Here is a 55,955-nt window from a genome sequence, read left to right as displayed (position 1 = left end):
AATGCGGAACTTGCATTGGATCACCCTTCACCCCTGCTTGGTGAGCATTCGCAATCCGGTAAGTGAATTAGCCGATACACCCTACCGTCTCCACTCCAAGCAGGTGAACTATGTTACGCCTGCGATGGCAGTGCCAAAACACTGACGTTCATCTAGACAATACCGATGACTGCGAGACCTCTCAACTCGTTGGACTAAGCAATCATGCTCGGCGAGTTTGGGGGCGCCTGTCTAGAGCGCGCATTACTGGATTATGCGAGGGCAGCCTTAAGATCATCAACAAGATCAGTCCGTTCCCAAGGGAAGAAGTCCCCTTGCGCAATCCGTCCGAAATGACCGTAGGCTGCGCTTTTGCGGTAGATTGGCTTGTTGAGCCCCAAATGGGTGCGGATCGCGCGCGGCGTCAAACCGCCCAGTTTGCCGATACCCTCAATGGCGCTTTCAATCGCCGCATCATCCACGCCGTCTGAAGCAGTTCCGTGGGTGTCGACATACAGAGAAAGCGGCGCAGACACGCCAATCGCATAGGCAATTTGGATCGTGCAGCGTCTAGCCAAACCAGCTGCAACAACGTTCTTAGCTAGATAGCGCGTGATATAGGCTGCACTGCGATCCACCTTGGTGGGATCTTTGCCGCTGAACGCGCCGCCGCCGTGCGGACTGGCACCGCCATATGTATCGACGATGATCTTGCGGCCAGTCAACCCTGCGTCACCATCGGGCCCGCCTATCTCAAACGCGCCCGTCGGATTGATATGCCAAACGGTATTGTCGGTTATGAAACCAGCAGGCAGGATGGACGTTACGACCTTCCTGACATAGGCCTTTAGCTGAGCTTCCTTGTCGCCCTCATGATAGCCCGCGGCGTGCTGGCTTGAGACCACAATGGCTGCGCAAGCAACAGGCTTGCCATTCTCATAACGCAGCGTGATCTGGCTCTTAGCGTCAGGCTCAAGAAATGGCGCAGTTCCCGATTTGCGATCAGCAGCAAGCTGTTCGAGGATTTTGTGACTGTAGTCGAGTGTTGCTGGCATGAAATCAGGTGTTTCATCGCATGCAAACCCGAACATGATGCCTTGGTCCCCTGCACCCTCATCCTTGTTTGAGCCGGCTTCACCCGCATCAACACCCATTGCGATTTCAGCAGACTGACCGTGAAGATGGTTTTCAAACGTCAGAGTTTCCCAATGGAAGCCCTCTTGCTCGTAGCCAATTTCTCGAACTGTTTTGCGAACTGTCGCTTCGATCTCTTCGGCCGCGCCGGGCGCCCAAGCGCCGTTCTCGTAAACACCCTTGCAGCGAATTTCCCCTGCCAGCACCACTCGCTGAGTGGTTGTTAGTGTTTCACAGGCGACGCGCGCCTCTGGGTCCTTAGAGAGAAACAGATCGACGACAGCATCCGATATCTGGTCAGAGACCTTGTCGGGGTGCCCCTCAGAGACGCTTTCAGATGTGAAAAGATAGTCGCTGCGCATGAAAGCTCCCAAACTGTCGCTGTCGTTTTGGCTCCTTATGCAGATATAAGGAAACCTTTATGTCCAATTCCGTCTCCCCTAGCTTTCACGCGTGCGCAGCGCAAGCAATCTCGGCACGCCAAATCCCAATACTGCCAGCAAGATTGCCCAAGCAATTGGAAGGGTGTTCCCCATTTTTGCGAAAAGCGTGGGAGATTTGGCCTCAGGAACGAAGCCATCAATTGCATCTGATTGGTACATGCCGATGCTCTTGCGGACGACGCCATTCGCATCGATAACGGCGCTAATCCCCGTGGTGGTTGAGCGCAAGACTGGCAGACCTTCTTCAATCGCACGCATTCTCGCCTGAGCCAAGTGTTGAGGCGGCCCCCATGCTCCAAACCAACCATCGTTTGATGGATTAAAGAGGTAGTCCGGACGGTCATTCCGATCGACAACCTGGCCGGAGAAAACTATCTCATAACAGATTTGAACGCCCGCTCGCCCATGTTCACCCAGGTCGAGTGTTTGCGGGCCAGGACCGGATAGATAAGGCACCGTGCCTGAAGTAAGCCGAGCGAGACCAAGTGGCTCCAGAGCCCATTCCAGCGGAAGATACTCGCCATAGGGCACCAAGTGAGCCTTGGCGTAGTGATGTGTAATGTCGCCGGACCCATTTATCCCAATAACCGAATTGCGCGCGGTTACAGCGCCAATTGTACCATTTGCCCGCTCACCAATATCAAGATTGACCACCCCGGTAAGCAATGTTGAATTCGGCCCGATTACGCGGCCAATTCTTTGCCTGGCAAAGACCGGATCCGCACCAGCTGTCATCTGGCGATAATAGCGCTCGGGATAACCCTCTTCCAAGTAATCAGGCACGGCGCTCTCGGGCCACAAGACAAGCCGTGAACGATCATTGCCTTCCATCGTCAAATTGGCGGTGCGGGCAAATTGCTCCTCGAACTTTGATCCGTCATTGATCTCATCCTGCGGTATCAAGGGTTGGATCAAGGTATATTGGATCTGCGAATCGTCCTGCGTTCGCAGATCAGGAAACAGCATTGCGGAGGCAACAACCAACGCCAAAGCCCCCAGCGGCAGTAAACGCTTCGTCAGGACGAGCGCCAATGCCGCGGAGGCGATTAAGATCACCAAACCCGAAAGAGCGTATGTACCTAGCCATGGCAGCAATACTGCCAAACCGGGGCTCCCCCAACCTCCAAGCAGAGTCAGTCCCAATGGCGGCCATGGATATCCCGTGAAAATCCAACTGCGCAGCCATTCCGTCACGATCCAGGCAGCCGCAAATACTGCCCCAAATGCCCAGGGTCCAAGCCGACGACCAAACAAATGGGCAATCAAAGCTGCCAGAGCTGGGTAGAGTGCAAGGTAAATACAAAGAAGCGGAACAGCGACCCAGCCAAGGTATTCCGGCATCTTTGCCTGATGCGTAAACGCCGTTGCGATCCAACTATTGGCAAGCGTCAAATGCGCCCAGCCAAACATCCAGCCTCGCCAAAGTGAAGAGCGCCAGTTTTGTGCCGAACGGATGTGAGCGACGAATAGCGACAGCGCCGGGAGTGCAACCCACCACGCATGGACCGGAGGATAACCGCATGCTGCGATCAGCCCAAGAAGACCAGCGCTTGTGCCAGGCCAGTTGGACGCGAAATGCACAAGACGCTCAATCCAAACCGCAGTCACATGCTCGGCTTTGTCAGTCATCCGATCGGCGCTTTATGACAACAAACTGGTTCAGCCTACTGCTTCGAGGTTGTCGTCTCCGTCACCAGAGCTGTCGCCCGATGAACTATCAGCGCTGATTGCTGGAGGAAGAACGGACGAGTCGATTTCGTCTTTCCCTTCGTCGTCGCGGGGCTTGCGGCGCGTACGACGTTTCGGCTTCGGCGATTCTTCCTGAGAATCTTCGGCTTCGGTTGCAGAGTTACCTTCCGCTTCAGACGAGGAGGCTGCGTCTTGATCATCGCGCCGACCGCGTGAACGGCGGTTATTCGGACGGCGACCCTCAGAACGGCGAGCATCGCCTTCTTCACTTTCCTCGCCTTCATCGCCTGCCTGCGATCTTTCTTCATTGCGCTTGGCACGCGCTTCGTCTTGGCGGGCCTTATTGTCTGCAATCACACGGAAATAGTGGTCAGCAAACTGGAGATAATATTCGGCTTGAACGCGGTCCCCGTTATGTTGGGCATCCTGCGCAAGCTTCTTGTACTTATCGAGCAGTTGCGGCGCGTTGCCACGCGCCCGACTGTCAATCCGGTTAAGCTGGTTTCCGCCACCCTGATTGCTCCGGTTTCCGCGACCGCGACGACGATTGTTACGATTGTTATTCAAAGGAGATGTATCCTCATCCGTGGCACAACGCCGACCAAAAATTTGGCGCTGCGAGCCAATGGACCCCGACTGCCTTAAATGGCATCACGCAAACTTTTCTGCATGCGCGACCGCTCAGGTTTTAACCGAAGGGCTCGACCCATACGGTCAATGAAAGCGGTAATTCGGAGCTTGACCATATCGATCAGCATGGGAGCTTGATCGACAAGTCTGATTGTGGGGTAGCGAGACGAAATGGGTTTGCCAAGCCCCTCAAGCATTTTCACCGACGAAGAACCGCTGCGCGTGGCCGATTTGCAAGATCGCATCGAATTTGGGTCTTGAAGCCATATCTAGCGGCAAGCGCACTAACGGCATCGCCTTGTTTGGCACCTATTTCGAGCACCGCAGTCCCATTTTCAGTCAAATAGGTCGATAGGCTCGGAATAATTGCGTGATAATCGTCGAGCCCGTCTTGCCCGGCAAAAAGGGCACTATGCGGTTCGAAATCTCTGACTTGCGGATCCAGCTGTGCGGAATCCTCGACATATGGGGGGTTCGCCAACACGAGGTCAAAACGGCAATCCTCCACACCCCAGTCATCGCAGTTGTGAAAGCCCGGCTCATGCCAAGAAGCGACCTGAAAGCTCGCGCGATCTGCTAGGCTGAGCAAATGCGCATTCTCCTTTGCCACTTCAATCGCGGGAGCGCTCATGTCGATCCCAAAACCGCGAAGACCTGATTTTTCAACCAAAACACTCAATAACAGTGCCCCAGTTCCTGTACCCAAATCCAGCACATCGGCAGCAGCAAGCGCCCGATCTTCGAGGGCCTCAAGGGCCACCTCAACGATCGTCTCGCTGTCAGACCTTGGGATCAGAGTGTCGCGTGTGACCTTGAAAGAGTGTCCATAAAATTCCCGCGAACCGGTGATGTAGGCCACTGGCTCGTGTTGGATGCGGCGGCTGACAAAATCGAAAAATGCGACCGGAGCCTCTTCGCGCATCTTGCGGATAAGCATCTCTGATCGGTCGACGCCTAACGCATGCGCCATCATCAGCTCGGCATCAAGCCGCGCGGTTTCGCTGGAATTGCTGAGTTGAGCACTCGCCTCTCTTAGGGCATCGGCGACGGTCATTCTGCGAGCGCGGCTAGCCGTTTGCCCTCATCCTCGGCGGTCAATGCGTTAACAAGCTCGCTCAAACCCGGCCCCGCGAGCACCTCTTCAAGCTTATGGAGCGTCAGACCAATGCGATGATCGGTCACGCGACCCTGAGGGAAATTATAGGTGCGAATACGCTCTGAACGATCGCCACTGCCCACCATCGCCTTGCGCGCTTCGGCTTCTGCGCCTTGCGCCTCGTCGCGCATTTTTTCGTAGAGCCGCGCGCGTAAGACCTGCATCGCCTTTGCGCGGTTCTTGATCTGACTGCGCTCGTCTTGCTGCATAACTACAAGCCCTGATGGCAAGTGAGTGATCCTTACTGCGGAATCCGTGGTATTGACGTGCTGCCCCCCCGCGCCGCTAGCGCGATAAGTATCGATTTTCAGGTCACCAGCATCGATCTGCACATCCACTTCATCGGGCTCGGGCAACACCGCGACGGTGGCCGCTGACGTGTGAATGCGTCCGCCACTTTCGGTGACGGGCACCCGCTGCACACGGTGGACACCGCTTTCAAATTTCAGCCGCGCAAAAACACCTTGGCCGGTCACGTTGGCAACGATTTCCTTGAAACCGCCGACTTCGGACGCGTTCATGCTGACCGGCTCAACTTTCCAGCCATTTTCTTGCGCAAACCGCTCGTACATTCGGTAAAGATCGCCTGCGAACAAAGCGGCCTCATCGCCGCCTGTGCCCGCTCGGATTTCAAGCATTGCAGGCTTGCTATCGGCCGCGTCACGCGGGAGGAGCGCGATGGCGAGCGCTCGCTCCTTGGAGGGGAGAGCTTCACGGATTGTTGCTAGCTCCTCCTCGGCCATTGCCTTCATTTCGGGATCGCCGAGCATTTCTTCCAACTCAGCAATCTCCTCACGCATGGATCGCACTTCGGATGAGATTTTTGCGACCGGCTCCAGCTCCGCATAGTCACGAGACGCGCGAACAAATTCCTCGCCTTCCAGAGTGCCTGAAGCCATCCTCGCTTCAAGCTCGGCGAAACGATTGGCGATCTGATCAAGGCGTTCGAGCGGTATCTGCATCAGGTAAGACCGAGTTGATTAAGCGTAGTTTCAATGTGCTGTTTGACTTCGCCTTTGGTCTGGAAACGAAGGCGGCGTTCGCCGTCGCTCATCGCAAGAATGACATGACTGCCAACCTTGACCGCCTTATCAAAACGCTTCTTCTTGCCTCCTGAGGCGATGAATTCAGCAGAAAGACCGGCGGTACGAATCCTCGCAACAGCGTTTTGACCTTCAGCAATCATCGCATCATCTTCGACCACGACGACAATGTCGGCGCGTTCGGGCTCGCTTGTGCCAACCAACATCGCAAGCCGCTCAATACCAGCAGCCCAGCCAACAGCTGGCGTTGACGGTCCACCCAAGCCCTCCATCAAGCCATCATAGCGCCCTCCACCAAGGACGGTGCTTTGCGCACCGAGCGCTTCCGCAGCAGCGGAACCTTCATCGGGAATGAATTCAAAAGCTGTGTGACGATAATAGTCGAGCCCACGCACAAGATTTTCGGCGCGCCTCCATTTGACACCGGCGGCATCCAATCCGCTCGTTACCTTTTCGAAAAACGCGTGCGCATCATCCGACAGGAATTCATCAATCTTTGGCGCGTCTCCCAAAAACACCTTGTCGCGAGGATCTTTACTATCAAGGATGCGAAGAGGATTCTTTTCTAAACGATCCTGACTGTCTTCGGAAAGATCGTCGCGCACATTGGCGAAATAATTGACCAATGCATCGCGCCACGCATCGCGGCTTGCCGCATCGCCAAGTGTATTTAGATGAAGCGTTACACCCTTGATCCCGAGTTCACGCAGGAGTTGATCCGCCATAGCTAGCAATTCGACGTCGGCTTGTGGCTCAGCAGCCCCAAGGATTTCGGCGTCGATCTGATGAAACTGCCGATAGCGCCCCTTTTGCGGGCGTTCGTAACGAAACAGCGGGCCGTGGGTCGCAAGCTTCAGCGGCGCGTGCTGTTGCCAACCATTGGTAAGAAACGCGCGGGCAATTCCAGCAGTGAATTCTGGACGAAGAGTTAGCGATTCTCCGCCGCGATCGTCAAAAGAGTACATCTCTTTTGAAACCACATCGGTTGTTTCCCCTAAGGAACGAGCGAAAACTTCAGTTTTCTCAAAGACCGGAAATTCCGCTCTGCGAAAGCGATAGAGTTTGCGGACGCGCTCAAATGTCTCGACCACGAAGGCGAAAGCCTCCGCATCCGGACCGAAGATGTCCTGAGTGCCGCGAATAGCTTTAGGGGTGTTCTTGCTCATAAATATCCTGCGTTTGAAGCGCGATTAGGCGAAGCTCCATCTTGCCGCAACAACGCAGGCTCGCTATCGGCGCGTCAATCGCCTTTTGGGAGAGGGGCAAAGACATAAGGACCCCTAATGCGTATCGACAAAATTCCGACCGGTGCCAATCCTCCTGACGATCTGAATGTGATCATCGAAGTGCCGACAGGCGGGGAACCGGTAAAGTACGAATTCGATAAGGAAAGCGGCGCACTTTTCGTCGACCGAATCTTGCACACGCCGATGCGCTACCCTGCGAACTATGGGTTTGTTCCACACACGCTAAGCCCCGACGGCGATCCTTTGGATGCCTTGGTGATCGCTCGCTCACCCTTCATCCCCGGCTGCGTCGTCAAATCGCGCCCAATTGGAGTGCTCAACCTTGAAGACGAGCATGGCGGGGACGAAAAGCTTATTTGTGTACCCGTTGATACGACATTCCCGTATTATTCAGACGTTGGTGAAACCAAGGATTTGCCATCGATCATCATGCAGCAGATCGAGCACTTCTTTACCCACTACAAAGATCTTGAAGCGGAAAAATGGGTTCGTATCGGCAAATGGGGTGACCGCTCGGAAGCGCGCAGGATAGTTCTCGAAGCGATTGATCGCGCAAAGGCTTGATCAAAGGAACGCTTTGCATAGTCCCGTCAATGCCAGCGGAAGGCTGATCGCAAGCAGCCACAAGCCAGCGACATCCCGGCGAAATGCGCCTGCAAATTCTCGGTCGGACGCCTGTTCGTCCGAAAGGTTTGCCCAGCGCTTTTCGAACCAACGACAGGCGGGAATGATCGCGGCGATCAGAATGACTAGCGCTATATAGGGCAGTATTGAGGAGAAGCCCTGACTAAGAGCTTTGACGGTCAAGAAAATCTGTAACGCTGTGTAGACTAATAACGCATAAGCGACATGATCGCTCATGGATTTGCGCCAATCGCGCTGGCGTTTACCAGCGGATGCTTGCTGATGTGATAGTTCGTTCATAGCTCCGCTCCCCAACGGTTTTGTTGTCTCTGAATATCACAGAAGGCAGCAAAGGTTGCAAGTGCTGTAACCATATTGAAACGATCCTGGCTTGCACGCGAGCTTGAGTGCTCAAGCTCCCAAAATCACTCCGTTTTTGCATGCAGGCGCAGGCAGATGTAGTTCACAAGCAAAAATCTTGCCAAAATCGGTGCGTCTACTCTTTTCTGAAAGAATCGGGGTGCTATTGAACTACGAATGAGTGATTCTGAGACCCTCTCGCCCACTACCGAAGATCTCGCTGATCAGGCATTCCCGGCCAGCGATGGCGGGCTTGAGGTTATCTCAATTGCAAAAAGCTATGACAAAAGAGCCGTCCTGACTGACATTTCTTTGACAGTCGCAAAGGGGGAGGTGCTTGGTTTGCTTGGACCAAATGGTGCCGGCAAGACCACATGCTTTTACTCCATCATGGGCCTCGTAAAGCCTGACTCCGGCCGCATCCTGATGGATGGGGAGGATGTGACGAACTTGCCCATGTACCGCCGCGCAATCCTTGGCTTAGGTTATCTTCCTCAGGAAACGAGCATTTTTCGCGGCATGACGGTTGAGCAGAACATCAACTGCGTGCTCGAGATGGTTGAACCTGATTCCACCACTCGCGCTCAGGAACTAGAGCGTCTGCTTGAAGAATTCGGTCTAACGCGCCTTCGCGAGAGCCCCGCAATGGCGCTCTCAGGCGGTGAGAGACGTCGGTGCGAGATTGCGCGAGCTTTAGCCGCAAAGCCTTCGATTATGCTTTTGGATGAGCCTTTTGCAGGTATCGACCCGCTTTCAATAAGCGACATTCGCGACCTCGTAAAGGATCTCAAAAGGCGCGGCATTGGCGTTCTCATTACCGATCATAATGTGCGCGAAACGCTCGATATCGTAGATCGCGCCTGCATCATATATGGTGGTCAGGTCCTGTTTGCCGGATCACCGCAGGCGCTGGTCGCGGATGAGAACGTGAAGCGGCTTTACCTCGGCGAGAGCTTCACGCTTTAAGAGTTTGACCTGATGGCTCTAGGTCCTCGCCTCGATCTCAGACAATCCCAGTCTTTGGTGATGACGCCGCAATTGCAGCAGGCGATCAAGCTGCTTGCCGCTTCAAACCTTGAGATTGAGACGTTTATCGGTGACGCACTGGAAACCAACCCACTGCTTGAGGCAGGAACGGTTTCGGCAGATGGCGATGTTTCATCGGGTGAGCCAGAAGATATCCCAAGGGAAGAGTTTACCTCGGACCAGCTAATGTCTCAGGCACAAGGCGAAACTGAAGCACCGCTCGATATTGATAGTAGTGCCATTGATAGGGACCGTGACACAGGCGATGGGGCGATTACCGCATCGTCAGATTGGGGGACGGCAGACAGCATTGGTGGCACAGACGGAAATGATTTCCCCAACTTAGAGGCAACCAAGCCAAATCAGATTTCCTTAGGAGAACACCTCGACGCGCAAATCGGTGGACTTGCGGTAAGTGATAAAGAGGCATTCGCCGCCAGACATATCGCAGGGCTGCTGGACGATGCTGGCTATCTCACCAGCGATCTTCGCGAAATTGCTTATGATCTGGGTGTAACGCTCGATGCTGTCGAGGACGCACTCGAGGTCGTCCAAATGTGCGATCCAAGTGGAGTTGGGGCCCGCAGCCTATCCGAGTGCCTCGCGCTTCAAGCGCGCGAGGCTGATAGGTTTGACCCCTGCATGCGCCGATTGATCGAGAATTTAGAATTGGTGGCGCAAGGCGAGGTGGCAAGGCTCAAGCGGATCTGCCGCGTAGATGACGAAGACTTTGCTGACATGCTGCGCGAACTGCGCAGTTACGACCCAAAACCTGGCCTTGCCTTTTCATCAACTGAAACCAGCGCAGTCGTTCCAGACGTATTGCTCCGAACCACTGAAACGGGCGGCTGGAATATTGAGCTGAATGAAGAGACGCTGCCGCGCCTTGTGATCAATCGCAGCTACTATGTCGAACTCAATGAAGGAACACCCGATCCTGAAACGCAAAGCTGGCTCAAAGAAAAGCTGGCCGATGCACACTGGCTAATCAGAGCGCTGGATCAGAGGCAAAGAACCATTCTTAAGACAGCCGCCGAAATCGTTAAGCAGCAAGAGGGTTTCTTTCGGCGTGGTGTTTCAGAGTTAAAGCCGCTCACACTTCGCGAGGTAGCCGAAGAGATCGAGATGCATGAAAGCACTGTCAGTCGCGTTACCAGCAACAAATACCTGCATTGCGACCGTGGCTGCTTTGAATTAAAATATTTCTTTTCCAGTGGTGTTGGATCAACCGACGGCGAAGGTGCATCCTCAGAAGCAATTAAGGCCCGCATCAAGGCGCTCACAGACGCAGAAGACCCAAAAAAGGTTTTGTCAGATCAAAAGTTGGCGGACCTTCTAAAGGACGAAGGCTTCGATCTGGCACGTCGCACTGTTGCCAAGTATCGAGAGGCTGTTGGGATCGGATCAAGCGCGCAAAGACGACGACAAAAGAAGCTCGCAGGTTTGTAGTTTCAGGCCAAGACCCCTCAGAATTGAGCCCCCCGTCAGCCTACGTAACACCCCTGCGACTCGCGGAGTAAGCTGGGTTTACGCAAAATTAACCTTTTCCGTTCAGAACTTGTGTGGTTAATAGATGGCAACACCTTTTACCAAGGGGTTACCAAGCGAACCATGTCCGCCGTAAGGGGCAATTAGGGGACCGGAAATGCGAGTGCTGTTGATTGAGGACGAGCCAACAACCGCGAAAGCGATTGAACTCATGCTCACTACCGAAGGCTTTAACGTCTACGCCACCGATCTTGGCGAAGAAGGCCTCGATCTGGGTAAGCTGTATGATTACGATATCATCCTGCTCGACCTTAACCTGCCTGATATGCACGGCTATGACGTGCTTAAGAAGTTGCGCGTTGCCAAAGTGCAAACGCCTGTGTTGATCCTCTCTGGCATTGCCGAGATGGACAGCAAGATCCGCTCATTTGGCTTTGGCGCAGACGACTATGTTACCAAGCCATTCCATCGCGAAGAGCTAGTGGCACGCATCCATGCTGTGGTCCGCCGTTCGAAAGGTCACAGTCAGTCGATTATTCGCACTGGAAAATTGGCAGTGAACCTCGATGCTAAAACCGTTGAGGTTGACGGTGCGCGCGTTCATCTGACCGGTAAAGAATATGCGATGCTCGAACTTTTGAGCCTGCGCAAAGGCACCACTCTTACAAAAGAGATGTTCCTCAACCACCTTTATGGCGGGATGGACGAGCCTGAGCTTAAGATCATCGATGTGTTTATTTGTAAGCTGCGCAAGAAGCTTAGCCACGCATGTGGCGGTGAAAACTACATTGAGACTGTTTGGGGCCGCGGCTACGTTCTGCGTGATCCACAGGAAGAGGCCGAAGCAGCCTGAGCTTCGCCCGCGATACTTCTGACTATACAAGACGCCTGATGCCCAGCTGGGTCTCAGGCGTCTTGCGTTTGCGACTTCTAGTCTTTCGCTAGAGCCGCGAAGTCTCGACCGGTCGGCTCCTGAAACAATTTGAGATCAAATTCTGACACGATCGCCAACAGGTGGTCGAATATATCCGCTTGAATACTCTCATATTCATTCCAGGCAGTCGTGTCAGTGAAGCAGTATATTTCGATTGGCAGGCCTTGAGGTCCAGAGGGTAATTGTCGGACTAGCAGGGTAAAGTGCTCCCCAATGCGCGGGTGCCACTGAAGATAAGCAATCATGTAAGCGCGCAAAGTGCCAATATTGGTCAGTCTACGAGCGTTGACCGGCGCATCTTCGCCATCTAGCTCACGCTCATTCCACTCGGTGATTTCTTCCCGCTTTGCCGCCAAATAGCCTTTGAGCATCTTAAACTTCTTGAGCTCGACGACTTCATCATCATGCAAGAAACGGATGGTGTTTTGATCGAGCGTGATTGAACGCTTTATCCGGCGACCACCGCTCTCGCTCATTCCCCGCCAGTTTTGGAAGGCATCGGAGACCAAGCGGTGAGTTGGGATCGTTGAGATGGTCTTGTCGAAGTTCTGCACTTTCACCGTATGGAGTGAAATATCGATCACATCACCGTCAGCGTCCATGCTCGGCATCGTGATCCAGTCACCCACGCGCAGCATATCATTGGTGGTGAGTTGGACGCTCGCGACGAGGCTGAGGATCGTATCCTTAAATACGAGCAGCAAGACCGCAGTTATGGCCCCAAGACCGGAGAGCAGAAGAAGCGGAGACTCATCGATCAAAACCGAAATGAGGACAATTGCAGCGCCACAAAGCACGACAATCTTAACCACCTGAACGAAGCCCTTGATCGGTCGGTTTTTGGACGTCGGCAATCGCTCATACACTTCATTTGCGTAGGTCAACGCTTTGACAATCGCCATCGCAACCGAAAGCACGATTGCGGCCTGCGTGACATTGGCAATGACAGTCTGCAAGCCCTCACCAAGCCCTCGCACAGCCCAGATACCATTTGATATCACGAGCAGAGGGAAAACGGTTGCAAGCCAAGTAGCCGATTTATCGATCGTCTTTGATTTGCTGTCGAGATATGGTGCAGCGGCGCGTAAAATTATGTATTTCAACACATAATTTACAGCCAATGCTGCCAAAAGCAGAGCGACGACACCAACGGTCGACTGCACCCAGAGCGGTTGCTCAGCTAAGATATTTCTAAAAACTTCCATCTAATCGCGGAGATATAGGCAAGTACGCCCTTCCCTCAACCCAGCGCATGAAGAATTCTTGGGCTAGACAAGCGCTCCATACCGAGACTAGCGCGCATCTCATGAGCGCATACAAAGAAGGTGACCCGACCACACTGAGCCGTCTCTATGGCCGCAGCGTAGGCAAACCCCTACGTGCGCGCCAACAAGAGCTGGTTGACAACCTGCTGCCGAAAATCGCCGTACCTGCCGACGGTCCAGTTGATGCTGTCGGTCTGTTTGGAGAGGATTGCCCGCTTCATTTCGAGATCGGAATTGGCGGGGGCGAACACTTAGCTTACCGCGCCGATCTGCTTCCTAATCATGGCTTCATTGGCGCAGAGCCGTTTCTCAATGGTGTCGCGCAAGCGCTCTCTCATGTTGAGGAAAAACGGCTTGCAAACGTACGGTTACACCATGGCGATGCGATCGAAGTGCTCCAGCGCATCCCTGACAATGCGCTCACGATGGCCTATCTGCTTCATCCTGATCCATGGCCCAAGGCGCGCCATGCCAAAAGGCGTATGATGAATGACGGGCCCGTTAAATTGATCGCCGACAAGCTTAAGCCCGGCGGGGAATTCCGCTTTGGAACGGACCACGCGGTGTATGTTCGCCATGCCCTTATGGTCATGCAACGGTTTAGCGACGTGTTTGAATGGGTAGTTGAAAAGCCAGCGAATTGGCAGAAGCGACCAAGCGGTTGGTGCGAAACTCGTTACGAGCAAAAAGCGCGCGAAGTCTTTAAGCACGAGGTCTGGTACTTCCGCTTCCGAAAACGTTGAATTGCAATTCGACCAGCTTATCGCCAATCTCTTCGCAAAAGGGGAAATGGTGATGGTTGCACGGCGACAGTTTCTGGGCGGATTGGCAGTGGCAGCCGGAACCTTGGCTGCTTGTAAGAAAATTGCTCCAAGCGGCGGGGTCGGTGCAACCAGCCGATCATCCAATCCAGGCGCAACCATACTGAACGCAGAAGCGCTAGAGGATGCCCTAGTCGGAAGCTCTTATCTCGGCACGGGAGGTGGTGGCAGCCTCGAAGAAGCGCGCGAACTCATCGCCAAGGATCTCGAAGCAGGGCTAACCTTTGCCTCTTTGCCGGTTGGCGCCCTTGCAGACGATGACCGTGTTGCATGCCCCTATGGTCTTGCCAGTCTGGCTGAAACGGATGCCCAAATGCAGGCACGGCTTGATGCGATTGAAAACAAAGTGGAAGCTCCGGTCCAGCTGGCCTTCGAAGTGCTGGAAAATCACCTTGATCAAAAGTTCTCCGGGGTGATTCTCGGTGAAATTGGCCCTTTGAGTCTAGCGGAAGGGCTCTCAATTGCAGCTCGACTGGGCATGCCTGCGCTAGATGCCGACACGGTTGGGCGGGCGGTGCCTGAGATTAACCAGCACTCTGTGAAGGTAGCCGGTATCCCGCTCACGCCAATTGGCGCTGCCACACCATTTGGCGACGAAATGGTGGTGGAGACACTAGGCGACCCAGCGCGTGCGGAAGATATCCTTCGCAGTATAGCCGTTGTCAGTCGCGAATGCGGGGTGTGCGATAGTCCGATCACGGGGGCTCAGGCGAAGCAGGAAGGTACTCTCGTCACAGGGAGCCTTACACTTGCAAGAAACATTGGCGCAGCAGTGCGGGAGGCGAAAGCAAATGGTAACGACCCTATTGAGGCAGCGCGCAAGGTAGGAGAAGGTTATCTGCTCTTCACCGGTATCATTGCAGGGACGGAGTGGCGCGATGAAGATGGATTTCTTCAAGGCAAAGTCGCAATCACCGGGAGCGATGAGTTCGCCGGACGAACGTTTGAGACTGATGTTAAAAATGAGCATCTCGTGGCGCGCCGTGACGGCACGATTATCGCGACTTGCCCAGACCTCATCAGCATAATCGACATCGTAAGCTCTGATGGGATTGTGAACCCAGGGTATGAGAACGGTCAGCGGGTCGCTGTGCTCGGCTTCAAGTGCAACCCGATCTGGCGAACACAGGCTGGTCTTGCGGTCTTTAGCCCACGCTATTTTGGTTACGATATTGACTACGTGCCGATCGACGATCGCCTAGCCGGTGCTTCTTAAACGGGACTATTAGCCTCAGATCAGCCAACGATCCCTGCGCTAGACAATACCGCCAAGGTCAACACATCAGGCGCAGCTGCAGTCATCGGCACAATCTGTACGGGTTTCTCCATCCCAATCAGCATGGGACCGACCGTTGTGTTAGCCCCCAATTCTCTTAGCAGTTTTGCTGACAGGTTGGCAGATTGCAGACCAGGCATGATGAGCACATTTGCTGGACCTGAGAGGCGACTAAAGGGGTAAAGCTCCATCACCCTAGGGTTCAGAGCTGCATCGGGCGCCATCTCGCCTTCATATTCAAAATCACAGCCATCGCGGTCAAGGATGGCAACAGCATCGCGAATATTGCTGAGCCATTGGCCAGACGGGTTGCCGAAGGTCGAATAGGAAAGAAACGCGACACGAGGTTCGTGACCCATGCGCCGCGCCACCGCCGCTGTTTCTTTCGCAATGTAGGCGAGTTCTTCTGAATCGGGGCGTTCGTTGATTGTTGTGTCAGCAAGGAAGGTAGTGTGGTTCTTGCCGATCATCATGTGAATACCGAACGGCAGTGCATCCGGCTTCTTGTCCAAAACTAGATTCACTTCGCGCACGGTTTGCGCATAAGTGCGCGTCACGCCGGATATCATGCCGTCGCCGTGGCCGAGCGCCACAAGCAGAGCGGCGAATACGTTGCGCTCTTGATTGACCATCCGCCGCACATCACGCTCAGTATATCCGCGGCGTTGCAACCGCTTATAGAGATAGTCGACCATGGCGGGCACGTGAGCGCTGTCGGCCGAGTTTTGAATCTCAAAACTGCCTGGGTCAGAAACGGAAAGCTGATGAAGTTTATCCATCACAGCCTTTGTCCGACCGACGAGAATTGGCGTGCCATAGCCAAAGTCGCGGAACTGGATAGCCGCTCGTAAGACCACTTCCTCTTCTGCTTCAGCGAACACCATACGTTTGGGATTCGCTTTGGCTTCGTTGTAGACACCGGTCAAAACCGAAGTTGTTGGATTAAGTCGTGAGCGCAATGCCACACCATAGGCTTCAAAATCGTCGATCTGAGTCTGAGCAACTCCGGAATCCATGGCCGCTTTAGCAACAGCTGAGGAGACAACCTCGATCAAGCGCGGGTCGAACGGTGCCGGGATGATGTAGTCGGTGCCAAATTTTTGGTTTTTGCCATATGCGCTCGCCACTTCTTCAGGCACGCGTTCCCTCGCAAGCTCTGCAATCGCGGTCGCAGCAGCCACTTTCATTTCTTCATTGATGGTGGTCGCCTGAACATCAAGTGCACCGCGGAAAATGAACGGGAAGCCTAGTACGTTGTTTACCTGGTTGGGAAAATCGCTCCGGCCGGTTGCAATAATGGCGTCTGGGCGAACTGCCTTGGCCTCGTCAGGCATGATTTCCGGTACCGGATTGGCCATCGCAAAAATAATCGGCTTATCCGCCATATCCTCAACCCACTCTGGCTTCAGCGCTCCAGCCGCGGAAAGCCCCAAGAAAATATCCGCGCCCTTCAACGCCTCTTCCAGGCTGGTCGCGTCGGTCGCCACCGCATGCGCGCTTTTCCATTGGTCGACGTTCTCGCGACCCGGTGTGATTGGACCGCTGCGGTCACACATGATCACATTTTCGTGCTTTACGCCCATTGCTTTGATGAGCGCCGTACACGCGATCGCCGCAGCGCCTGCGCCGTTCACGACAACTTTGACGTCCCCGATTTTGCGGTCTGTCAAATAGCAGGCATTCAACAGGCCGGCCGCCGTGATGATTGCCGTACCGTGCTGATCATCGTGCATGATCGGAATATTCATTCGCTCGCGAAGTGCAGCTTCAATTATAAAACATTCAGGAGCTTTGATGTCTTCGAGATTGATACCGCCAAAACTGGGCTCCATCAGCGCAACCGCGTTGATGAAGGCTTCTGGGTCTTCGGTGGCGAGCTCAATGTCTATGGAATCGACATCAGCGAATCTTTTGAAGAGAACGGCTTTGCCCTCCATGACCGGCTTGGACGCAAGCGCGCCCAAATTTCCTAAACCGAGGATTGCAGAACCATTTGAAATAACCGCCACGAGGTTGGCTTTGGCCGTGTATCGAGCAGCGAGCGAAGGATCTGCAGCAATCGCCTCCACTGGAACCGCGACTCCCGGAGAATAGGCAAGGCTTAGGTCCCTCTGTGACGTCATGGGTTTGGTCGCGACAATCTCCAGCTTACCCGGACGGATCGTCTCGTGATAGAAAAGCGCTTCGCGACTGGTAAAGCCGCCTTTTGGTTCATCAGCCATGGATTGGCCCCCTAAAAATCCCAACAATTGCACCGTTGTTTTCGGGCTTAGCCCGCGATTGCACTAGATGATAGGGGCCAAGTGCGTTGAAAAGATCATGCGATCCCTTTCCGAATCATCGCGGGGCTGGCTAGTCGATACGCATGGGAGACAAACTCGCATCTAAGCCCACTCCGATGATGGAGCAGTATCTGGCCCTGAAACAGCAGGCTGAAGGATCACTGCTGTTCTATCGCATGGGTGACTTTTTCGAGCTGTTCTTTGAAGATGCAAAAGTCGCGGCGGAAATCCTCGACATCGCCTTGACCGCGCGTGGGGAGCATGATGGCGAACCCGTCGCCATGTGCGGAGTGCCAGTACACGCCGCAGAAGGATATCTGGCACGTTTGATTAAGTCTGGGCAGCGCGTCGCAATCGCGGAACAGGTTGAAACTCCCGATGAAGCCAAAGCGCGCGCCAAACGCGAGGGAAAACCGTCTTCAAAAGTGCTGGTGGCCCGCGATATCGTTCGGTTTGTAACAGCGGGCACGTTGACGGAAGAGGCCTTGCTAGAGCCTCGTCAAGCGAACTTGTTAGTCGCCTTGGCAGAAGTCCGCGGCACAATTGGCATCGCCAGCTGCGACATTTCGACTGGCACTGTGGTGCTTGAAGAATGCCATCCGGAAATGCTTTCAGCAGAGCTCGCGCGGCTGAACCCGACTGAAGTGATAGTGCCAGAAGGCTGGCCTCACGGCCCAGAAGGCGCAACGCTGCACGCCAAATCAGAATTCTCCAGTGATCTGGGCAAAGAACGACTTTGCGCCATAAACAGTGTTTCCACGCTTGATGGCTTTGGCGATTTCTCCAGGGCAATGCTAGCCGCTGCTGCGGGCCAAATTGCATATCTTGATCATGTTGGGCGCGGAACGCTCCCTCTTCTGCTCCCGCCATCGGCAAGGCTGGCATATTCCGGCATGGTTATGGATGAGGCGACGCGAACCAGTCTAGAAATACTCGAGGCCTCAAACGGTGGCAGAAAAGGCAGTCTGATTGCTGCAATCGATCGTTGCACCACTGGCGCAGGTTCACGGCTCCTCGCTCAAGACCTATCTGCTCCGCTTCTGGATCAGCTCGCGATAGAAAGTCGCCTAGGGCTTGTACAATTCTGGCTAGATCGCCCGATTGAACGGGCAAATATGCGCGATTGCCTGCGCTCCTTACCTGATATTGGTCGAGCGCTAGGTCGGGTTGTCGCGGGCCGAGGAAGTCCGCGGGATCTTGGCCAAATTCGCGATGGGTTGAGCGAAGCTGCCAGGCTCTATGACTGGCTCACAAGGGAGAGTGATCGCCCCGCTCTGCTGAACGAGATTATTCCGCAACTTGCTGGCCATGGGGCGCTTACAGATCATTTGGCGCGGGCGCTTATTGCATCTCCACCCACTGAACGCACAAACGGGGGGTACATTGCGCCTGGTTATGACGCTGCATTGGACGAACTTCGCGAAGTATCCGGAAATGCCAAACGGGCCATTGCCGCGATGGAGGCGCGCTATCGCAACGAAACTGGCATCTCGTCTCTTAAGATAAAGCACAATGGCGTATTGGGCTATTTTATCGAAGTGCCAAGCCGCCATGCCGACGCGTTGATGGCCCCGGAAAGCGGCTTTACGCATCGCCAGACTATGAAAGGCGCGGTTCGCTTCAACTCGATTGCCCTTCATGAGGAGGCGACCCGCATATCAGAAGCTGGCGGCCGCGCATTTGCAGCTGAAGAAGCGCATTTTGAAGAGCTGGTCGACAGCATCGCTCAAGCCAAAGAGAAAATTGCCAGTACGGCCGCTGCGTTGGCCAGGCTGGATGTGGCATCTGCGAATGCGGAGCGAGCTGCAGAAGGAGATTGGGCGCGACCAGCAATCAGCGATACGCAAGAATTAGGAATAGCCGGAGGGCGTCATCCAGTTGTCGAAGCGGCGCTAGAAAAGGACGGGCAGCGCTTCGTTGCCAACGATTGTGCACTCTCGTCGGACGATCGCCTGTGGCTAATTGGTGGCCCAAATATGGGCGGCAAGTCGACTTTTCTCAGGCAGAACGCGCTAATCGTCTTGATGGCACAAGCTGGGTGCTTCGTTCCAGCATCCTCAGCAAAGATTGGCTTGGTCGATCGCCTGTTTAGCCGCGTAGGGGCATCGGACAATTTAGCACGCGGCCGCTCAACCTTCATGGTGGAAATGGTCGAAACTGCGGCGATTCTGTCTCAGGCCACGCAGCAAAGCTTTGTAATTCTGGACGAAGTCGGGCGTGGAACATCAACCTACGATGGTCTTGCACTCGCATGGGCGGTTGTCGAGGCGATGCATTCACAGATTGAATGCAGGTGTTTATTCGCGACACATTATCACGAACTTGCTCGGCTTGCTGATAGTTGTAGCAAATTGTCATTGCATCATGTCCGAGCCAGAGAATGGAAGGGTGATCTGGTTCTGCTGCATGAGCTTGCAGAAGGACCCGCTGATCGATCTTACGGTCTTGCAGTTGCGAAGCTTGCGGGGGTGCCATCAAGTGTCGTGGAGCGCGCCGGCAGCGTTTTGAGCAAACTCGAGAAGTCCCGCGAAGAAACTGGTGGCTTGGAAGCTGGCTTGGGCGATCTTCCGCTTTTTGCTTCGATCCAACCACAAGAAGCCAGCCTCTCGGCTGAAGAGAAAATGGTCGAGGCATTGCGCGAGAGTGATCTGGACGCTCTTTCACCGCGAGAAGCCTTGGACCTCCTTTATGAGCTAAAGCATTCGCTGAATTGAAGCCTCTGCACGAATCTTTAACCGTCAGCGCGCTATTGGTTCTGCCATGTCAAAAAGCATGCTCGCCAACCCTAAAGCAGCGCTCGGATTTGCCGGCGTCGTCGTAGTCATTGCGATAGTTGCATCTTTCGGTGCGAACGCATTCTTTCCCGGTTCTGAGCCAGAGCCCGAACCCGTAGCGGCAGTTGAAGACGAAACCAATAAGGTAGCAGATGCTGCGCCAAGTCAGGATCAAGGCGCTGCATGGGGCGGCAATAGTTTGTCAGACAGTTGGAGCGCTTCGGCATCAGGATCTAATGTCCAGGCCGATAGCAATGGAAACCAAAGCACCCCGGACGAACCTACGCCCACTTTTGGCGAATATTCAGCGTCAGAACCTACCTCCGGACCGCGTGTGGCGAGAGGCGCTCAAAGCAATGCTCGCCCCGGCAGTCCGACTATCACATCAAGGGCAGCGCCAAGTGCGCCTCCAGTTCGTGGTGGCGGCGAACAAGCACCCGATTTAGTACAGCAATAAGTACTTTGCGCCGTCAGCGAGTTGGGACCGGTATTTCGCCAGAATAGTCGTAAAAACCTCTTCCCGTTTTTCGGCCAAGCCATCCAGCTTCAACATATTTAACGAGCAATGGCGCAGGGCGATATTTGCTATCGCGAGTTGTCTTGTAGAGCACCTTGATAATATCAAGGCAGGTATCCAAACCAACAAAATCAGCCAGCTGAAGTGGGCCCATCGGGTGATTCAGACCCAATCGGCACCCTTTGTCGATGTCTTCGATGCCGGCGGTAGACTGGCCAAGCACAAATACGGCTTCGTTGATCATCGGAAGCAGAATGCGATTGACCACGAAACCAGGCTCATCCTGACTGAGAACAACCTGCTTTCCCAATCCTTCAGCAAAGGCTGTCGTACGATCAGTCGTCGATTGAGCCGTGGCCAGTCCAGGTATCACCTCGATCAATCCCATGACCGGCACCGGATTGAAAAAATGAAGGCCGATAAAGCGCTCGGGATCTGGTGAGTGATTGGCCATCCGAGTAATCGGAATTGAGCTGGTATTCGAGGCCATGATCGCGTCAGATGCGAGGACTTTGCCAGCTTTCTCAAAGATCGATTGCTTGATCGGCTCTTGTTCCGTTGCAGCCTCAATTATGAGATCGGCTTCTCCCATCGGAGCGTAGTCAGCCAGCGGTGTGATGCGACCCAAAAGTGCTTCTGCTTCTCCGACTTCAATTTTGCCACGCCCCATGAGCTTCGAAATGGCGCTTTCGATCTTCGTTTTGCCAGCCTCGGCAGATGCTAGATCGATATCTGATAGAAGTACCGGCATGCCAAATGCCGCAACGGTTTGCGCGATTCCGCATCCCATTTGACCCGCCCCAATTACAGCGATCTTGCGCATAGTTCATCCTTCGCATGTGCAGCAAAGTGCGCTCACTAACCCGGAAGAACAGATGTGACTAGCGGTTTGCTCCGGGAATCCACTTCACATCCGCCCGACCCTCGTCATTGAGGATGCGACCAAGGACAAACAGTAAGTCTGACAGCCTATTGATATAGGCCAATGCTGCTGGATTGATGTCGGCTCCACTCGCAAGCTGTGTGACACAGCGCTCTGCGGCACGGGTTGTCGCTCGGGCGACATGAATCCGCGCCGCCGCCTCACTTCCCCCTGGAAGAACGAAACTGTCGAGAGGGGCGAGGCTCGCATTCAGAGCGTCAATCTGATCTTCCAGCCATTTCGGCTGCGCTTCAACAATGCGAAGAACCAATTCCGACGGTTTGAAATTGCCATCTTCGCTGGGCGTGGCAAGATCGGCGCCCAGATCAAAAAGATCATTTTGAATTCTTAAAAGCAGCGCACGATGTGCACTATCGCTAACTGAACATAATGCGAAACCAATCGAGCTATTGGCTTCGTCAATCGCGCCGATTGCAGCGATACGGGCGGAATTCTTGTCTGCGCGCGAGCCGTCTACGAGACTTGTTGTCCCATCGTCACCAGTTCGAGTGTAAATCTTATTTAGCTTGACCATGTCCGACCTATGGCTGGCCTAAAAGACCGCGTCTAGCTGCCAGCGGCAATCGCAATGATCCCCACCACGACAACTGCGGCGAACTGATATTTGATGCGGGCGAACATAGCTTTATTCTGCATCAGCTGCATCTCAGTCACAGTCTCACCCTTTCCACTTTCCAGATCAATCTTCGTTGTCTTTAGGAAAGCGACGATGCCACGAATGAGCGAGACTATCACAAGTACGCACAGCGCAATGAGAATCGGGATGAGTATGTAATTCATAAGCCTCTAAATGGATGGCTTCTCGCTAAGTTCCACCCCCAATGTGCCTTCACGCAATTGTTGGGCGATCGCGAGACCATCTTCTCCTCTCTCTCTTAGCTCTGCCAGCGCACTTGACCCTCGCCGTTTTGCTAGCTTCTTGCCGCCTTCATCGACGATCAGCTTATGGTGTAGCCAATGCGGTACGGGAAGCCCTAGCAATTCCTGCAAAACGCGATGGATGGAAGTTGCATCATACAGATCCATTCCCCGCGTTACCAACGTCACCCCGTCGGCGGCATCATCGACAGTAACCGCCAAATGATAACTCGCTGGCAAATCCTTTCGCACAAGGATCACATCGCCAAATTCGCGCGGGTCTGCGATGACGCTGCCGGAATGCTGGTCCGTCCAGACAATCTCCCCAACTCGGCCCATTGCTTTGTCGATATCAAGTCTGACAGCAGCGGGGCCTCTGAAGCCAGGCGTCCTAGCTCCACATGCGCGAACACAGCCTCCCGGATAATTGCGTCCGTCCTTGCCAATGCGCATTGGCGCCTTGGCCAATTCGTGACGTGTACAGGCGCAAGCGTAGACAAGCCCTTCTTGCTCAAGGCGTTCTATGGCTCTTTCGTATGCCGAAAGGCGCTCCGATTGAAAGGGGACGTCCGACCATTCCAGGCCAAGCCATTCGAGATCGCGCCGGAATTCTTCAGAGAGTTCCGGACGCGACCTTAGGCCGTCAATGTCTTCGATCCTGAGAAGAAATGTCCCGTTGGAATTTTTGGCGATATCGTGCGCTAAAATCGCGGAATATGCGTGACCCAGGTGCAAGCGACCGTTCGGGCTGGGCGCAAAGCGTGCCGTCGCCGGTTCTATGAAACTTTGTACTCCGGTCATCGTCATACGGGCATCATAGAGAGGCAATTGGGGACAATCACCGTAATTCTTCTATCTATCCCTGTGGATATGCTGGCTGTAGTGGCTTTGACTCTTTTCTCTGTCACGCCATGTTCAAGTCAATCAGGGAGAAGCGCAAAAGTGTTTCAAGCCGAGCTGATCGAGAAGACTGCGCGTTTCCGTAGCGCAGAAGAGGATCCGACACGCAATTTGTCGGCATGCCCTGCGCTTGTCCTAAATGCAGACTACACTCCACTGTCGTATTTCCCTTTGAGCCTGTGGCCTTGGCAGACAGCGATTAAGGCTGTGTTCCTCGACAGGGTCGATATCGTCGCAAGCTATGATCGTCAGGTGCATTCGCCAAACTTGGATATGAAAGTTCCAAGCGTCATCGCGCTGCGGCAATACGTGAAACAAAGTGAGTTTCCGGCATTCACTCGCTTCAACGTGTTCTTGCGAGACAGCTTTCAGTGCCAATACTGCGGAAACGCAGAACACCTAACTTTTGATCACGTGATACCACGCCGGCTGGGCGGTAAAACCACCTGGGAAAATATTATTACCGCTTGCTCTTCTTGCAATATGAAAAAGGGCGGAAGAACGCCGAAACAGGCAAGTATGCCAGTTGGCAGAGCGCCAATTCGCCCTACAAGCTGGCAGCTCCAGCAGCATGGCAAACAATTCCCGCCAAACTATCTCCACGAAACATGGCGGGACTGGCTCTATTGGGACATTGAGCTTGAAGCATAGACCTTGCTTCAGCCCTCAATGATGCGGGTCTCAGGGTGATGCTTATCCAAATGCTTCTTAATGATGCGAAGGTTTCGGGTATTTGACCGGAAAACGAAGTCAGCAGCATCGCCAACGACCGGCAACAATCCCAGCGCAGCATCAAAAGCTACATTCGCCCCCATTCGCGTTAAATGCCATTTGGATATACCAAGGTTTCGAGCTTCCCAGACAATGTAGGCGCCCATAGCAGTGGTGATGATATCGCCCAATACGGGCACAAGGCCGATCAACGCATCAAGGCCCACGGGTACATTAATCCCTGGAATATTGAATGAACGTTCCAAAAGAAGCTCGGCCGCCTCTACACGGGCGCGAATTGATGCGGGATCGGTGCCAGTGGGCAGTTCAACTCCTAGCAAACGAGAACTGTCAGAATGTCCATCCAGAAGAGGGCCATCGGGGAGGTTCATATTGCTCTCCTTCTTGTCCTATATGGGTGCTGAGCTCAGCGGGAACAAGGGGTGGAGCCCCCATTGGTTTGCTTGATAGCCATCCACTGCACCTCGCACGAGTGACCATCTGACGGGCGCGCCTAGGGGGATGTAAATCTCAGCTTCAATCAACTTATCATGCGCTTCTGACAATACCTCTTGCTTCAAGGCAGGATCGCTGATGGTCAGCGTTTCCTGAACCCGGGCGTCTACACCGGGTGAGCAAAGACCGACGTTCAAAGAACAATTGAACTGATTGAGGTACCACCGAGGTGAAGAATATCGGGCAAGGCGATCAAAAAGTTCTAAATCAGCTCCTTGGCCAAGCCCCGATCGCTCAGCTCCAATGCCGATTCCTTGCCAAGAATTAGAAATTTCCTCAAACAACAAATCGCCGCCTGGACCCTCAGGAATTCCAACCCGCACGGTTGCTTCGTTTCCGGTCCGACTTCGCCAATCAGAAACTCGTTGGCGGGCCGTGTTTCGTCTTTGTTCAATATCTTGGCCAAACCAGCGGGCACCTCCGGACGACATTTGCGGAAATAGTTCCAATGGAACAATCGAAGTGGTGGCTTGCCAGCCGCCAAGGCCAAACGGCTCTATCAATTCGCTCCTATCTAATGACATCGACAAAGCTTCACGAAGTTCCGGCTCTGCTAAGAGCCCATTCTCGGTCTTGATCATCAGTCCAAAAAGCCCGCGGGCTGGATCAACTTGAACTGTCCCGCGCGACAGTGGTCCCAGTTGCGCCATCGGAAAGTTCGCCAGAGTGCCGTTCAGCAACAAGTCGACATCCCCGTTTGAAAACGCGTCTACCGCAGCCTGTGCAGGCAATGCGCGAAGCGTCAGACTGCGCGCAGTTTCATTCTCTCGCGAGGGCAAACCTCTATCTTGCGGAGACATAGCACTAAGCCTTGCAATTTGCTCATCAGGTTCACGAGACACAATCATCGGGCCAGCGCCACTGCCTTGCTGAACAAAACCAAGTTCTGGCTGAGCCATGAGTCGCAAAAATTCTGGCATGGGAGCTGAAAGGCGGACTTCGACCACCCGACCGGTCATCGCTCGCACATCAACGACTTTCGCTAAATCGAGTCCAAGCGATGTTCCATCGAGACGGCGCAAGCGATCTTGCAGCAATATTCGAACATCGGCGGCGGTAATGGCTTCACCGTCTGGCCAGTCAGAAGCCCGGATACGAAAAATATAGCTAAGGCCGTCGTCAGTGACGATCCAACGCTCCGCAATGGCCGGGATGACTTGCCCTGCGGAGTCCAGCGCCACTAGCCCTTCGTTAGTTGCGGAGTACAGGTGTTGAGCGCCGACAGAAAGGCGGACGCCCTTCTCAAAAATCTCATCGTGCTCACCAATCACGCCTACGTTGAGTGGTCCACTATCAACACTTGGGCCACAGGCGGCCAACAAGAGGGATAGTGCTAGGGCAGTCGGTAGCTTTGACACGATTACCTAGATAGCAGCTTATTTTAGATTGGTCAGTGAGAAGTGACGATTTGCGGACTTATCGGGTCTGAACAATCAAACCTTGCGCAACCTACGAGGTTCAGGCGGCGGAGGTGCGCGATGCGCATAGGAAGTCGAGGCAACCTCACTTGGACTTCCCAAACCGTCATTGCTTGGTGCACGAGCGCGCTGTGAGTCGATCTCTTCGTCGAAGGCAATGCCAAATCGTTGGTCTTGGACCCAGGCCACATTGCCCCCTACGGATCCCACGTTACGCAACTCGATTTCGACCCGATTGCCGCGTTTTACGGCCAAAGGTCCTTCGCCCATCATGCCACCATCGGAGAGATTACGGACGCGAACCCGATGCTGTTCAGCGGCTTGCTCAACCTTGACATTCGCGAGCAAAAACAAACTGTCGCGAGAATCGCTTCTGGTCTCGACACCTGCCATTTGTCCTACATCTCCTACGCGCGGCCCTGCGCAAAGTATTCAAACCGTCGTGCAATCTTGCCCACGCAAAATTACTGCACTTGGCGTTAGGAGCTCGCGGTAAATGGCCCGTTAACGCCAGTTCATCGGAACCTGCAAAAGTCGTAGTTGTCCCATAGCGGAACGACTTTGGCTGATTTGTTTGCCAAGAGGATGAAGTTCAGTCGTCTCTGGAGACTTTTTCGCGCCGTTCGTGAGCTTCTTGCGCTTCGACGGTCATCGTTGCCACGGGCCGTGCAACAAGTCGCTTGAGGCCAATTGGATCGCCTGTCACTTCGCAATAGCCATATTCGCCCTGAGCAATCCGACGCAATGCTGAGTCAATCTTAGAAACGAGCTTGCGCTGACGATCACGTGTGCGAAGTTCGATACCCCAGTCGGTCTCACTAGATGCTCGATCGTTGAGGTCTGCTTCTCTAATAGGTCCATCAGCCAGAGACTGTAGTGTCTGGCCAGCGGCAGAATGAATCGAGCGCCGCCATTCGATAAGCAGCAGTTGAAAGTAAGCCTGCTGCCTCTCAGACATGTACTCCTCGTCATCACTCGGAACATATTCCGGGCCAACAAGGTTCTTAGCTCGTTCAATAATGTCGATTTCTTCAGACGCGGCCGCTGACATATGGTCCTCTAATCCCAAAAAACCTCTTGCGATACCGTCCCGTTTAGAGGTCTGGCAAATTCCAAACCCTTCTCGCCCCCCGGCAATTCCAAACGTTGCAGCGCCTATAGGCAACGCTTTTGACGCCCGCAAGCCAGTTTGAAAAAGAGCACCCATCATTCCTGATTAATGATTGGCTGGTGGACCTCAATTAGCTCGAATTGACGGTAAGTGACCGAAAAAAATTTATCGTGATTAACGTTTTGTTGACCATGTTCCGAGAGGTCTGTGTTTGCGCCTTCAATGGGGATGAAGCTTGTTTGAAGCTAGGCGTGAAACATGGGGAATTAAACAATGGAATATAAGTCAGTTTTTGCGGATGAAGTCACCCTGCTAAAGGCGGGTGAAATCGACCTCGCTATTGCAGGCTTTCTCGCCGAAGCGGCAGCAGGCCAGGTTTCCGCACTGTTTAACCTAGGTGTTGCCTACTCAACTGGAAGCAACGGAATGGAAGTTGACCTGATCGAAGCACACAAATGGTTCAATATCGCTGCATCGCGCGGACACGAGGAAGCTGGTTGGTGCCGCGCCGATGTTTCGGACGAAATGACTGCTCGAGAAATTGCCGAAGCACAACGTCGGGCGCGTCGCTGGCTTTCAGAAGAACGCCGCGCCGCTTGATAGTCAGGTATTACGCGCCACGTTTGAAGGGTGTTCTTTCACCCAAAAACATCTTATCGGTTTCGACGCCTGCTTTTTCGCGTTCTAGAAAGTCAGCAATCGCAGACCGAAAATCCGGATCAGCAACCCAGTGCGCTGACCATGTCTTGACTGGTACGTAACCTCTGGCGAGCTTGTGCCCGCCCTGTGCTCCCGCCTCAACGCGGGGGAGACCAAGTTCAATTGCAATGTCGATTGCTTGATAATAGCACAGCTCAAAGTGCAAAAATTTGATTTCACGCGCGCACCCCCAATAGCGCCCAAAGATTGCATCAGCGCCTACGAAGTTTAGCGCACCCGCGACCGGAACACCTTCTTCAAACGCTAAGATAAGCACAATCTTGTCGCCCATCCTCTCGCCCAACAGATCAAATGCTTCCCGAGTGAGATACGGGGAGCCCCATTTGCGCGCGCCCGTGTCTTGATAAAAGGTCCAAAACGCATCCCAGTGCTCTGGCTTGATGGACTCGCCGGATAGGCGATCAATGCGCAGCCCATTTGTCGCCGCCTGGCGCTCCTTGCGAAGGTTCTTCCGTTTTCTGGATGAAAGCTCTTGCAGAAACTCATCGAAATTTTCGTAATCGCGGTTCTGCCAATGGAATTGAATATCGCTCCGCAAAAGCCAATTGTTTCTCTCAAATAAGGGCAGTTGGTCATGCTCAACAAACGTCGCGTGGGCTGATGATAGTCCATTTTGTGAGCAAACGGACTCAGCCCCCTTGAGCAAATAGTCAGCAATCGATTGATCGGAGAGTAATAGCCTAGGGCCGCTGGCCGGTGTAAATGGCGCCGCAATTTGTAGTTTGGGGTAATAGTTCCGGCCAGCCCTATGAAGCGCGTCAGCCCAAGCGTGATCAAACACAAACTCCCCTTGGCTATGCCCTTTGGCATAACTGGGCATGGCACCCAGCAGCGTCCCGTCAGCATCTGTGATGACGATCGGCGCAGGCTCCCAGCCGGTTCCAGGCCCAACACTACCTGAATCTTCGAGCGAAGTTAGGAATTCGTGACTAACAAACGGATTTCGATCGCCCCCTAGAGCATTCCAATCGGCAGGAGCGAACTGACCCACTCCAGGCGCGAGCTTGACGACCAATTCACTTCTATCGGCGTCCTTCTCAGTCAAGAAAAACTGTCCATTCGGTTGGTCTGTTCTAGAGTAGGCTCAGTATCGATCAGGTCCCTGTCCTTAGTGCTTGGAGAGCGCGATGACAGCGTCAACCTCTACCGCAGCTCCGAGAGGCAAAACTGGCACTCCAACAGCTGCCCGCGCATGTCGACCGCTCTCGCCAAAAACTTCATACATCAGGTCAGAGGCACCATTGGCCACAATTGGTTGGTCGGTAAAAGCTGGTGTTGAACTTACAAAAGCGCCTAGCTTAATAACGCGCGATACCTGTTCCAACAATCCAGCTGCTTTGAGCTGAGCTAGAATCATTAGACCACAAGCTCTTGCCGCTACTTGCCCCTGCTCAATTTCTACATTTTCACCGAGGCGACCTTTGAGGAGTTCGCCATCAACAAACGGGAGTTGTCCGGATACATGAACAAAGCCGGATTGCTCGATCAGCGGAACGTAACTTGCCACGGGCGCAGCCGCTTCCGGCAAATCGATGCCGAGTTCTTTTAGGCGGGCTTCAATTGTCATGCTGCGTCCCTTTCCATACATTCAGTTAACCAAGGTAGGGCACTCGCCCAGTCGTCTATCCTTGCGTCTGCGTGACCTGCTTTGTGTGCACAATCAATAGATGCAGCAATACTAGGTTCGCCGCACAGGTGCAGTTGATGAACCCCTCCTATCGTATCGCGCACGGATGCGTGATGCTGAGCCAAATCATCAATAAAGAATGTCTGGGTTGGCGAGAATTCCTCGACGATTTTTCGTAACGCAGGGCCTTTTGGACCTTGGTTTGTGTAGACTTTGGCATTGAGACCATGTGCTGCAAGCTGCTGAGCCCGTTTTTCACGACGGAAGTCGACAAGGTTGGTTAGCACCACCACGTCGGCAAATTCTGCAAGAGTGTTGAGGGCATCCACCGATCCTGGGATAGGAGATTGACGATCCATTTCGGTATCAAAGAAGCCACCAAGTTTTTTCCAGATTTCTGCAGGCTCTAACAGGACACCAGAATCACGCCAACGAAGTGCTTCACCAAAGTTCCCATTTTGCAGATTGAAATCAATCCCTTGGTCTTGTTCAAGCCAGGTCTTGAAGTGAGCAACCATGTACAGAATGACTTCATCACAATCGCTGATAATTAACGGCCGACTCATGCAATAAGGTCCTTTCGTGCAGAAACGAGCTCTTCGGGTGTTACAGCTAACGCTTCGGCAGCGCGGAGCAAATCTGGTTCATGATTGGCCAGAAATTCGAGGGCAGATCCCAACACCAAGTCGTCGTTCAGTCCAAGCCTAAGCGATTCCGGATCTAAGCCGGTGAGCTCTAGATATCGATCAGCCCTCGCTTCGTCCTGAAGTATCCAGCCGATTGCGGCAAGCGCTAGGGTAGCGGAACGCGATCCAGCCAGCTCCTTTTGTGCGCCACTTACATCGTCGTTTGACATTGTTTGCGATCCGGGATTGAGAAGAAGAGGGTGAGTGACTACCCTCACGGGTGGTGAGGAATGAACGAGGGCATTGAGTGACAAAGCATATAATGGTTGTTGAGGATAACGACCTCAACCGTAAATTGTTCTGCGATGTCCTAAAAGCCAACGGATTCAACGTCGAGCCAGTAGCCGACGGTCATGCAGTGATTGACGCAGCGAAGGCTGTGACCCCAGACCTGATCATAATGGACATTCAACTCCCTGGCATTTCGGGAATAGACTTAATCACAGCTGCAAAAAATTTGGATGAACTGAAACAAATTCCCATTCTCGCTGTCACAGCTTTCGCTGCTAAGGGTGATGAAGAGAAAATTCGCGCCGCCGGGGCTGCAGGCTATTTGGCAAAACCAGTATCCATCATACCGTTTATGTCAGCCGTAAAGGAGCTGCTGCCAAGTTAGCCAGTGAAGTATTCGCCGACATAAATCAGCCAAGTGATCAACAAGCCGCCAAGGAAAATCCGGTAAGCGTATGTGAGAAAACGGTACTTTCGCTTGTATAGGACCCTTCCATTCTGATGAATATCCTTCAACATCACCTTGAATAGGCTTTCATCAGTTTCGAACCGATCTAGCATCTCATCGCGCCATTCCACTTCGTCGACCGTCGCGAAATGACCGAAAAACAGAGGGTTGAAAGCGGCAGGATCCTTTGGCGGGCGACCTAGGGATGGTACTACAGCGATCACCGCGAATATCGATGAGAGAAATGCAGTTGCGGCGAGACTGATCGTAGACCACGTAATTTCGGCGCCGATCAATCTGGTCACCGCTAGAGAAAACACAACAAACGTAGCCCCGATAAGGATCGATGCCTTTTGGTCCGCCATTTGAGAGAGGGTGAGCGTGTTAATCTGTGCTGTTCGAACGAGATGAATGGTGTGAGGGGAGAATTCTCTGGTCTGCCCCTTTTGCGCCTCAGCACTGAGTTCTTGGTTTTGTTCGGACACTTTCACCCCCATCAAGCGTAGTGAAGCTTGGCAGTGCGCGCAAAACTTGACAAGCTTTGCGCCGAATGCGCTTTGCAAGGTTTGTGTGAACAGCTATTTCGCGCATCAACATGAAATGAGATTGCATGACCATGACTGAAGCTGAAGTAGACGAACGCATTCGCGCTCTTATCGAGCCCTTCAACAAGAAGGCTGTCGCCATTGAGGCGGGAACGACGTTCGCAAATGACCTTGAGTTCGACAGTTTGACTGTGATGGACTTCGTGGCTGAGATCGAAGACGAGTTTGACGTCATTATCAGTATGAACCAACAGGCCGAGATCGAAAACTATGGGCAGCTTGTTTCTGCCGTGCATAAACTTCAGGATAGCTGACAGAGAAATTTCAATGACCGAGATGACGCCTCCCCCTACTGCGCCAGCCGGCGATCTACTTTCAAAGTTCGACCCGCTCATCCAAATACGCGAGAATTTGCTAGCAAGCGGTATTGAAGATCCCTTCAACCTAGTAATGGAGAAAGTGCTTTCGCCAACGCGGGCGATTTGCAACGGCCGCGACACAATTTTGTTGGGCACGTATAACTACATGGGGATGACGTTTGATCCCGACGTGTTGGAAGCAGGTAAGAGCGCTCTTGCTGATTATGGATCCGGGACAACGGGAAGCCGAGTACTGAATGGCACTTATCAGGGCCACAAAGAATGCGAAGATGCCTTGCGGGAGTTCTATGATATGGAACACGCAATGGTCTTTTCGACAGGCTATCAGGCAAACCTAGGAATTATATCAACGATCGCTGGAAAGGGTGATTACATCATCCTTGATATCGATAGCCATGCTTCAATTTACGATGGCTGTGCCATGGGTCGCGCGGAGATCGTCCCGTTTAAGCACAATGACGTAGAGGCGATGGAGAAGCGTTTACGGCGTATCCCAGAAGGTGCCGGGAAATTGGTGGTTCTGGAAGGCGTCTATTCGATGCTTGGTGACGTCGCACCGCTAAATGAGATGATCGCTGTTGCCAAAAAGTATGGCGCGATGATTTTGGTGGATGAGGCTCACTCAATGGGCTTCATTGGCGAGAATGGTCGCGGTGTTTGCGAAGAGCAAGGCGTGATCGATGACGTCGATTTCATCATTGGCACTTTCTCCAAGAGTGTCGGAACAGTTGGCGGCTTTTGCGTATCAAACCATCCGAAATTCGACATTTTGCGACTTGTCTGCCGCCCATATGTGTTCACCGCTAGTCTGCCACCGAGCGTAGTTGCAACTGCTGCGACGTCTATTCGGAAGCTGATGCATGGCGCAAATAAGCGGGCGCATCTTTGGGAAAATTCAAAGCGTCTTCATGGCGGTCTTACAGCGTTGGGGTTCAAACTCGGCACAAGCGAACCACAGAGCGCCATTGTCGCTGTCATTATGCCTGATCTGGAACGCGGAGCAGCGATGTGGGAGGCCCTCCTGAAAGAAGGGTTATACGTCAATCTTGCAAGGCCACCCGCTACTCCAGCCAATATGACACTGCTTAGATGCTCCTTGTGCGCAGAGCATTCAGCTGAGGAAGTTGAAGCAATACTCGGAATGTTTGAACGAGCTGGCAAAGCCATAGGAATCGTTGAGTAGCTCAGTCAGACGTTTGCCGCGAGACAAAAAATAGTAGTTAGATTGGCTCACTGCGCTCGAGCGCTTCCGCATCACACCCTTGCGGAATGCCGGCATTTTTTTCTCCGCTCGCAAATTGACTGACAACCAAAAAACCAGCGACGACGAGTATCACAAACACCGTTGTGACCAGTCCGAGGTACTTGTCGATTATGCGCTTTATGGGCGCGCCGAATACTTGGAAAAGAATCCCGACGATCATGAAGATAAGCGCTCGCCCAGCAATGGCTGCGAGCGTGAAAGTGAGCAGATCCATGCGGATGAAGCCTGCAGTGATAGTCATAAGCTTGAAGGGAACAGGCGTTCCGGCCGCAAAGAACACGGCCAGAGCTCCCTGCTCATTGATGTAGCATCTGGCGACAGGGAACGTCTCTGCCAAACCAAGAATGCCAAGCATCCAAGCGCCCACAGATTCGTAGAGAAAGTATCCTATCGCATAGCCGAACAATCCACCCAGGACGGAGGCGATGGTGGCCACAACCGCAAACTTGATCGCCTTTTTCGGCTCAGACAGGCACATTAGTCCGAGCAGTGGATGTGGTGGAATTGGGAAAAAGCTCGACTCGATGAAGCTGAAAAACGCCAACCACCAAACGGCATAAGGGTGGGCGGCCTTTTCCATGGTCCATTCATACAATGCTCGAAGCCATGCCAAAAAGGGTCTCCTACGTGCCTAAGTCTCGAAGCGCTTAGTTGAACTAGGTCAGCGAGGCAACTCGATAAAATTAACCTATTTGGCACATTTCTATTGACATTGTAACGCTCATTGGCTAGAAGAAGACAACATCGGAAAATAGCGATTCGCAAAGCGGCCCTCCTCATTGGAAAGGCCGCTTTTTCTTTACTCCGGCCTGGAGATAAAAATGAAAGCGCATCGCAATTCGGCGGTAAGCGTCGGCGGTCAAAAGTCCGATGCTGTCATCAGGCCAAAACGAAACTGGCGCGAGCGCTTTCTAGTGAAACTTAGTGAGAGCTCGAACATCACGGAAGCCGCAGAAAGCGCCGGCATCCTTCCCGGCAGGGCACATGAAGCACGGCGCAAAGAGCCAGAATTCGCGCAAAACTGGCTTGCGGCTATCAGTGAGGGCTACGCTCATTTGGAGCTAGAGATCTTGCGAAGATTGCGCGAAGGCGACTTTGAGACAGAAGGCGGTGGCAAGTATGACTTGGCTAACGCTCTGCGTTTTTTGTCAACACATCGCCAAAACGCTGCAACGGTCCGAACCGATGAACGCAAAGTGACTCCGGCTCAAGTAAGGGCTTCAATCGACAGAAAAATCGAGGCCATTCGCGAGCAGGTGAAAGGTGAAAAACTTCGCGCAAGCGCTGAAGTGGTGAGTGAGATTACATGACTGCCTGCTTGGATTGGCTGGCAGAAGAAAGTGACGAGGCCCGTCAAAGAGTAGTGGCCGCTCTCAATCAAGAGGAGCGAAACGAGTTTCAATACCACTGGGAGATGCTTGCACGCCGCTCACAACTAAGCCCCCCAGGAAATTGGCGTGCATGGCTAATTCTAGCGGGAAGGGGCTTTGGCAAAACACGGGCAGGTGCAGAATGGGTTAGGATGATCGCTGAAAGTGATTGTCACGCCCGAATTGCGTTGGTTTCATCCTCGATTGCTGAAGCAAGAGCTGTCATGGTTGAAGGGGAGAGCGGCTTGCTGGCTTGCTATCCGCCGGAGAATCGCCCCGTTCTCGAAAGCTCCTTACGGAGAATCAAATTTCCCAACGGGGCCCAAGCTCAACTGTTTTCAGCAGCTGCACCTGAGACTCTTCGAGGACCTCAGCATTCGCACGCTTGGTGTGACGAAATCGGCAAGTGGCCATTGTCACATGAAAGAGCGACCCGTGCTTGGGACAACCTATTGATGGGAATGAGGCTCGGCACTGACCCAAAGATAGTCGCCACAACAACACCGAGGATGATGCCGCTGCTTCAAAGGTTACTCAAGGACAAAAATGATCCTGCAACCGTAGTCACTAAAGGCTCTACATATGACAATGCGGCAAACCTACCTCGCCGCTTCCTTGATGCCATCGAAAGCGAATATGCTGGCTCCCATCTGGCAAGGCAGGAGATAGCGGGCGAGTTCTTAGAAGACATCGAAGGGGCTCTTTGGTCACGAGAAACCTTCGAGGCGACGCGTGTGGATCGCCAGCCCGATCAATTCAGAAGAGTAATCATCGCTGTTGACCCTCCAGCGTCGGCGACCGGCGACGAATGCGGCATTATCATTGCTGCCCTTGGTGAAGACCAAATTGCCTATGTTCTTGCAGACTATTCGATCGGCGGCGCACAACCAGATGCTTGGGCAAAGATGGTGGCAAGAGCAGCAGAGCATTGGGACGCAGACCGAATAATCGCCGAGGCGAATCAAGGCGGCAATATGGTCGAAAGCGTTTTGCACGCCGCCGACGAACAGCTGCAGGTGAAGCTGGTCCGAGCTAGTAGAGGCAAAGTGGCACGCGCGGAACCGATTGCAGCGCTCTACAGCTCCGGCCGCGTGAGACACTGTGGAAGCTTCCCGCAGCTTGAGGACCAATTGTGCGGCCTGTTGATAGGTGGCGAATACGCGGGACCAGGTAAGAGCCCCGACCGCGCCGATGCTCTTGTTTGGGCCCTAACCGAGCTTCTGCTCAGCCAGAATTCAAGTCCTCGAATCCGGCAAGTTTGACGCAAGTCTTTTTCAAAGGAAACAAAATGGCATTGCTTGATACATTGCTTTCCTCATTCAAAAGCGAAAAGAAAAGTAGAATGCCTCTCGCATCAGGGGGTACAGCTGGCTGGCTGCCCGCTTTTGCGGAACAGACGACAGCCCACCAATTTTGCTATGAGCGCGCCGTAAGAGACGGCTTTATGAGTAACCCGATCGCACAGCGTGCAGTTCGTATTGTTGCTGAGGGCGTGGGTCAGGCCCCCATGACAAATTCCTCAAGCGACATTGGCCAACTTGTAAACGCTACCAGCGCAGGTCAATCGCTTCTTGAAACACTCTCGGCGCATATCTTGCTCCACGGCAACGGCTACATCCAGATCATAAAGGATGGGGCAGGCGCTCCGATCGAGCTCTTTGCCTTGCGGCCAGATCGAGTGAAGATGATTGCGGGTTCAGATGGTTGGCCAATTGCATACGAATACAGCGCAAACGGCAACCGAGTTATAATTGAGCTGGAAGATGAAACAGGCTGGCCAAACATCATACACGTAAGGGCCATGCACCCCTTGGATGATCATGTAGGAGCCAGCGCTAGTGCAGCGGCACAACAAGCGGTCGCAATCCACAACGCTGCGTCGGAATGGAATCGATCACTCCTAGAGAATGCTGCACGTCCTTCTGGCGCATTGGTTTACGAGACTGGTGATGGTGCCGGACTGACACGTGACCAGTTTGATCGGCTGAAGGGCGAACTTGAAACCGCGTTTTCCGGCGCCGTAAATGCGGGGCGTCCAATGCTATTGGATGGTGGACTCAAATGGCAAAAGATCGCCATGTCGCCGGCTGACATGGACTTCGCTACTCTAAAGAATGCTGCAGCGCGTGAGATCGCATTGGCGTTTGGTGTTCCGCCGATGCTTTTGGGGATTCCCGGAGACAATACATATTCGAACTACAGAGAAGCCAATCGGGCATTGTGGAGACTCACGCTTATACCGCTAGCGGACAAGTTGTTCTCTGCATTGCAAGAAGGGCTGTCTCCGTGGTTCAATGATGACAAACTATCAATTGACCTTGATCAAATAACTGCACTCTCGGAAGACAGGGAGCGACTGTGGAAGCAGGTTTCTGATGCCGACTTTCTGACACGGGCTGAAAAACGCGATCTGCTTGGCTTTCCCGCGGAAGGTCAAGGATGACCAAGCGCTCAAAACAAACAGGCTCAATGATACGTTTTGCTGGATACGCAGGGCTATTCGATGTGCCTGATGCAGCTCGCGACACCATTCGAATAGGAGCGTTTGCCGATACTTTAGCGGCCAGGTCACAACCACTGCCGGTATTGTGGCAGCACCGCCCGCATCAACAAATCGGCGTTGTCGAAAGCGTTTCAGAAGATCGAAGGGGCCTAAGGATCGTTGGCCAAGTGAACAAATTGGATAGCCGCGCTGCTTCAATGTTGAAAGCAAGGACAGTCAACGGCTTGAGCTTTGGTTACCGAGCTCGCAAGGCGAACAATACCAGAGCTGGTCGAGAGCTGATTGAGATAGAGTTGTTCGAGATTAGCATGGTCACACACCCTCTGCAGCATGGGGCTCGCATCCACTTCATCTACTGAATTCTCCACAAATGGAACTTAGCCGGTCGCCAATTGGGCGGCCTTTTTTATGCCTAACAGAAAGGCCAACTACCAAATGGACATCACAATCCCCTCGCCAAATGGCATGCCGTCAACACCAATAGATGTTGCGGAACAAAGCTTTGATATTGTCGCCCGTCAGGACGAGGCTGACGTGCAAATCCAATCACTTCGCACTGATGTAGACGAAGTAAAAGCACGGCTAGACAAGGTATCACGAGCTGCATCACGCCCAGCTCTGAGCGGTGCTGGCGTTTCGACCGCAGAGGTCAAAGGATTTGTCGACGGATATCTGCGTCGCGGTCGTGAAACTGAGGTTAAATCGCTCAATGGCGCAACTGATGCAGACGGCGGCTTTGCGGTTCCACGTCAGATTGATGCTGAGATCGCCAGCGAGCTCAAGGAAATCAGTCCAATCCGGTCTATTGCACAAGTCGTGCAAACCGGCACTTCAGGCTATCGGAAACTTGTGGCGACCGGTGCAACTGCGTCAGGTTGGGTAAGTGAAATTGCGGCACGGCCAGAGACTGACACGCCAAACTTCGCTGAGATTGCTCCGCCATCTGGCGACCTCTATGCCAATCCGGCCGCTAGTCAGGGCATGCTTGATGATGTGGCCTTTGACCTTGAGACTTGGCTCGCTAGCGAGATCGCAAATGAATTCGCTAGGTCTGAAGGCATGGCCTTTGTCTCGGGTAGCGGCATCAACCAACCTGAGGGCTTCTTAAGCGCTGGTAATAGCACTGCAGAAGATGGCACGCGGGTGTTTGGTCAACTTCAATACATTGGGTCTGGAGATGCAAATGGCTTTGATCCAGCTCCAGAAGCGAAGTTGATCGATCTCATTCATTCGCTGAAGTCTGGTCACCGGCAGGGGGCGAGCTTCGTGATGAACTCGACAACCCTAGCGACGGTGCGAAAGCTCAAGACGGCAGATGGTGCATTCCTGTGGCAGCCTGGCATGGTCGAAGGTCAACCGGATCGCTTGCTCGGCTATCCCGTGGTTGAAGCGGAAGACATGCCTGACGTAGCATCGGGAGAGTTCCCGATCGCATTTGGTAACTTCCGGCACGGGTATCTCATCGCAGAACAAAGCGCCACACGCGTGCTGCGTGATCCGTTCTCGAACAAGCCGTTCGTACACTTTTACGCCACGAAGCGTGTCGGAGGCCAAGTCCTGGATTCGAATGCAATTAAATTGCTCAAGATCGAATCCTGATCCCATTCTTGATTGCCGCTCTAGCACGGCATGAAAGTACCCGACAAAGTTGAGTTCTCCCCTTTGCTCCTTTGTCGGCACCCTGCACCCGCGCTGCCAGTTGGCGGCCCCTCTCCTCGCGACTGCAGCGCGGGTGCACCACATTTAAGAATTGAAGGACATAGGCGATGGAGCGAAGTGTCGTACAGCCGGCAGACGTAAGTGGCGCACCGCTTTCGGAGCTAAAGGCCTGGCTGGGAATTACTCGGCAAAATGAGGACCCTATCTTGGAAGGTCTAATTTTGGCGAGTCTGGATGTTTGCGAGGCTTACATCAACCAATCTGTGCTCAGCCAATTCGTCGAAGAACGTATTCCAGGGCACGTTGGCTACCACTCACTAAACTCTCGCCCACTCCTTTCTCTCGAAGCTGTCGAGACTGAAGCGCTGGACGGAATGCGAACACAGCTGCCTGGAGGAGAATACGAAATCCACCAGTCACCAGACAGATGTCTTGCGATCGAGATCGCAAGTGCACCTGAATGCGATACGATCATTGTCCGACTACGCGTTGGGCTTGGCAAGACATGGGCGCAAGTTCCGTCGGCATTGCGGCAAGGAATCTTGAGACACGCGGCTCATCTCTACAGAGATCGCGACAACGCAGGTGCCGAGAAAAAATACTCGGCGAAGCCTTCGAGCGTAGTGGAACTTTGGCGACCTTGGCGAGATGCCAAGCTCAAATGATCAAGGCGCAGATACTGAAGGGCTCATTGAAAAGTCAGCTCAAGAATCGTGCTGAGCAATTGGCACTACGGCACCGCAATCTGCTCGCCAAACATGAGCGTATTTCAGACGCTGATTGGCGCTCTCCCAGCTCACTTTGGCCGCATTTATAGAGGATCGGGGCAATGGAAAATTACCTAAGGGCTGAGCTCGTGAATTGGCTGCGGGCCGATCCTGATCTCGCCAACTTAAATGTCATCGAAGAAGAAACTCCAGTTACGGTTAGCGCGCCCTGGCTTGGGATCGCTGCGACTGCGTCTACAGATTGGGGCACCAAAGATCGCCCTGGCCGTGAAGTTCGCGTTGCATTTGAGCTTGAAAGTCGCGCCGACGAACCTGATGCCGATGGTAGCGTATTGACGAGCATTGAGCGCCGCGTTCTGCAACTGCCCAAAGTGCACACCGAATTTGAACTTGCATCCGTTCGCTTCCTTCGCGCCCGGAGCGAAGAGCGCGCCGGAAATCTACGCGGTGCCTTGCTTGAGTTCAGATTTCGAATTCTCGTCCCTCAAATCATCTAATACGGAGAAAGTTCTATGCCCGCTCAAAATGGCTCCGCCTTCTTGCTCAAGATTGGCGATGGCGGTGCCCCGCCAACATATGAAACCGTTGCAGGACTGCGTACGACTCAGCTTTCCATTAATGGCGACGCGGTTGTCGTAACTCACAAAGAATCTGGCGGTTGGCGCGATATTCTTTCCGGGGCGGGGACACGCTCGGTCTCGGTCAGCGCAGCAGGCATATTTCTTGGTAGTGAGGCTGAAGCTTCAGTCCGCGCACACGCACTCGCTGGTACGATTGACGACTACGAACTCTCATTTGAGGACGGCGAGCGACTGCGCGGCCGCTTCCTAGTTCAACGCCTCGATTACTCGGGGGATTTCAATGGTGAGCGCAACTACACATTGCAGCTCGAAAGCTCTGGGGCGGTTGTTCCAGCATGAGCAACGTTCGCACCGCAAATGCTCATCGCGGTGAAAGCCAATTTAGCATTGGTGGGAAGACATTTCTCCTTCGCCCAAGTTTCGAGAATCTCGTTGCTGCTGAAGAAGAAGTTGGTTCTCTCTTTGGCCTTGTTGATCGTGCTGCCTCGGGAATGCTTACGCTGGCAGAGATGTGCGCCCTGATCTGGCATTGTATCAATGACCTTCCCAAACCTGATCGTGATGAAGTGGGCAAAGCAATATTGAAGGTCGGTATGGTTGAAGCCACTAAGCCGATCAGGGTGATCCTAAGCCAAATCCTGAAAGGTGAAGGGTGAGTCTTTTTACTGATTGTGCTGCATCATGGTTCAGCGTCGCATCAAGAGCTCTTTGGTGGAAACCAGATGATTTTTGGCGCGCCACTCCAGCTGAATTTAGTGCGGCCATAGAATGCCCGGACCTTGCAACTACAAGCGTAGCAGGACCGAGCCGCGAGAAGATCCACGAGATGCTGGAGCGCGATACCAATGGATGATAATTTTGAAGAGCTCGTAATCGAAGTGCGAGCGGCCACAGACGGTTTCAGTGCAGACCTAGAAGGCATTCGCGGTTCGATAAATTCAACACTTCTAGACGGTTTTGGACGTGCTGGATCAGTCTTGGAGCGCGGGCTTCTCTCTGCACTGAAACGCGGAAGCCTCGGCTTTGACGATCTGAAGAGAGTCGCCTTCAGCGCTTTGGACTCGATTGCAACTTACGCCTTGCGGTCTGGCATTGCTTCGATCGCTGGAGGTTCTGGGCAAGGGCTCAGTGGCATAATCGGACAGTCTCTGGGCGGACTTTTGGGACTACCTGGCCGAGCCACGGGTGGACCTGTGTCACCGGGCCGAAGTTACGTTGTGGGGGAGCAGGGTCCTGAGCTTTTCATCCCGACATCGTCAGGACGAATTGAAGCAAATAGCGATCTGAACGGCGGTAGTCCCAACCTGCAAGTTGCGATCCATTTGGCATCGCCGCGAGGGACCGCTGCACCCACGGCGATGCAGCGGTCATCCAGGCAAGTAGCAAGCGCTGTTAGACGCGCCTTGCAAGAACGATAAAGAAGGAAACGCAAGATGGCCTTCTGGTTAGCAAGCGAGCTACGCTCGCAAGAATCTAGCTTTATCCAGCGCTTTGACCCTAGATTCTGGACTGTAAATTTCCCGCGACCAGCAATGGCTTCAGTCATTACAACTGGCCCTGACAGTATGCAGGTCGATGTCGAGCTGCACAATCGAGATGAACTTGTTGGTCTTATCTGGGATAGCGAGGACAGACTTGATCATCCTCTTTTGGCCTACGAGACCAACAAAGATTACTCCCACACTTCGCTAAGTTTCCGCTGGCAATCTGAAGGGGTTATCCCCCTCGATGAAATCAATGGTCCCACGCTAACAATCGAAGGGCGGGACGCAGGCGGCAATGCCCAAACCTGGTTTGTTCGGTTATGGAATTACGCAAGCGGAGAACCAACCGACGCAACAATTGTTCTCCCGTTTTCTGAACTTCAGAGCGGCTTCAATTTGCCCGGCGTGCCGATCAATTCCTATGAGATTGATCGCATGTTCATTTCTATCGTCGCGCCTGAATACGCTGCAGGAGCTAATGAACCACTTTCATCACGCTTCAACGGACACGTGACCATATCCCGGATCAACAGCGATGGCCGCAATGGGATGCTTGAGATTGGCGATGTTCGGCTGCCGGTGCATGGGGAACGCATCGCAACTGCCTATGATGATGGCTATGATCAAACTCCCGCTCGGTTGATACGCGGGGCAATCGGCTTGGGGTATCGCGAAGACATTGTTCACTATGTTGGCATGAGCCACTTTATGCGTTTGAACGAGCAGACAGGTGGTTTGCTCGTAGAGCAGAGCGGCGCATTATGTGAGCCTGCAAAACAGTGGCACGAGAACTTTTTCTCGATCGCACGATCAAACGATCTCGAAGTGATTGCATCGATTTCATATGAACTGTTCGACGCGTACTGCCCTGAGAGTTGGAAGCAGCGTACAAGCACTGGGTCCCCAGCGTTAACAGGTTGGGTGCCGCCATCTACTTTGCTTTCGCCCGCAAGCTCGCAAGCTATGGCTTGGCTGAGCTCAAGCGCAGCAGCTTTCGTCGGATTACTAGATGCGTCAGGCCAACCAGTTAGAGCGCAAATTGGCGAGCCCTGGTGGTGGACAACAGCATCCGGCGAGATTTGCATCTACGATGATTCCGCTCGCGCCTTTTTTGGTGGCGATCCTGTGGCCATTTTAGACATGCGTCAGCCTTTGGATGCTACCCAGATTGCACTCTTAGATCAAGCTGGCTCCTTGCTTGCTCAGTCCACTGCCAATCTGACAAATGATATTCGCACTGCTGCGGCAGGCGCAGCAGAGGTGCTACTGCTGGCCTTCACACCTACGGTACTCAGTGCCGACATGGCTGAACTTTACCGCGCCAATCTGCCAATCGGCTGGGCGGCCCCCGCTTTCGATCGCCTACAACTTGAGGACTACGACTGGCTAACTGACGGAGCTCACGCTTTGCGGAGAAGTGCTTACTCATTTGTCGCAGAGCGATTGCAGTATCCTATTGAAAAACAGGATTATTTATCTGGCTTCGTGCTCAATGAAGATGATGCAGAGGCATACTGGGCACGGATCGACGCCGGAATAGATGAGGCCGCAAATCGAAGAGTGCCTCGGCGCTACATCTGGGCACAGCCGCAAATCAACAGGGACGGCTACACCCGTTTACTACAAACTCAAGAGGAAGCCATGGAAGCATTCGACGACGTGCTTTATCCATTCGAGCTCGGCCGCAATACCGCAGTTGCACCGGAATTTTCGACTAGCGTTTCAGTGACTGCCTCGGGTCATGAACGGCGCAATTCGCTTTGGTCCGATGCTCGGGTTCATTTTGATGTGGGGCCTGGAATCCGTTCCGAGGCAGAACTGGCCGAGTTGATCGCATTTTTCAGAGCTCGCAGAGGTCCTGCCAAGGGATTTCGCATCACTGATCCATTTGATTACAGCTCAAACGGAATGACCGGTACACCAACAAACTTGGATCAACTGATTGGTCTTGGTGACGGCCTCACCGCAGAATTTCAGATCACAAAGGTTTATGGGTCCGAAAGCGATCCGCAGGTCCGCCAGATCACTCGACCACGTGGAGAGACCTTAGTCGTTAGCATTAACGGGGTCGCTGATAGTGATTGGACGCTCGCTGCAAATGGCCGCCTAACACTTACAACTCCACCAGCGACCGGCGCCGAAGTAAGAGCGGGCTTCTTGTTCGATGTACCAGTTAGATTTGCCGAAGACAGAATCGATGTATCAGCATCAAACTTTCGATCTGGGGAAGCTCCAAGTATTCCTTTGATCGAGATCAAAGAAGAGATTTGATGAGAGTTTTCTTTGATCGACCGTTAGACACGGCAGCAACATTTTGGCGCGTATATCGACGCGACGGTGTGACGCTGGGGTTCACTAGCCATGACAAAACACTGATTTTCGGTGGCATCCACCACAAGGCTGCACCGGGCATGGTACCGACCGCGATTCGGACAACTGCAGATTTCTCCGATGAAAGTTCAGGTGTTGAAGGTGTGTTGAGCCACGATTCAATAAGTGCGAACGATCTGAGTTCAGGGCTCTATGATCGTGCGTCGATCGAGGTTGGGATAGTGGATTGGGAAAATCTCGACCATACTGTCCTTTACACGGGAACTATTGGACGGATTGAGGACAACAATTTTGGGTTCTCCGCAGAGCTAATGTCTGCCAAGTCTGAACTCGATAGTGACCTAGTACCAAGGACTAGCCCGACCTGTAGAGCCCAGTTTTGTGGACGCGGCTGCAACCTCTCTGCCGCCAAGTATACACGCCGGGTCGACGCTGATGAGATTGACTACGACTTTAACAGGGTGAAAATTGCAGGTATCTCAAATCCTGCATTTCTTGATGGGCAAATTAGGTTTCTGGCAGGTCCACAATCGGGTGTCATTTTCAGCATTATCGCCGTGAACGCCGACTGGTTGGCACTGGATAGGCCAATTGCTGAGCTTGGAGACGTCAATGTCACAGTCGAGCTTCGCGAGGGTTGCGACCACACCCATGCGACATGCACCAGTCGTTTCAATAACGGAATCAACTTTCGCGGAGAGCCTTTTCTACCTGGAAACGACTTGCTGGCACGTTATGGTCAATCAGGGGCATGAGCCAAGCTAGATCGCACGGCGATGATTTTGCCAAAAGCGCCCTAAGCCTCGTCGGAACCCGATTTTGCTTGTTTGGGAGAGACCCCGCTACAGGTTTAGACTGTGTGGGCTTAATAGGCACAAGCCTTCGACTCGCTGGCTTTAAGTTTCGCGTTCCCGAAGGTTACAAGCTCCGAAACTCAAACCCTGAAGCCTGGTTTTTTTGCGCTGAAGAATCTGGCTTTACACGAGTTTTCGGCGAGATCGAGCGTGGCGATGTGATGCTCCAGCAACCAGGGCCTAGCCAACAGCATTTGCTCATTGCGATTAGCAGCACCGAGTTCATTCACGCGCATGCCGGACTCAAGCGCGTCGTACGTCAAAGAATTGACACCTCGCAGGGCCATATTGCGCATTGGCGATTGGTCAGACCCACAAAATGGAGCGACCCTTGGCAACTCTAGTTTTAACGGCAGTTGGAACCGCTATTGGCGGCCCTATCGGCGGTGCTTTCGGCGCATTTTTGGGCAGACAAGCCGACAACGCAATCTTTGGTGGTGGCTCTAGGGAGGGCCCTCGCCTACGAGAGCTTACAGTTACCACCTCAAGCTACGGCCAGCCCATTCCCCGCAGTTTTGGTCGCATGCGGGTTGGTGGCACAATAATTTGGTCAACTGACCTGATCGAAACATCCTCGACGCAAGGTGGCGGTAAAGGCAAGCCATCCACCAAAACATATTCTTACTCGGCCTCGTTTGCAGTTGCGCTGAGCAGTACGCACTTAGAGCGCATTGGGCGAATTTGGGCAGACGGTAACCTGTTACGTGGCTCAAACGGTGATCTCAAGGTAGGCGGCTCTTTGAGGCTTTACCTCGGAAATGGGGATAGTGAAGTAGACCCCTTGATTGCCGCTGATAAAGGCATCGGAACCCCAGCGTTTCGCGATTGCGCCTACGTCGTGTTCGAAGATCTGCAGCTTGGCGAGTTCGGCAATCGCATCCCAACTCTGACATTTGAAATCTTTGCGCCCGCGAATGAGACCGTGTCCGTCCAGCAATTGGCACCTATGAGCATCAAAACCAGCAATGAGGTGTTGCTTGAACATATCCGCGGTTTCTCTGACGAAGGCGGTGCGATTGGAGCATCACTGGTAGCCTTGAGCCGAGTTTATGCATTGAGCTGCATCAACACGGTTGAGGGGCTAGTATTCTCATCCGGAACAAACCTTACTGAAAATGTCAAAACGCTCCCAGCACAGATTTCTGAGAATGGCAGCGAAGATGCGAGCGAACGCTTTAAACAGCGCGGCCAGACAATGGGAAAAGAACCATGGGGTTTGCGCTACTATGATGAAGAGCGTGACTATCAGCCAAGTGTGCAAAGGGCACTTGGTCTACGTCCAGAAGGGCGAGAAACTATAATCGATCTGCCTGCTGCAATGTCTGCCAACGGAGCAAAACAGCTAGCGAACCTTAACACACACAGAGCTCGCTGGAAAAATGAGCAGGCCGTTTGGAGGATGATAGAATTAGACGATGAGTTAAGGCCCGGGGCGGTTGTGAGAATGCCGGACGCAAAAGGCCTTTGGCTTATCAAGACTTGGGAATGGTCCGATGTTGGAGTCGAATTGGAGCTGGATCGGATTGCTCCTGAACTAGATGCAATTGGTGTTGGTGATGCAGGAGAAGCTACCACTCCCATTGATGTATTAAGCTCGCCGACGCTTTTGAGTGCTGCGGAAGTTCCACCAGACAACTCCTCCGACCCGAATACCGCTATTTCGTATGCCGCCGTTAGCGGAGCGACTGCTGGTTGGAACGGCGCTAGTCTGTTTGTTGAACGAGGATCGACACTTGCAAGCATCGGAGCCGCATCACGCAACCGAGCTGTAACAGCGAAATTGGCGAGCTCAATTTCCCCCTCCAATTGCACTGTAGTCGAAGCCGGCGCATCCTTCGAGTTGGATCTCGGCGGCGACGACTTGGAGCTCTCCAACACCGATTTCTCCAGCTTGGCGATGGGCGCCAACAAGTTGCTCGTCGGGGCAGAAGTCGTTCAATTCCTTCGTGCCGAACGAATAGCCGGACAGCGTTGGAGGATAAGCGGGTTGCTACGAGGTCGCGCCGGTACCGAGGATAGCGCCCAGGCCGTTCATCCGGTCGGTACTGAAGTTGTCCTGATCGACGAACGGCTCACTCTTTTAGAGCCCACTCAGATTCCCCAAGAAATCACTACGCGCATTGCGGCCGTGGGCCTAGCAGACCCCGAGCCTGTCTTTGCAGTTATTCGTAATGCCGGTTTGTCACGACGGCCTCTAATGCCCGTTTGGCCTCGCGCTAAACGTAAACCAGATGGTTCGATGATGTTATGCTGGACACGGCGATGTAGGGGCCAGCTGCAATGGCCAGTCTCGGGTGAAGTTCCGCTCATCGAGGAGCGTGAAGAATACATCGTGGGTTATGGCGATGTGGATGCACCAGCGACATCTTGGACCATCGGGACCGCGAGTATTGAGTTTTCTGACACAGATATTGCTGAATTGGTCGACACTTTCGGTCCCAACAGTCTTTGGGTCCGTCAATCAGGGACTTTTTCGCATTCAAGCGCGCTAAAGCTACTGAACCTTTCGTAAGTATTGGAGAACCTTTATGTCTGCTTTGATCGATTTCCCATCGGTTACTCTAAGTCACTTGCTCCCTCTTCTTTTTTCTGGGCAAGCGCAAAAAGAAATCTCAATCAACCATTCATTTGCATTGATTGATATCATTTTGCGACGCAGCGTCGATGCCACGTTAGCAACCCCCCCTTCACCACCAATTGAAGGGTCGATTTTTCGTATAGGCCCCAATCCAGATGGTCTTTGGCAAGGCCATGAAGGTGAACTCGCAATCGCAATTGGGGGCTCATGGCATTTCGTCACACCATATCCGGGCATGCACCTTTTCGAGAACGACCTCGGCCATACCATCCACTATGATTTTGAATGGCAGGATGCTGTTGAACCAGCCAAACCCATTGGCGGGGTGACAGTCGATCAAGAGGCGCGAAACACTCTGAATGAACTGGTCGAAGCCCTTCGTTCGCTTGGGATCTTTCCGCGCCTCTAGCAGGACGACGAGCATACCAAACCAGCTATGTGGCCTGCAATTATCGCAAAATTTGCAATGGCAAAGGCAGAACGCGGCATTCTTGCAACAGTTCAACCCATTGATTGCTTGCTACTCATCATTGGAGGAGATAAGACCGGCTTGCGCCTCAAGCTTTTAGAAGGGGATAATTAAATGCGTAATATCGTCATAGGTTTGGCGATGGCCTCAACGGCACTCACTACGCCCGCCATGGCTCGCGAAGGCCAATGGTATGTACAGGGTGATGCTGGTGTAATGCTCGTCGAGGACATCACGTTTGATGTTGACGGGACATCCGATGATGTCACAGCAGACCACGATACTGGTTCCGATTTTGGCGGAGCGGTCGGGTATGACTTCGGTGCTTTCCGGTTGGAAGCCGAAGCAAGCTACCGCGAAGCTGATGTCCAAGAAGTGGCCTCAGTCTCAGAGGGTGTCGTGGTAAACCCATCGGCTGCCGCTCCTGGTGGTTTTGTAACCACCACTGGTGTCCTTCCGGCTGCTGGTGACTTCAACGCACTTAGCTTTATGCTAAACGGCATGTTTGATTTCGGCGCTGATGATGGCATTCAAGCATTTGCTGGTGCTGGCGTTGGCGTTGCGCGCGTGGACTTGCACGCATTTGTAAATTCCAACGGTCCTGGAGCATACGACGATTCCGATACAGGGCTCGCCTGGCAGTTGCTTGCAGGGGTTCGCGCACCGATTAGCGATAGTTGGGACGTAGGATTGAAGTATCGTTACTTCAACGCGGAAAACGTTGAGCTAATCGATGCGCTTGGGAGGTCGTTTGAGACTGATCTGAGCTCACATTCTTTGCTTGGCTCAATCACTTATAACTTTGGCGGCGAGGCGCCGCCTCCACCACCGCCTCCACCACCGCCTCCACCACCGCCACCGCCACCGCCACCGCCTCCACCACCGCCACCGCCACCGCCACCGTGTAACACTGGCCCATACATCGTGTTCTTTGATCATGATGAATCAGTCATCACGGCTGACGCAGCGACCATTCTGGACAATGCGGTTACGGCGTATGCCAATTGTGGCACTGCAAATGTTATGTTGGCTGGTCACGCAGACCGCTCCGGCAGTGTATCGTACAACATTGGCTTGGCTGAGCGTCGCAATACGTCAGTGCGAGGCTACCTCACCGGTCGGGGTATTCCTGATGGTCGGATTAGCGGCGAAGCATTTGGTGAATCGCAACCTCGCGTACCAACTGCCGATGGTGTTCGCGAGCTACAAAACCGTAGGGTTGAAGTAACTTACGGCCCTGGTTCAGGAATGTAAGCAACTCAGCTCCTAGAGCAAAATACGGAAAGAGGCCGGAGTGATCCGGCCTCTTTTTTTTGTCTTCGATCCGACTAGCGTCAATGTGGGCGATAGGCTCACGACATGTGAGTGCTTGAGCATCAAGGAAGAGAGAGCTAAGTGGGCGGCAACGAAGCTCCGAGCGCCCCGTGTTCAAAGACGCCAATTCGATTAGGCTTGCTCGCCGGCAGCTCTAGCGCGCTCCAGAACTGTTTTATTTGCCTCTGGCACAAGCTTCAAGGCTGCGATTAGTAGCAAAAGTCCGATCGGGGTGATCCACAAAGTAGATAACACCCCAGTGCTCAGGTCGCCGTTGTTCTGTGCTGAGACGTAGCCAGCCGTGTAAGGGCCCAAAGCAAGACCGACCAACGTCGTTGCCAAGAAAAACGTCGCTGTGGCAGTACCACGCATTCTCGGCAAAACGAGGGCTTGGCTGCTAGCAGCAGCAGCCCCCAAGGCCGATGCCGCTAGTGCTCCAACCACAACGTTTAACGCAATAAATAGCGCAAAACTGTCAGTTGTGTACTGCACTATCGCAAATGGGATAGGGCTGACGAGGCCGAATAGAATAACCCAGATACGCCCTGCGGAAGTCCTCTGGTAAAGTGCATCAGCCATTCGGCCACCCAAGATTACCCCTAGGAATCCGCCAGCGGCGCCACCTCCGCCAAGCCAGAAGCCCAATGTGCCTTTTGATACGTCAAAGACACGCTCGGCATATGGTGCTCCCCAATACGAGGCTGAGTACGCCATAAATGCGACGGTCCCGTAACCTAATATTGTACAGAGGAATGCCGGCGACCCCCAAGTGAGCGCAAAAGTAGGGTAGTCTCTTCGCCGCAGTGCGCTTGCCCAGCAGAAAACGGCGTAGTAGCCAATCGCCAATAAAAGCCATTGGTCTGTGATCCAGGGAATAATCAGTCCATCGCCCGAGGCTAAGACTTCTGTCAAAGTGTAAGCGATCGCTATCGAGGCGGCCAAAACCACCAAATTTAGGGCCAACGCGCTTGGCCCTCTCATGGCTGCTCCGACCAACGTAAAGCCCGGAATGACAGTGTTAAGTTCTTGCACGAATCCGCGGAATGGATGCGGATCTTCAGGCGTCTCCAAACCATCAATTGCGCCGCGTACTGGCTCTCGAAGCGTGAAAACCCAAACGGCCAATAGCAAACCTGGTAAACCTACGGCAATGAAAGCAGCTTGCCATCCTGCTAGTCCTAATGGGCCCCCATCCGGAAAGGCAGTGTTCCAATTGTCGACGACGAGGCCGCCAATTGCGAGCGATACTCCTCCTCCGATATAGAGGCCAGAGCTATAAATCGCGAGCGCCGTGGCGCGAAGCCGCGCAGGGAACCAATCTGAGATTAAGGAATAAGCGGAAGGACTGGCCGTTGCCTCACCTACTCCAACGCCTATCCTTGCGACGGTCAACGTCCCTGCATCGCGAGCAAAACCTGACGCAGCAGTCATCGCGGACCATAGGGCCAAGCCAATGGTCATTAGCCGCACTCGCTTCCAACTATCGGCTAGTCGTCCAAGCGGAATGCCAAATAGGGCATAAAAGATCGCAAAAGCGGTGCCGTAAAGAAAGCCAAGGTAGGCATCATCGACACCCAAATCCGCTTTGATATCGTTTGCCAAGATTGACAAAATCTGGCGATCAACGAAGTTCAGAACATAAACGACAACAAGTACGCCCAAAGCATACCAGCTGTATGCAGGAACGGTGTCACTATCCTTGTCCAAGGTGTCTGACACCAATTCAGCTTCATTGCTCAAAAGAATCTCCCAGATCGGCCCAATGTTTTCGCATAGTCCGTCTTCCGCGGAGTCAAGCCATGTAAGCAGTGCTATCGGTTAATCCGGCTTCTTCAAAACCCTTTTTTCGCAAGCGACAGGAATCACATTTGCCACATGCAATCCCAGACGGCGATGGGTCATAACACGACCAACTCCACGCTGGATTCAAACCTAATCGAACGCACTCACCGGCGATCTGGGCTTTGGACATGTGCTGAAGAGGAGTGTGAATATCGAAAGTAGCGCCCTCAACTCCCGCTTTGGTCCCTAGCCTTGCAGTTTCGGCGAAACTGGCGATGAATTCGGGTCTACAGTCCGGGTAGCCCGAATAGTCCAGCGCGTTTACGCCGATGAATACGTCGCTAGCACCAGCCGCCTCCGCACAAGCCGCTGTGAGCGCAAGAAACACCAAATTTCGTGCTGGCACATAGGTTACCGGAATATCAGTGCCCACACCTTCTTTGGGAACATCTATGTCATCGGTCAGAGCTGAACCTCCGAACACCCTAAGGTCCAAGTCCAGTTCTACGTGACCTGCTAAATCCAGAGCTTTTACGATTCTTCGCGCATGGTCCAGTTCAATCTGATGGCGCTGACCATAGTTCAAGGTCAGCGCATGGACTTGGAAACCCTGCTCCAAAGCTATTGCAGCGGAAACCATAGAATCTAGGCCGCCAGACAGAAGGATGATCGCCTTGGGCTGGTTACTCTGAGTATCGCTGGAGTTCATAGATGAGCGCTTAGCGCAATAATTAGAGCGTGCAACTTCCAGTTCTTCGCGCTTCGGCAGAAAACTGGAATGGCAAGCCTGATGCTATGCCTTGGCTTTCAATCTGAATGAGTGTCTCAGATTCTTTTCGGATGTTTGTTCGGCCATAGCCGTCCCCAGGGCATGTGTATTGGACCGTCACTTTATTGGAAGCATCTTCCACAACAAAGCGACTACACTGACTTCCAGAATGCTTGATTTGGATCAGTTCTTCTCCGGTCTGCACACAAATTCTTTTGTCAGGTGCCCCGTCCCTGTATTTCAGTGTCCATTCGCCTTGGGTCAGTCCCCGTAGCATGGTTAGGCCACTTGTTTGAGCAGCGGCCGGCAATACACCCCCAAGAGCAATCGAACCGATCACTGCCGATAGCCCCAAAAGGGATATGTTTACGCGGCGCTCCATTTTTTTATCCTTGCCAAAACCGACGGTTAAATCCTGAATACAATCGCATTTGCACGATGAGTAGACGCTGAACAACGACGAACCGTTAAGCTCGAAGCAAAAAAGTCTTTGAGCAAAAAGCACAATCGACAGATATGACACCTGCTTCGTTCCGCATGGCATCCAAGTCGTCTGGAGCAAAGCCAGCCATAACCCTCTCGTAGTGTTCGTTGCTGCAGCGACAACCCCGGGACAATTTCGCTCCGGGTTGGACACGGATTTGATCCTCCTCATGGAACAATCGCCAAGCAATAGTCTCGAGCGAGATGGTGGAATTTAAAAGTTCGTCATGACTGATTGACCCTGCCATGGTTGCAACATGCTCCCAATCGGGATGATCCATTCGCACATGCAGTCGCTCCCTGCCCTCCTCGCCATCTGCGAGGTGCTGAATTAGTAGGCCCGCGGCAACTACACGACCCGTATTTGACCGGCTGGCGACCCGAATTAGAGTTGGAACTTGCTCCGACTGGCTAAAGTAAGCCTGGCAGGCTTCGGCAAGAGTGTCTCCTTCAAGTGGCACAATCCCCTGATACCGTTGACCTCGGTCGGTTTCGAAGGTGATCGCGAGGTAGCCATCACCAAAAAGCGCGGGAAGCGAGGGATTCGCGCCTAATCCTGCGAGAGCCTTCTCATCAAAATCAGCATAGCCACGAACGTTACCTCCTCTGAAGTCGCACACGAGCAGCGATATCACCCCATTCTGCGTCTGTGCTTGCATAGTTAGTTGGGCGTCGCCGCCTTCAGACTTAAGCAGGCCGCCCATCAAACAAGCCAAGACAAGAGCCTCGCTCAGCAGGTGTTTCACCGAGGCAGGATAGTCATGCGCATCTAGCACTTCATCAACGACACAATCGAGACGCACCAACCGCGCACGCGCATTGCGATCCGGCAGCGTGAACCCCAATAGTCTGTCGGCAAATGTCTCGGATTGATTACTCATAATGGGAACGTGGTGATTGCGCAGGCTGACTTGAACCCTTGGCCTGAAAGTTTTGACCAATCCATTTTGGTCTACAGTAAGCCAAAACTCCAAAGCAGAACTGACTTCTGGGCATGGATACGGTTTTCCGCTTCAGCGAAAACGGCGGACTGCGATCCTTCGAAAACCTCTTCACTGACTTCATCGCCCACGTGCGCAGGTAAGCAATGGAGAAAAATTGCATCAGTCTTGGCACACGCCATTAATGCTGAGTTGACTTGAAATGGCTCCATCGCCTTTTTCTTTTCTACTGCATCATCTTGACCCATCGATATCCAAGTGTCGGTAACGATCACATCTGCACCACTGGCACCTTCGATTGGGTCTTGAGTAAGACTCACACTTGAGCCTCCAGCGCGAGCAAGCTCAACGAATTCTGGATCTGGTTCATACCCGGCTGGAGTCGCGACACGCACATTGAATTTCATCAGCCCTGCCGCTTCTAGCACTGAGTGCAACACATTGTTACCGTCACCAAACCATGCGACTTCCAGCCCAGGAAGTGGTTTCTTGCTCTCGATGATGGTAAGTAAGTCTGCCACTATTTGGCAGGGATGTGAGCGGTCTGTAAGACCGTTAATTACCGGAACACTGGCATGGCGCGCCATTTCTTCGATTTGCGCATGGTCGTCGGTCCGGAGCATAATGACATCGACCATCCGGCTTAGCACCCGAGCGGTATCTGCAATGCTTTCCCCCCGCCCTAACTGACTTGAACCGGAGTCGAGTATTAGGACACTTCCACCCAGCTGCCGCATCGCCATGTCAAAGCTCACGCGAGTGCGTGTGGAATTCTTCTCAAACACAAGAGCAAGGACCCGTCCCTCCAGAGGAGCATCTGGATCAACCTTTCCTTTTGGCCAGTCAGCGCGCGATGCTTTGCGGTCAATTGCGTCTGCAAGCATCGCAGCAATAGCATCGGCGCCAGCATCACCTAAATCCAAAAAGTGCTGATGCGGTTTTTTGCCTCCCATCAGGCAGTCTCGGGAACTTTGAAGCTAGCGGCACCAGCTGAGAGCTTCTCAAAAAACTCGTCGATCTCGGCATCACCGATTACCAGCGGAGGGATGACTCGCAAAGTTTGATCACCAGCCGCAACGGTCAGCAATTGGTGATTGTCACGCAGGTGGACAAAGAATGGTCTGCTCTCCACATTCATCTTGATTCCAAGCATCAGACCTTTGCCGCGGACAAGTTCAAACAGGTCGGGGTAGTTTCCGATGAACTGCTCAAGCCGCGTGCGGATGCGCTCACCCTTTTCCGTGACCTCTCTCAAAAACTCTTCGTTAGCTACGGCTTCCATAACCGCGCTTCCTGCCGCCATAGCAAGAGGGTTGCCGCCGTATGTCGATCCATGAGTGCCAAATGTCATGCCACGCGCAGCCTTTTCGGTGGATATGACTGCACCAAGTGGAAACCCTCCACCCAATCCTTTTGCAGTTGCGAGAATGTCTGGCTCAATACCATAATGCTCATGGGCATACATTTTGCCCGTGCGCGCAACGCCGCATTGGACTTCGTCCAGCACCAGCATGAGATCGTGCTCATCACAGAGCGCGCGCAGGCCCTTCATAAAGCTATCAGAAGCGGGTCGAATGCCCCCCTCCCCCTGAATAGGCTCAACCAAAAACCCGGCTGTCTTAGGTCCCATTAGCGCCTTTGCCGCCTCGAGGTCATCAAATTCGGCGTATTTGAACCCGTCGAGCAATGGTGAGAAGCCTTGGTGCATTTTGGTCTGATTGGATGCGCTGATCGTCGCCATTGTACGCCCATGAAATGCATTCGTGAAGGTAATCAGCTCAAAGCGATTCTTGTCACCCTCATCACCGGCATTCTGATGGTATGCTCGTGCCGCCTTGATCGCTCCTTCGACGGCCTCGGCTCCGGAATTTGTGAAGAACACCGTGTCCGCAAAGGTGTTATCGACCAGCTGCTGAGCCAGTCGCTCCCCTTGTGGGCTGCCGTAAAGGTTGGAAACATGCATCAATGTTGATGCTTGTTCCTGGATCGCGTTTATCAGTCCTTCGTGAGAATGCCCAAGCAGATTGACCGCAATCCCACTCGCAAAATCCAGATAGCGGGTGCCATCTTCGTCAATCAAGTGGCAGTTCTCTCCGCGCACAGGGCGCACACCGCAGCGTGGGTAAACTGGCATGAGCGGGCTGATTGACATTCGTTGATCCTCGCAATTGTCTTTGTCGTTTTAGTATTGGCTTTGCCAAAAAAGAAAAAGGCGGCCCGAGAAGAGCCGCCATTTCCTTATCGTTTAGTGCCGCTCTCTTCATGGGTCAAACGGCCTTACTGTCGAATTCCGGTTAGCCCTGGACAGGCACCAGATTGACGGCCGAATGCTTGCCTCGTCGATCAACTTCAAGGTCGAACTCAAACCGTTCACCTTCATTGATTGCGGTAAGACCGGAGCGTTCGACAGCGCTAATGTGCACGAAAGCATCTGGCTGGCCATCGTCACGCACCAAAAACCCGAAGCCCTTCATTGAGTTGAAGAATTTCACGGTTCCAGTGGCTTTCTCGCCAGTCAGCTCGCGTTTTGGCGGAGCATCTGCAGCAGGCGCCGCAATTACTTCTCCAACCACCTGCAAATCTTGCGCGGAAATCTTGCCACCACGATCAACAAGGTTGAATTCGAGTTCTTGACCTTCGGCTAGGCCCTCGAGTCCAGCACGCTCGACTGCGCTGATGTGTACAAACACATCTTCTCCGCCTGTTTCTTGCTGGATGAAGCCAAAGCCTTTTTGTCCATTGAAGAATTTGACGGTGCCTTTGCCAGTACCGACGACCTGAGCGGGCATACGGTTAAAGCCGCCACCACCACCAGCGCCGCCGCGTGGGCCGCCACCGCCGCCACCGCGAGGGCCGCCGCCGCCGAACCGGTCGCCACCGCCGCCGAAGCGGTCTCCGCCGCCTCCGCCGCCATAGCGATCACCACCGCCTCCACCGAAGCGGTCACCACCACGATCATTACCGAAGTCGTTAGGGGGCGGGAATCCGTCTCCACCGCCGCCAAAAGGATCAAAGCTGTCCTCACCGAAACCGTCGCGCTTGTCCCGGCCGCGCCGACGTCCC

60 protein-coding genes (2 of these 60 running past the window's edge) are annotated in these 55,955 nt (G+C 53.4%); 31 read left to right on the top strand and 29 right to left on the bottom strand.

Annotated features, from left to right (window positions below; all coding sequences use genetic code 11):
• Window positions 1-66, top strand: the 3' end of a protein-coding gene (locus tag AC0V6N_RS14815; RefSeq protein ID WP_486172306.1) for a CaiB/BaiF CoA transferase family protein. Its footprint begins 1,098 nt before the window's first position; 66 of the gene's 1,164 nt are visible here — the last part of the coding sequence; the start codon falls outside the window, past its left edge; the stop codon is at window positions 64-66.
• A gap of 185 nt (window positions 67-251) precedes the next feature.
• Here the strand turns inward: AC0V6N_RS14815 and metK are convergent, their stop codons facing one another.
• From metK to hisS, 6 genes are all read right to left on the bottom strand, one after another.
• A complete protein-coding gene (gene metK, locus AC0V6N_RS14810; protein WP_486172305.1) occupies window positions 252-1,475 on the bottom strand; it encodes a methionine adenosyltransferase in 1,224 nt (407 codons plus the stop codon).
• A 78-nt stretch (window positions 1,476-1,553) separates the two neighbouring features.
• Window positions 1,554-3,185 (bottom strand): apolipoprotein N-acyltransferase, encoded by a 1,632-nt coding sequence (lnt, locus tag AC0V6N_RS14805; RefSeq protein ID WP_486172304.1) that lies wholly within the window; start codon window positions 3,183-3,185, stop codon window positions 1,554-1,556.
• 30 nt (window positions 3,186-3,215) lie between these two features.
• Window positions 3,216-3,812 (bottom strand): DUF4167 domain-containing protein, encoded by a 597-nt coding sequence (locus tag AC0V6N_RS14800; protein WP_486172303.1) that lies wholly within the window; start codon window positions 3,810-3,812, stop codon window positions 3,216-3,218.
• A 262-nt stretch (window positions 3,813-4,074) separates the two neighbouring features.
• Complete coding sequence (prmC, locus tag AC0V6N_RS14795; protein WP_486172302.1) at window positions 4,075-4,929, bottom strand: peptide chain release factor N(5)-glutamine methyltransferase; 855 nt, start codon at window positions 4,927-4,929, stop codon at window positions 4,075-4,077.
• Entirely contained in the window at window positions 4,926-5,993 is a 1,068-nt protein-coding gene (gene prfA / locus AC0V6N_RS14790; protein WP_486172301.1) for a peptide chain release factor 1, read from the bottom strand. Before prfA ends, prmC begins: the two co-directional genes overlap by 4 nt.
• The gene (gene hisS / locus AC0V6N_RS14785) at window positions 5,993-7,240 is read right to left on the bottom strand and encodes a histidine--tRNA ligase (RefSeq protein ID WP_486172300.1); all 1,248 of its coding nucleotides are present in this window, start codon (window positions 7,238-7,240) and stop codon (window positions 5,993-5,995) included. Before hisS ends, prfA begins: the two co-directional genes overlap by 1 nt.
• Window positions 7,241-7,357: 117 nt before the next feature.
• On the opposite strand from hisS, the gene ppa reads away from it, so the two are divergent.
• Entirely contained in the window at window positions 7,358-7,885 is a 528-nt protein-coding gene (gene ppa, locus AC0V6N_RS14780) for an inorganic diphosphatase (protein WP_486172299.1), read from the top strand.
• Here the strand turns inward: ppa and AC0V6N_RS14775 are convergent, their stop codons facing one another.
• Window positions 7,886-8,245, bottom strand: a complete 360-nt coding sequence (locus AC0V6N_RS14775) for a hypothetical protein (protein WP_486172298.1) — start codon at window positions 8,243-8,245, stop codon at window positions 7,886-7,888.
• Between the two features lie 237 nt (window positions 8,246-8,482).
• Here AC0V6N_RS14775 and lptB point away from each other — a divergent pair, with 237 nt between their 5' ends.
• The 3 genes from lptB (at window position 8,483) to ctrA (ending at window position 11,672) form a co-directional block, all read left to right on the top strand.
• Window positions 8,483-9,271 carry an LPS export ABC transporter ATP-binding protein gene (gene lptB / locus AC0V6N_RS14770; RefSeq protein WP_486172297.1) on the top strand — a complete coding sequence of 263 codons (789 nt, stop codon included), beginning with the start codon at window positions 8,483-8,485 and terminating at the stop codon, window positions 9,269-9,271.
• Window positions 9,272-9,283: 12 nt separating this feature from the next.
• Window positions 9,284-10,780: an RNA polymerase factor sigma-54 gene (gene rpoN, locus AC0V6N_RS14765; RefSeq protein ID WP_486172296.1), complete on the top strand. Its 1,497-nt coding sequence runs from the start codon at window positions 9,284-9,286 to the stop codon at window positions 10,778-10,780.
• A gap of 196 nt (window positions 10,781-10,976) precedes the next feature.
• Window positions 10,977-11,672, top strand: a complete 696-nt coding sequence (gene ctrA, locus AC0V6N_RS14760; RefSeq protein ID WP_486172295.1) for a response regulator transcription factor CtrA — start codon at window positions 10,977-10,979, stop codon at window positions 11,670-11,672.
• A gap of 77 nt (window positions 11,673-11,749) precedes the next feature.
• Here the strand turns inward: ctrA and AC0V6N_RS14755 are convergent, their stop codons facing one another.
• Window positions 11,750-12,958: a mechanosensitive ion channel family protein gene (locus AC0V6N_RS14755; protein ID WP_486172294.1), complete on the bottom strand. Its 1,209-nt coding sequence runs from the start codon at window positions 12,956-12,958 to the stop codon at window positions 11,750-11,752.
• A 101-nt stretch (window positions 12,959-13,059) separates the two neighbouring features.
• On the opposite strand from AC0V6N_RS14755, the gene trmB reads away from it, so the two are divergent.
• Window positions 13,060-13,761 carry a tRNA (guanine(46)-N(7))-methyltransferase TrmB gene (trmB, locus tag AC0V6N_RS14750; protein ID WP_486172293.1) on the top strand — a complete coding sequence of 234 codons (702 nt, stop codon included), beginning with the start codon at window positions 13,060-13,062 and terminating at the stop codon, window positions 13,759-13,761.
• 52 nt (window positions 13,762-13,813) lie between these two features.
• Window positions 13,814-15,055, top strand: coding sequence for an S-methyl thiohydantoin desulfurase family protein (locus AC0V6N_RS14745; RefSeq protein ID WP_486172292.1), 1,242 nt, complete (start codon window positions 13,814-13,816; stop codon window positions 15,053-15,055).
• A 20-nt stretch (window positions 15,056-15,075) separates the two neighbouring features.
• On the opposite strand, the gene AC0V6N_RS14740 is transcribed toward AC0V6N_RS14745, so the two are convergent.
• On the bottom strand, window positions 15,076-17,337 hold the full coding sequence (locus tag AC0V6N_RS14740) for an NADP-dependent malic enzyme (protein ID WP_486172291.1): 2,262 nt from the start codon (window positions 17,335-17,337) through the stop codon (window positions 15,076-15,078).
• Between the two features lie 143 nt (window positions 17,338-17,480).
• On the opposite strand from AC0V6N_RS14740, the gene mutS reads away from it, so the two are divergent.
• Together mutS and AC0V6N_RS14730 are read left to right on the top strand one after the other, a co-directional pair.
• Entirely contained in the window at window positions 17,481-20,111 is a 2,631-nt protein-coding gene (mutS, locus tag AC0V6N_RS14735; RefSeq protein ID WP_486172290.1) for a DNA mismatch repair protein MutS, read from the top strand.
• A gap of 46 nt (window positions 20,112-20,157) precedes the next feature.
• The gene (locus AC0V6N_RS14730; RefSeq protein ID WP_486172289.1) at window positions 20,158-20,628 is read left to right on the top strand and encodes a hypothetical protein; all 471 of its coding nucleotides are present in this window, start codon (window positions 20,158-20,160) and stop codon (window positions 20,626-20,628) included.
• 13 nt (window positions 20,629-20,641) lie between these two features.
• On the opposite strand, the gene AC0V6N_RS14725 is transcribed toward AC0V6N_RS14730, so the two are convergent.
• The 4 genes from AC0V6N_RS14725 to gluQRS are packed head-to-tail and all read right to left on the bottom strand — an operon-like array spanning window position 20,642 to window position 23,290.
• Window positions 20,642-21,511: a 3-hydroxyacyl-CoA dehydrogenase family protein gene (locus tag AC0V6N_RS14725; RefSeq protein ID WP_486172288.1), complete on the bottom strand. Its 870-nt coding sequence runs from the start codon at window positions 21,509-21,511 to the stop codon at window positions 20,642-20,644.
• A 58-nt stretch (window positions 21,512-21,569) separates the two neighbouring features.
• The gene (locus AC0V6N_RS14720; protein ID WP_486172287.1) at window positions 21,570-22,145 is read right to left on the bottom strand and encodes a cob(I)yrinic acid a,c-diamide adenosyltransferase; all 576 of its coding nucleotides are present in this window, start codon (window positions 22,143-22,145) and stop codon (window positions 21,570-21,572) included.
• Window positions 22,146-22,177: 32 nt separating this feature from the next.
• On the bottom strand, window positions 22,178-22,411 hold the full coding sequence (locus AC0V6N_RS14715; protein ID WP_486172286.1) for a hypothetical protein: 234 nt from the start codon (window positions 22,409-22,411) through the stop codon (window positions 22,178-22,180).
• 6 nt (window positions 22,412-22,417) lie between these two features.
• A complete protein-coding gene (gene gluQRS, locus AC0V6N_RS14710; protein ID WP_486172285.1) occupies window positions 22,418-23,290 on the bottom strand; it encodes a tRNA glutamyl-Q(34) synthetase GluQRS in 873 nt (290 codons plus the stop codon).
• Between the two features lie 141 nt (window positions 23,291-23,431).
• On the opposite strand from gluQRS, the gene AC0V6N_RS14705 reads away from it, so the two are divergent.
• A complete protein-coding gene (locus AC0V6N_RS14705; RefSeq protein WP_486172510.1) occupies window positions 23,432-24,040 on the top strand; it encodes an HNH endonuclease in 609 nt (202 codons plus the stop codon).
• Window positions 24,041-24,048: 8 nt separating this feature from the next.
• On the opposite strand, the gene AC0V6N_RS14700 is transcribed toward AC0V6N_RS14705, so the two are convergent.
• From AC0V6N_RS14700 to dksA, 4 genes are all read right to left on the bottom strand, one after another.
• The gene (locus AC0V6N_RS14700; RefSeq protein ID WP_486172284.1) at window positions 24,049-24,492 is read right to left on the bottom strand and encodes a DUF4112 domain-containing protein; all 444 of its coding nucleotides are present in this window, start codon (window positions 24,490-24,492) and stop codon (window positions 24,049-24,051) included.
• 18 nt (window positions 24,493-24,510) lie between these two features.
• Entirely contained in the window at window positions 24,511-25,797 is a 1,287-nt protein-coding gene (locus AC0V6N_RS14695) for an ABC transporter substrate-binding protein (protein ID WP_486172283.1), read from the bottom strand.
• Between the two features lie 252 nt (window positions 25,798-26,049).
• Window positions 26,050-26,427: a PilZ domain-containing protein gene (locus tag AC0V6N_RS14690; RefSeq protein WP_486172282.1), complete on the bottom strand. Its 378-nt coding sequence runs from the start codon at window positions 26,425-26,427 to the stop codon at window positions 26,050-26,052.
• Window positions 26,428-26,626: 199 nt separating this feature from the next.
• Entirely contained in the window at window positions 26,627-27,085 is a 459-nt protein-coding gene (gene dksA / locus AC0V6N_RS14685; protein ID WP_486172281.1) for an RNA polymerase-binding protein DksA, read from the bottom strand.
• Between the two features lie 333 nt (window positions 27,086-27,418).
• Here dksA and AC0V6N_RS14680 point away from each other — a divergent pair, with 333 nt between their 5' ends.
• On the top strand, window positions 27,419-27,745 hold the full coding sequence (locus tag AC0V6N_RS14680; RefSeq protein ID WP_486172280.1) for an SEL1-like repeat protein: 327 nt from the start codon (window positions 27,419-27,421) through the stop codon (window positions 27,743-27,745).
• Window positions 27,746-27,755: 10 nt separating this feature from the next.
• Here the strand turns inward: AC0V6N_RS14680 and AC0V6N_RS14675 are convergent, their stop codons facing one another.
• The 4 genes from AC0V6N_RS14675 to AC0V6N_RS14660 form a co-directional block, all read right to left on the bottom strand.
• On the bottom strand, window positions 27,756-28,910 hold the full coding sequence (locus tag AC0V6N_RS14675; RefSeq protein ID WP_486172279.1) for a GNAT family N-acetyltransferase: 1,155 nt from the start codon (window positions 28,908-28,910) through the stop codon (window positions 27,756-27,758).
• 63 nt (window positions 28,911-28,973) lie between these two features.
• Window positions 28,974-29,432: a RidA family protein gene (locus AC0V6N_RS14670; RefSeq protein ID WP_486172278.1), complete on the bottom strand. Its 459-nt coding sequence runs from the start codon at window positions 29,430-29,432 to the stop codon at window positions 28,974-28,976.
• The gene (locus tag AC0V6N_RS14665) at window positions 29,429-30,058 is read right to left on the bottom strand and encodes an RNA-binding protein (protein WP_486172277.1); all 630 of its coding nucleotides are present in this window, start codon (window positions 30,056-30,058) and stop codon (window positions 29,429-29,431) included. Before AC0V6N_RS14665 ends, AC0V6N_RS14670 begins: the two co-directional genes overlap by 4 nt.
• Window positions 30,055-30,348 (bottom strand): DUF3572 family protein, encoded by a 294-nt coding sequence (locus AC0V6N_RS14660; RefSeq protein WP_486172276.1) that lies wholly within the window; start codon window positions 30,346-30,348, stop codon window positions 30,055-30,057. Before AC0V6N_RS14660 ends, AC0V6N_RS14665 begins: the two co-directional genes overlap by 4 nt.
• Window positions 30,349-30,425: 77 nt before the next feature.
• On the opposite strand from AC0V6N_RS14660, the gene AC0V6N_RS14655 reads away from it, so the two are divergent.
• The gene (locus AC0V6N_RS14655) at window positions 30,426-30,794 is read left to right on the top strand and encodes a response regulator (protein WP_486172275.1); all 369 of its coding nucleotides are present in this window, start codon (window positions 30,426-30,428) and stop codon (window positions 30,792-30,794) included.
• Here AC0V6N_RS14655 and AC0V6N_RS14650 read toward each other — a convergent pair.
• The gene (locus tag AC0V6N_RS14650) at window positions 30,791-31,342 is read right to left on the bottom strand and encodes a Pycsar system effector family protein (RefSeq protein WP_486172274.1); all 552 of its coding nucleotides are present in this window, start codon (window positions 31,340-31,342) and stop codon (window positions 30,791-30,793) included. The two genes, AC0V6N_RS14655 and AC0V6N_RS14650, sit on opposite strands and share 4 nt — an antisense overlap.
• A gap of 131 nt (window positions 31,343-31,473) precedes the next feature.
• On the opposite strand from AC0V6N_RS14650, the gene AC0V6N_RS14645 reads away from it, so the two are divergent.
• A complete protein-coding gene (locus tag AC0V6N_RS14645) occupies window positions 31,474-31,716 on the top strand; it encodes an acyl carrier protein (RefSeq protein ID WP_486172273.1) in 243 nt (80 codons plus the stop codon).
• 13 nt (window positions 31,717-31,729) lie between these two features.
• Entirely contained in the window at window positions 31,730-32,965 is a 1,236-nt protein-coding gene (gene spt / locus AC0V6N_RS14640; protein ID WP_486172272.1) for a serine palmitoyltransferase, read from the top strand.
• A gap of 37 nt (window positions 32,966-33,002) precedes the next feature.
• Here spt and AC0V6N_RS14635 read toward each other — a convergent pair whose 3' ends face one another.
• Entirely contained in the window at window positions 33,003-33,626 is a 624-nt protein-coding gene (locus tag AC0V6N_RS14635; RefSeq protein WP_486172509.1) for a YqaA family protein, read from the bottom strand.
• Between the two features lie 241 nt (window positions 33,627-33,867).
• Between AC0V6N_RS14635 and AC0V6N_RS14630 the strand changes: the two genes are divergently transcribed.
• The 17 genes from AC0V6N_RS14630 to AC0V6N_RS14550 all read left to right on the top strand — a co-directional run bounded on the left by AC0V6N_RS14630 (window position 33,868) and on the right by AC0V6N_RS14550 (window position 48,857).
• Window positions 33,868-34,356 (top strand): hypothetical protein, encoded by a 489-nt coding sequence (locus AC0V6N_RS14630; RefSeq protein ID WP_486172271.1) that lies wholly within the window; start codon window positions 33,868-33,870, stop codon window positions 34,354-34,356.
• Window positions 34,353-35,678, top strand: a complete 1,326-nt coding sequence (locus AC0V6N_RS14625) for a DNA-packaging protein (protein WP_486172270.1) — start codon at window positions 34,353-34,355, stop codon at window positions 35,676-35,678. The genes AC0V6N_RS14630 and AC0V6N_RS14625 overlap by 4 nt, the downstream gene beginning before the upstream one ends.
• A gap of 26 nt (window positions 35,679-35,704) precedes the next feature.
• Window positions 35,705-36,859 (top strand): phage portal protein, encoded by a 1,155-nt coding sequence (locus AC0V6N_RS14620; protein ID WP_486172269.1) that lies wholly within the window; start codon window positions 35,705-35,707, stop codon window positions 36,857-36,859.
• Entirely contained in the window at window positions 36,856-37,278 is a 423-nt protein-coding gene (locus AC0V6N_RS14615) for an HK97 family phage prohead protease (protein ID WP_486172268.1), read from the top strand. Before AC0V6N_RS14620 ends, AC0V6N_RS14615 begins: the two co-directional genes overlap by 4 nt.
• A 76-nt stretch (window positions 37,279-37,354) precedes the next feature.
• The gene (locus tag AC0V6N_RS14610) at window positions 37,355-38,518 is read left to right on the top strand and encodes a phage major capsid protein (protein WP_486172267.1); all 1,164 of its coding nucleotides are present in this window, start codon (window positions 37,355-37,357) and stop codon (window positions 38,516-38,518) included.
• 167 nt (window positions 38,519-38,685) lie between these two features.
• Window positions 38,686-39,243, top strand: coding sequence for a head-tail connector protein (locus AC0V6N_RS14605; protein WP_486172266.1), 558 nt, complete (start codon window positions 38,686-38,688; stop codon window positions 39,241-39,243).
• Between the two features lie 164 nt (window positions 39,244-39,407).
• Window positions 39,408-39,803, top strand: a complete 396-nt coding sequence (gene gp17, locus AC0V6N_RS14600; RefSeq protein WP_486172265.1) for a tail completion protein gp17 — start codon at window positions 39,408-39,410, stop codon at window positions 39,801-39,803.
• A gap of 15 nt (window positions 39,804-39,818) precedes the next feature.
• Window positions 39,819-40,226: a phage major tail protein, TP901-1 family gene (locus tag AC0V6N_RS14595; RefSeq protein ID WP_486172264.1), complete on the top strand. Its 408-nt coding sequence runs from the start codon at window positions 39,819-39,821 to the stop codon at window positions 40,224-40,226.
• Window positions 40,223-40,543, top strand: coding sequence for a gene transfer agent family protein (locus AC0V6N_RS14590; protein ID WP_486172263.1), 321 nt, complete (start codon window positions 40,223-40,225; stop codon window positions 40,541-40,543). The genes AC0V6N_RS14595 and AC0V6N_RS14590 overlap by 4 nt, the downstream gene beginning before the upstream one ends.
• Window positions 40,540-40,740 (top strand): phage tail assembly chaperone, encoded by a 201-nt coding sequence (locus tag AC0V6N_RS14585; RefSeq protein ID WP_486172262.1) that lies wholly within the window; start codon window positions 40,540-40,542, stop codon window positions 40,738-40,740. Before AC0V6N_RS14590 ends, AC0V6N_RS14585 begins: the two co-directional genes overlap by 4 nt.
• Window positions 40,733-41,305, top strand: a complete 573-nt coding sequence (locus AC0V6N_RS14580; RefSeq protein ID WP_486172261.1) for a tail tape measure protein — start codon at window positions 40,733-40,735, stop codon at window positions 41,303-41,305. Before AC0V6N_RS14585 ends, AC0V6N_RS14580 begins: the two co-directional genes overlap by 8 nt.
• 15 nt (window positions 41,306-41,320) lie before the next feature.
• Window positions 41,321-43,642 (top strand): DUF2460 domain-containing protein, encoded by a 2,322-nt coding sequence (locus AC0V6N_RS14575; RefSeq protein WP_486172260.1) that lies wholly within the window; start codon window positions 41,321-41,323, stop codon window positions 43,640-43,642.
• Entirely contained in the window at window positions 43,642-44,457 is an 816-nt protein-coding gene (locus AC0V6N_RS14570; protein WP_486172259.1) for a DUF2163 domain-containing protein, read from the top strand. The genes AC0V6N_RS14575 and AC0V6N_RS14570 overlap by 1 nt, the downstream gene beginning before the upstream one ends.
• Window positions 44,454-44,900 (top strand): NlpC/P60 family protein, encoded by a 447-nt coding sequence (locus AC0V6N_RS14565; RefSeq protein ID WP_486172258.1) that lies wholly within the window; start codon window positions 44,454-44,456, stop codon window positions 44,898-44,900. The genes AC0V6N_RS14570 and AC0V6N_RS14565 overlap by 4 nt, the downstream gene beginning before the upstream one ends.
• A complete protein-coding gene (locus AC0V6N_RS14560; RefSeq protein ID WP_486172257.1) occupies window positions 44,852-47,068 on the top strand; it encodes a GTA baseplate fiber-binding domain-containing protein in 2,217 nt (738 codons plus the stop codon). Before AC0V6N_RS14565 ends, AC0V6N_RS14560 begins: the two co-directional genes overlap by 49 nt.
• Window positions 47,069-47,084: 16 nt before the next feature.
• A complete protein-coding gene (locus tag AC0V6N_RS14555; protein ID WP_486172256.1) occupies window positions 47,085-47,543 on the top strand; it encodes a DUF2793 domain-containing protein in 459 nt (152 codons plus the stop codon).
• Between the two features lie 174 nt (window positions 47,544-47,717).
• Window positions 47,718-48,857, top strand: coding sequence for an OmpA family protein (locus AC0V6N_RS14550; RefSeq protein ID WP_486172255.1), 1,140 nt, complete (start codon window positions 47,718-47,720; stop codon window positions 48,855-48,857).
• Window positions 48,858-49,049: 192 nt separating this feature from the next.
• On the opposite strand, the gene AC0V6N_RS14545 is transcribed toward AC0V6N_RS14550, so the two are convergent.
• The 6 genes from AC0V6N_RS14545 to AC0V6N_RS14520 form a co-directional block, all read right to left on the bottom strand.
• Window positions 49,050-50,657 (bottom strand): MFS transporter, encoded by a 1,608-nt coding sequence (locus tag AC0V6N_RS14545; protein ID WP_486172254.1) that lies wholly within the window; start codon window positions 50,655-50,657, stop codon window positions 49,050-49,052.
• Window positions 50,658-50,709: 52 nt separating this feature from the next.
• Window positions 50,710-51,408 (bottom strand): 7-cyano-7-deazaguanine synthase QueC, encoded by a 699-nt coding sequence (queC, locus tag AC0V6N_RS14540; protein WP_486172253.1) that lies wholly within the window; start codon window positions 51,406-51,408, stop codon window positions 50,710-50,712.
• Between the two features lie 527 nt (window positions 51,409-51,935).
• Window positions 51,936-52,832 carry an Hsp33 family molecular chaperone HslO gene (hslO, locus tag AC0V6N_RS14535; RefSeq protein WP_486172508.1) on the bottom strand — a complete coding sequence of 299 codons (897 nt, stop codon included), beginning with the start codon at window positions 52,830-52,832 and terminating at the stop codon, window positions 51,936-51,938.
• Between the two features lie 71 nt (window positions 52,833-52,903).
• Window positions 52,904-53,845, bottom strand: a complete 942-nt coding sequence (gene argF / locus AC0V6N_RS14530) for an ornithine carbamoyltransferase (protein ID WP_486172252.1) — start codon at window positions 53,843-53,845, stop codon at window positions 52,904-52,906.
• Window positions 53,845-55,044, bottom strand: coding sequence for an acetylornithine transaminase (locus AC0V6N_RS14525; RefSeq protein WP_486172251.1), 1,200 nt, complete (start codon window positions 55,042-55,044; stop codon window positions 53,845-53,847). The genes argF and AC0V6N_RS14525 overlap by 1 nt, the downstream gene beginning before the upstream one ends.
• A 142-nt stretch (window positions 55,045-55,186) precedes the next feature.
• Window positions 55,187-55,955: the 3' portion of a cold-shock protein gene (locus AC0V6N_RS14520; protein WP_486172250.1), read on the bottom strand. It continues 14 nt past the right edge of the window; 769 of the gene's 783 nt are visible here — the last part of the coding sequence; the start codon falls outside the window, past its right edge — the gene reads right to left on this strand; it ends in the stop codon at window positions 55,187-55,189.

The sequence above is a fragment of the Erythrobacter sp. S57(2025) genome (genome assembly GCF_057365055.1).
This window is presented reverse-complemented; position numbering and strand designations above follow the sequence as displayed.

Coding starts and splice junctions, on each gene's coding strand:
- metK (WP_486172305.1), bottom strand. CDS start 1,475: ATGCGCAGCGACTATCTTTTCACATCTGAAAGCGTCTCTGAGGGGCAC.
- lnt (WP_486172304.1), bottom strand. CDS start 3,185: ATGACTGACAAAGCCGAGCATGTGACTGCGGTTTGGATTGAGCGTCTT.
- prmC (WP_486172302.1), bottom strand. CDS start 4,929: ATGACCGTCGCCGATGCCCTAAGAGAGGCGAGTGCTCAACTCAGCAAT.
- prfA (WP_486172301.1), bottom strand. CDS start 5,993: ATGCAGATACCGCTCGAACGCCTTGATCAGATCGCCAATCGTTTCGCC.
- hisS (WP_486172300.1), bottom strand. CDS start 7,240: ATGAGCAAGAACACCCCTAAAGCTATTCGCGGCACTCAGGACATCTTC.
- ppa (WP_486172299.1), top strand. CDS start 7,358: ATGCGTATCGACAAAATTCCGACCGGTGCCAATCCTCCTGACGATCTG.
- AC0V6N_RS14775 (WP_486172298.1), bottom strand. CDS start 8,245: ATGAACGAACTATCACATCAGCAAGCATCCGCTGGTAAACGCCAGCGC.
- lptB (WP_486172297.1), top strand. CDS start 8,483: ATGAGTGATTCTGAGACCCTCTCGCCCACTACCGAAGATCTCGCTGAT.
- rpoN (WP_486172296.1), top strand. CDS start 9,284: ATGGCTCTAGGTCCTCGCCTCGATCTCAGACAATCCCAGTCTTTGGTG.
- ctrA (WP_486172295.1), top strand. CDS start 10,977: ATGCGAGTGCTGTTGATTGAGGACGAGCCAACAACCGCGAAAGCGATT.
- AC0V6N_RS14755 (WP_486172294.1), bottom strand. CDS start 12,958: ATGGAAGTTTTTAGAAATATCTTAGCTGAGCAACCGCTCTGGGTGCAG.
- trmB (WP_486172293.1), top strand. CDS start 13,060: ATGAGCGCATACAAAGAAGGTGACCCGACCACACTGAGCCGTCTCTAT.
- AC0V6N_RS14745 (WP_486172292.1), top strand. CDS start 13,814: ATGGTTGCACGGCGACAGTTTCTGGGCGGATTGGCAGTGGCAGCCGGA.
- AC0V6N_RS14740 (WP_486172291.1), bottom strand. CDS start 17,337: ATGGCTGATGAACCAAAAGGCGGCTTTACCAGTCGCGAAGCGCTTTTC.
- mutS (WP_486172290.1), top strand. CDS start 17,481: ATGGGAGACAAACTCGCATCTAAGCCCACTCCGATGATGGAGCAGTAT.
- AC0V6N_RS14730 (WP_486172289.1), top strand. CDS start 20,158: ATGTCAAAAAGCATGCTCGCCAACCCTAAAGCAGCGCTCGGATTTGCC.
- AC0V6N_RS14725 (WP_486172288.1), bottom strand. CDS start 21,511: ATGCGCAAGATCGCTGTAATTGGGGCGGGTCAAATGGGATGCGGAATC.
- AC0V6N_RS14720 (WP_486172287.1), bottom strand. CDS start 22,145: ATGGTCAAGCTAAATAAGATTTACACTCGAACTGGTGACGATGGGACA.
- AC0V6N_RS14715 (WP_486172286.1), bottom strand. CDS start 22,411: ATGAATTACATACTCATCCCGATTCTCATTGCGCTGTGCGTACTTGTG.
- gluQRS (WP_486172285.1), bottom strand. CDS start 23,290: ATGACCGGAGTACAAAGTTTCATAGAACCGGCGACGGCACGCTTTGCG.
- AC0V6N_RS14700 (WP_486172284.1), bottom strand. CDS start 24,492: ATGAACCTCCCCGATGGCCCTCTTCTGGATGGACATTCTGACAGTTCT.
- AC0V6N_RS14690 (WP_486172282.1), bottom strand. CDS start 26,427: ATGGCAGGTGTCGAGACCAGAAGCGATTCTCGCGACAGTTTGTTTTTG.
- dksA (WP_486172281.1), bottom strand. CDS start 27,085: ATGTCAGCGGCCGCGTCTGAAGAAATCGACATTATTGAACGAGCTAAG.
- AC0V6N_RS14680 (WP_486172280.1), top strand. CDS start 27,419: ATGGAATATAAGTCAGTTTTTGCGGATGAAGTCACCCTGCTAAAGGCG.
- AC0V6N_RS14670 (WP_486172278.1), bottom strand. CDS start 29,432: ATGACAATTGAAGCCCGCCTAAAAGAACTCGGCATCGATTTGCCGGAA.
- AC0V6N_RS14665 (WP_486172277.1), bottom strand. CDS start 30,058: ATGAGTCGGCCGTTAATTATCAGCGATTGTGATGAAGTCATTCTGTAC.
- AC0V6N_RS14660 (WP_486172276.1), bottom strand. CDS start 30,348: ATGTCAAACGACGATGTAAGTGGCGCACAAAAGGAGCTGGCTGGATCG.
- AC0V6N_RS14645 (WP_486172273.1), top strand. CDS start 31,474: ATGACTGAAGCTGAAGTAGACGAACGCATTCGCGCTCTTATCGAGCCC.
- spt (WP_486172272.1), top strand. CDS start 31,730: ATGACCGAGATGACGCCTCCCCCTACTGCGCCAGCCGGCGATCTACTT.
- AC0V6N_RS14635 (WP_486172509.1), bottom strand. CDS start 33,626: ATGGAAAAGGCCGCCCACCCTTATGCCGTTTGGTGGTTGGCGTTTTTC.
- AC0V6N_RS14630 (WP_486172271.1), top strand. CDS start 33,868: ATGAAAGCGCATCGCAATTCGGCGGTAAGCGTCGGCGGTCAAAAGTCC.
- AC0V6N_RS14625 (WP_486172270.1), top strand. CDS start 34,353: ATGACTGCCTGCTTGGATTGGCTGGCAGAAGAAAGTGACGAGGCCCGT.
- AC0V6N_RS14620 (WP_486172269.1), top strand. CDS start 35,705: ATGGCATTGCTTGATACATTGCTTTCCTCATTCAAAAGCGAAAAGAAA.
- AC0V6N_RS14615 (WP_486172268.1), top strand. CDS start 36,856: ATGACCAAGCGCTCAAAACAAACAGGCTCAATGATACGTTTTGCTGGA.
- AC0V6N_RS14610 (WP_486172267.1), top strand. CDS start 37,355: ATGGACATCACAATCCCCTCGCCAAATGGCATGCCGTCAACACCAATA.
- AC0V6N_RS14605 (WP_486172266.1), top strand. CDS start 38,686: ATGGAGCGAAGTGTCGTACAGCCGGCAGACGTAAGTGGCGCACCGCTT.
- gp17 (WP_486172265.1), top strand. CDS start 39,408: ATGGAAAATTACCTAAGGGCTGAGCTCGTGAATTGGCTGCGGGCCGAT.
- AC0V6N_RS14595 (WP_486172264.1), top strand. CDS start 39,819: ATGCCCGCTCAAAATGGCTCCGCCTTCTTGCTCAAGATTGGCGATGGC.
- AC0V6N_RS14590 (WP_486172263.1), top strand. CDS start 40,223: ATGAGCAACGTTCGCACCGCAAATGCTCATCGCGGTGAAAGCCAATTT.
- AC0V6N_RS14580 (WP_486172261.1), top strand. CDS start 40,733: ATGGATGATAATTTTGAAGAGCTCGTAATCGAAGTGCGAGCGGCCACA.
- AC0V6N_RS14575 (WP_486172260.1), top strand. CDS start 41,321: ATGGCCTTCTGGTTAGCAAGCGAGCTACGCTCGCAAGAATCTAGCTTT.
- AC0V6N_RS14570 (WP_486172259.1), top strand. CDS start 43,642: ATGAGAGTTTTCTTTGATCGACCGTTAGACACGGCAGCAACATTTTGG.
- AC0V6N_RS14565 (WP_486172258.1), top strand. CDS start 44,454: ATGAGCCAAGCTAGATCGCACGGCGATGATTTTGCCAAAAGCGCCCTA.
- AC0V6N_RS14555 (WP_486172256.1), top strand. CDS start 47,085: ATGTCTGCTTTGATCGATTTCCCATCGGTTACTCTAAGTCACTTGCTC.
- AC0V6N_RS14550 (WP_486172255.1), top strand. CDS start 47,718: ATGCGTAATATCGTCATAGGTTTGGCGATGGCCTCAACGGCACTCACT.
- queC (WP_486172253.1), bottom strand. CDS start 51,408: ATGAACTCCAGCGATACTCAGAGTAACCAGCCCAAGGCGATCATCCTT.
- hslO (WP_486172508.1), bottom strand. CDS start 52,832: ATGAGTAATCAATCCGAGACATTTGCCGACAGACTATTGGGGTTCACG.
- argF (WP_486172252.1), bottom strand. CDS start 53,845: ATGGGAGGCAAAAAACCGCATCAGCACTTTTTGGATTTAGGTGATGCT.
- AC0V6N_RS14525 (WP_486172251.1), bottom strand. CDS start 55,044: ATGTCAATCAGCCCGCTCATGCCAGTTTACCCACGCTGCGGTGTGCGC.